Here is a 57,398-nt window from a genome sequence, read left to right on the forward strand (position 1 = left end):
GATAGGCACGCGCCTGCGCCGAGGCCGTCAGATAGATCTTGGCGTCCGCGACGGGCAGCACGACCGTCCCGATGTCGCGGCCCTCGACCACGATTCGCCCCGCGGCCGCGGAGATTTCGCGCTGCAACGCCACCAGCTGGTCGCGCACCTCGCCCACCGCGGACACCGCGGAGACTGCCTTGGTGACCGCATCGCCGCGGATCTCGCCCGAGACGTCCTCGCCGTCCAGCTCGATCACCTCGTGGCTGGGATCGGTGCCGATGGTCAGCGGCAGTTCCTTGACCGCCACCACGATCGCGGCCGGATCGCTCAGATCGGCGCCGGCGCGCAGCACGCGCAGCGTCGCCACCCGGTACATCGCCCCGGTGTCGAGATACCGCGCGCCCAGCCGTGCGGCCAGTCGTCGCGACACACTGGACTTGCCCGTTCCCGACGGACCGTCCATCGCGATCACCAGCGGCTCCGAATTCGTCATCAGAGCGGGAAGCTCGATCATCTCGGTACCGTTCACCAGTCCGCTGCCCCTCACAGCTCCACCGCCTCGTAGAGCTTTCCGATTTCGTCGCGACCCAGCACCCGCAGGGTGCCGGGTCGTTGGTCGCCGAGTGCGACCGGGCCGATATGGGTGCGCACCAGAGCGGTCACCGGGTGACCGACCGCGTCCAGCAGCCGCCGCACGATGTGCTTACGGCCCTCGTGCAGCACCACCTTCACCAGGGAACGCCCGGCACCGAGCTCGAGCACCTGGAAGTCGTCGACCGAGGCCGGGCCGTCGTCGAGTTCCACGCCCTTGCGCAGGCGCTTGCCGATATCGCGCTGCACCTCGCCGTCCACGGTCGCCAGATACGTCTTGGAGACCTGGAACGAGGGGTGCATCAGCCGATGCGCGAGATCGCCGTCGTTGGTGAGCAGCAGCAGGCCCTCGGTGTCGGCGTCCAGGCGCCCGACGTGGAACAGCCGCTGCCCGGCCATGACGCGCTCGGCGACGATATCGCCCACGCACGGCCGGTTGAATTCGTCGGACATGGTCGACTGGAAGCCCTTGGGCTTGTTCAGCGCCAGGTAGACCTGCTCCTCGCGCACCACGATGCGCACGCCGTCGACGCGCACGACCGCGGTTTCCGGATCGATGCGCAGGCCCTGCTCACGCACGATCGCGCCGTCGACCTCGATGCGCCCCTGCTCGATCAGCTCCTCCGCGACCCGGCGGGAGGCCACGCCGGCCTTGGCCAGCACCTTCTGCAGCCGCTCACCCTCGCCCCACGGGAGCTTCTTCGGGCCGTCGGCCTCGTGCTCGACGTGCTGATGCTTGGCGGGCTTGGCGAAGCTCACCAGCGTGGGCTGCCGGCGCTGCGGCTGCGGCTTGGGCTTGGGCTTGGGCTTGCGATTGGGCGCGGCCTGCGGGGTCAGCGGACGCGCGCCGCCGATGCGGCCGGAGGTGTTCCTGCCCGCGATGGAACGGCTGTCGTTACGGCCGGGCAGGGATTCGGGGGCCCGGCCGCGGGACTCGGAGCCGCCGCGACCGGCGAAACCGCGATCGCTCGAGTACCCACCGCGACCGCCGCGGTCCTGTGAAAAGCCGCCGCGCTCAGGCGAATTGCCACCGCGGCCCTGAGAGTAGCCGCCCCGGTTGGTGCCCCGGTCCTGCGAATAACCACCGCGCTCAGGCGAATTGCCACCACGCCCCGCGGAATAGCCACCCCGTCCGGCGCCGCGATCCTGGGAGTAGCCGCCGCGACCGCGATCATCCGAATACCCGCCGCGACCGGAGCCGCGATCCTGGGAGAACCCGCCGCGGCTTCCGCGGTCGGAGTAGCCACCGCGATTGGAGCCGCGATCATCCGAGTTACCCCCGCGACCCGAACCGCGCTCCTGCGCATAACCGCCGCGGCTCGAGCTGCGATCGTCCGAATAGCCGCCGCGACCCGAACCGCCCCGACCGGCGCCCCGGTCCTGCGAATAGCCGCCACGACCACGATCGTCGGAGTAACCCCCGCGGCCCGAACCGCGCTCCTGCGAATAACCGCCACCGCGCGACCCACGATCGTCCGCATTCCCCCCGCGAGCGGACCCACGGTCCGATCCGTACCCCCCACGACCCCGCGACGATCCGCCGCGCCCGTCGGCGTCGCGGCCGCCCTGCCCTCGACCGCCTCCGCGTGGCGGTTCATTACTGCGTTTCCTACGATCCGGTGTGCCATCTCGGCGAGCGGGTGTATCCATGTGTCCTGTCAATCCTCGGCGCCGAGGTCGATATCCGACTCGGCGGGCTTCTTCAGTCTGGTGTACCGGGGGTCGGTGTCCAGACTCTCGTTGATCTCATCGATCAGGTCGACACCCGGCAGCAGGGGCGCCAACGGCGGGAGTTCCGCCAGCGACGCGAGTCCGATCCGTTCCAGAAACAGCTCGGTGGTGACGTACAGGGTGCCGTTGGTCTCGGGATCGGTCCCGGACTCGGCGATGAGTCCGCGCGCCACCAGGGTGCGGATCACACCGTCGACATTGACTCCACGCACGGCGCTGACCCGTGCTCGGGTAACCGGTTGACGATAGGCGATAACAGCCAGAGTTTCCAAAGCGGCCCGGGTGAGCTTGGACCGCGCGCCGTCCAGCAGCATGCGCTCGACATAGGGCGCGAACTCGGTGCGAGTGTAGAAACGCCACCCGTCGCCGACGAATCTGAGATCTATACCACTACCCCGGGCAGTGAGCTCCGCGGACATCTCCCGCAGCGCCCGCCCGACCCGCTGTTCGCTATCGCCGAGCGCGGCGGCCAGCAGTTCCACGGGCGCGGGTGCATCGACGACCAGCAGCATCGCCTCGAGGGCCGCGCGGAATTGGTCGTCGTCGAGGACCTGCAGCGCGAACTGCTCCGACTCGTCGTCCGCATCCGAAGCTGTACCCACCAGAACGGACCCCGCCGACTCGGCACCCGCCGATCCAGCCGACACCGACTCGGGATCCGTCGACTCGGCTCCGGTCGGTGCTGCCTCCACCGGCTGGTGGTCCGTAGACGCGACACCCCCGGACCCGGTTCCCACCGGCTCCGAACCCGTTGCCTCCGAACCCACAGTCACCGTCACCCGTAATCCTCTTCGATCGTCACCGCCGCGGGTTGCGCGGCATCCAACTCGCCTATCCAGCTCACCGCCAGCGGCCCGAGCGGGTCCGGCTGGTCGAATTCGATCGTCTTGCCTCGATACAGCTCCAGCAGCGCCAGGAAACGGGCGACGATCTGCACCGGGACGTCACAATCGGCGCAGATCTCGTGGAACGTCGTCCAACCGCCCGCACCACGGGCTCGCAACATCTCCAGCACCAGCGCGGCCTGCTCGGCGACGGAGATCGCATGGGAGTGGAGATGGTCCAGTCCCACCTTCGGCGCCGGACGCGGCCGGAACGCCGCCGCGGCGATATCGGCAAACCCGGTGGCGTCGACACCCAGCGTAACCTCCGGCAGAAGCCGCAGGTAGCGGTCCTCCAGCGAGACCGCCCGCGGGTAGCGCCGCAGCGCCGCGGCCTCGAGCTCACCCAGCAGCTCGGCCACCTGCTTGAACGCCCGGTACTGCAGCAGCCGGGCGAACAGCAGGTCACGCGCATCGAGCAGTTCCAGATCGTCGGCGTCGGTGACCTCGCCCGAGGGCAGCAACCGCGCCGCCTTGAGGTCCAGCAGGGTCGCCGCGACGACCAGGAAATCGGTGGTCAGATCGAGGATCTTGTCCGCGCGCAGCGTCTTGCTCTCGTTCAGGGTCGCGGTCAAGGCCTTGGTGTAGGTGATGAACTCGTCGGTGACCTTGTGCAGCGCCACCTCGGTGACATCGAGGCGGCGCTGGCTGATCAGCTGCAGCAGCAGATCGAAGGGACCCTCGAAGTTGTTCAGGCGCAGGTGGAATACGTTCGCTCTGTCGGGATTGTCCGGTGCCGCACCCTCTTCGGAGGCGGGCGATCCTGGTACGTCCGAAACAGTCGGCTGGTCTTGCTCCGTCACCGGCCCGACCGGTGAATGACTTCCCGTGCCATCGCCCGATACGCTTCCGCGCCACCGGATTTCGGCGCCCAAGTGGTAATCGGCTCACCCGCCACGCTGGCGTCGGGGAAGCGCACCGTGCGGTTGATCACGGTGTCGTACACCAGATCACCGAACACCTCCACCACCCGGGCCATGACCTGCCGCGAATGCAGCAATCGCGCATCGAACATGGTGACTACGATGCCGTACAGCTCGAGCCGCTGGTTCAGCCGGTCCCGCACCTTGTCCACGGTGTCGGTGAGCAGCGCCAGGCCGCGCAGCGAAAAGTATTCACATTCCATGGGAATGACCACGCCGTCGGCGCATGCCAGCGCGTTCACCGTCAGCAGGCCCAGCGAGGGCTGGCAATCGATGAGGATGTAGTCGTACCGATCGCGCAGCGGAGCCAAGGCGCGGCCGAGGGTCTGCTCGCGGCCGACCTCGTTGACCAGCTGGATCTCCGCGGCGGACAGATCGATGTTGCTGGGCAGCAGATCCATGCCGTCGACCTTGGTGTTCATCAACACGTCGTCGACGGTCGCGCGGCCCCCGACGAGCAGGTTGTGCACCGTCATGTCCAGATCGTGATGGGCCACACCGAGACCCGCGGACAGCGCACCCTGCGGATCCAGGTCCACCAGCAGCACCCGGCGGCCGTATTCGGCCAGCGCGGCACCGAGATTGATGGTCGAGGTGGTCTTGCCGACGCCCCCCTTCTGGTTGCACATGGCAACGATCAGGGCGTCTCCGTGGCGGGACACCGGCGGCGGGTCCGGTATGTCGCGCAACGGGCGTCCGGTCGGTCCCACTTCCGTGCCGTCCGCCACGATGTCTTTCGCCTCCCATAATGTTTGGGCCGCATGCTCTATCCGCTGGCCTGATGATCGAAATGGTGATCGCGGGTCTGCCGCAGCACCCTCATGCGGTCCGCCCGCACCGGCTGTCGTCATATCCGCTGCTCCTTACAAGTCCTGCACTGCCCCGCTCAGCGCTGCGGGACCAATCCTCATCAGGTGTGCCGCGAAGAGCACGCCATAGACGCTACCGCCTTGTAGCGCAAGACTTGCGCTCGGACACGCAGGCGGAGCCTAGGGCTCAACTCCAGGTTTAGAGCCCGGAGACCACGAAAAGCTTTGCCGAGCAATGCCAAACTTTTGCCAACATCTGTTGGCCAACAACTGTTGACTTCAGCTCCGCGAAAGGTCTAACGTACTGGTCAACGGCCGTTGGCCAACAGATGTTGACTCAGGAGGAAGCCATGAACGCCGCACACACCATCCCCACCAGCACCGACGTTCTGGTAGTCGGCGGCGGTCCCACCGGCCTGATGCTCGCGGGCGATCTGGCCCGCGCGGGCGTCGCGGTGACGCTGATCGAAAAGCACTCGGAGGGTTCGGAACTGACGCGGGCCTTCGCGGTGCACGCCCGGACGCTCGAGGAGCTGGACGCGCGCGGCCTGGCCGACGGCCTCATCGAGCTCGGCGCCAAGGTGCAGGACTTCCAATTCTTCGGCGGCAGTGTGAAATTGCACCTGGACCGCTATGTCGACGGCCGGTTCCCGTACCTGCTGATCACCCCGCAGACCAACGTCGAGAAGGCGCTGCGCGCCCGTGCCCTGGAGCTCGGCGCGACCATCGTCCCGGGTGCCGAGCTGCTGAGCCTGTCGCAGGACGCCGACGGCGTGGACGCCGTGGTGAAGTTCGAGGACGCCGAGCACACGATCCGGGCCGCCTACCTGGCCGGCGCCGACGGCTACCGCAGCCGGGTGCGCGAGCAGATCGGCGTCCCCTTCCCCGGCCAGGCGGTGATCGAGTCGATCATGCTGGCCGATGTCCGGCTGGAGACCGCTCCGGCGGATGTGCTTGCGGTCAACGGGATCGGCGACTGCTTCGCCTTCGTCGCGCCGTTCGGCGACGGCTATTACCGCATCTTCTCCTGGAACCGGGCCAACCCGCAGCCCGATTCGGCGCCGGTCGATTTCGAGGAGGTTCGCGAGGTCACGCGCCGCGCGCTGGGCACCGATTTCGGCATGCACGACCCGCGCTGGATGTCGCGGTTCCACAGCGACGAGCGGCAGGCGCCGACCTACCGCGTCGGACGGGTGTTCCTGGCGGGCGACGCCGCGCACGTGCACTCCCCCGCCGGCGGCCAGGGCATGAACACCGGGATTCAGGACGCGGCGAACCTGGCCTGGAAGCTGGCCGCCGTCGTGCAGGGCTGGGGCACCGACGCGCTGCTGGACAGCTATCAGGCCGAGCGGCACCCGGTCGGCAAGGCGGTGCTGCGCTCGAGCGGGGCCATCGTGCGCGCCGCGCTGGTGCGGCCCGCGGCGGGTCGCATTGCCCGCAACGTCGTCGGCGGCGCCGTCCTCGGGATACCGGCGGTGGGCGGCAAGGTCGCGCGCACCATCAGCGGCATCGGCTTCAGCTACGACCGCCCGCAGGGCGCGCACGAACTCGTCGGCACCCGGGTGCACGACATGGCACTGGTCGGCGAGCCCGCCCGGTTGTACGAGGCGCTGCGCGGCGGCACCTTCGTCCTGGTGGTGCCGGAGGGGACCGAGATCCCGTCGACCGACCGGGTCACCGTGGTGCACGCCGCCGACCCGAAGCAGCCCGTCCTGCTGGTGCGGCCGGACGCCTACGTCGCCTGGGCCGCCGACAACGCGGACGCCACCGCCATCGCGGCGGCGATGGGCCAGTGGCTGGGCGTCGCCGCGACCACGGAGTAGCCGAACCACACCCTCAGCCTGCTCCCGGAATACACTCCGGGAGCAGGCTTTTCCGCGTTCTTCAGCCGGCCTTCGGGAACGGCTCGCCGGTGCGTGACACCGATCTCTCCTGCCGACAGTGGCCGATCGTCCGGGCCACCGCTCGGCTCCCGTCACCGCGCGCACGTCGGCGCCACCGTCGAGCAGGTGCGTGGCGGCATCCCCCAACGGGTAGGCCACCGCCTGCCGGGTAGCTCCAGGAAACCTCGCCCGCGCCCCACAAAGGTGAAGCGAGTCATCGATGAGGTGCATCTCTTCAGATCGACTCTTCCCTTGCATCGCGAGCGTGCTCCAAATCGAGAATTAGCGCACTGACACTAACGGGAACTTGACCGGCATCAACGACAACAACTGTGACGCTATCGCCCACTTCGAGATCATGACCGTCGACCCACCGCTGATTTCTAGTATTGTCCAAAAATCCGAGCTGCCCATTTTCCATTCGCACTTCGAATCCCGAAAGTATCCGATCCGTCACGATAGAATTGGACTCAATTCCGGCGATAGGAGTTATCTGGTCAATCAATCGACTGATTACCGAGATCGCCGTCCGGATCGTAGGATTTCGATCAACCCGAAGAGTATCCAGCGACTCACCGCGGTCCAGGGCAACCGCGTAGAGCTCCTCCAAAGTTCCACACTGCTTGTCCAACTCGGAGCGCCATGCGGATTTGCCCTGGACACTCGCCAGCAGGGACTCCAGCTCTTCAATCAGCGCCGATATCGAGTATCTAGCCTCGGAATACAAGACCAGAGAACGAGTCAACAGTCGACAAAGAATCAGTTGCGACATAACCCAAACCTCCAGAATCGACGCCTGCGCACTCCAGAGTGCCGGTTGCCGACTGGTCACCCATTCCGCGCACCGTCCATCCGCGGAAAAACTCCGTCACGGTACGGCCAGGTAATCAATACCACCGGGAAATCGCTACCGCGATAGAACCGCTGCGCCTGCCCGAGATATTACATCACCAGCCTCTGGAGAACAAACGACAGCGACCCCCGCAGTCCAATCATCATCGAAGTATGCTGCCGAAACGCGGTAACGACCTCTGTCCAGTGAGATAGACAGACGACTGTTAACACTGACGGTTGCACCATCCAGCGCCGAATTAAAAAACTCGACCGGCCCCGCGACATTCCACGTCAACTGCTCATCCAATTGTCGATTTGATGCACTCCGATTCGCTGCCGCAAGCAGTTCCTTTTCCGAATCCGCCCCATACCATCTGACCAACATCCTCATATCTTGGATATAGGTTGTAGGTGCCGCCATATCACCAAGGACGAGAACCTCAACGCCCGAGTGCTCAACAATTCCTATATACGTAGAGACCGAACATGCGAGTCCATAATCCCCCCAAGTATCCCGATGATCAGGGTCAAATGCTTCAGGAACTCCGCGCCAAGCCGAACGGGCAGACTGCGGAATTAAGATCTGCGGCCCGCCAGTAGTCTCAATCCATTGGTACCTATCCATAATCGCTCCTACTCGCCCGTTGAAGATCTGCGGCGCCGTCGACCGCAGCAGACGCTTCAACCGCGAGGCCTAAAACGGTAGGAATATCGATCATTGTCCAAGTTCTGCATTATCCCTCCTTGCTGACTGGGGCAGGATGCACATTGCGGATATATTGTTTGCGGACCCCCGTTAGGGCTAAGCGCACTCGGAGGCTGATAGTCAGGCGTCCAGTTCTCGTTAGGTCTCCCAGAGTTAGCACCTACCACTAACCGGATAATTCCTTACCAATCGCCCGAAGGACATCCGCAAGCCAGATCAACCCATACGAGACGACTCGATCTTCGCCGATCATTGACTCCAGATTGCTCCACGATTCGGAAACCTGACCGATTGTCAAATTGGGCGGCCCCGAATAGATATTATTCATCTCCGACACAGGTACTGACCAGAAGTAGTCACTGTCAAACGAGAACGCATCACCATCCTGCAATTGACGCGCGTGCGCAACCAGTACGGCGAACACCTCTGCCAAACGGTCGTACGATAGAGAGGATTCAGTTGCCACCATTGCCCCTGCTTTTGATGCCATCTATCTGATCTTGGAAGGTTGACTGTCGCCGGGTCTGTACCGGCCCCGAGAAGACGGCGGCGGACAGCACCGGCGGCGCGGTGATCGAGTTCGAGAAGGAATAACGATGGTTTTGCCATCACTGTAAGCAGCTCTATTATTGCTGAGATCCTTACTCATTGTCGGATGCTCCATGACATCTCGAACGTGTTTCCCCAGATCATCCGCAGTCATCCCAGGAAAATCAGCAGCATGCTTCTGATCGGCGTGCCCATGTATAGGCCAGGGTGGAGCTTCCTTCATTCGGGATAGTTTTTCACTAAATCATCCAAGATCCGAGGAGGGATGATATCACCGCGGAAATTGAATGCGACAATACCCAGAAACTCGTTCAGCGAGCCCGAGGACACCCGCAGACTCTTTCGCCAGCCCTGAAATGCACTGGTATCCGCACCCCGGATAGCCATGATGCCCAGATTCCGCTGCCCCCAACATCCCCACATAGCAGACCTACCAGAATACGCGATAACATTTGAAAGGTCACCCATCAGCCAAATACTCTCGTCATCGCCAGGAACAGATTCGGTGTACACCGCATCGACCTCGTCTTCCGACGCGCTCACGTCCATCGAGAAGGCCGGATACACGCCACAGCCTTCCGGCACGTTGATACTACCCCGTCCCGGGTCCAGAACCAGGCAATCAACGTGCGTGTCGCCGTGGATCCTGGCCAGGTCGCTCAGGTCCTGCGAGAAGCGTGGACTGTCGCCAACCTCGTACTCGATAAATACAGTTCTGGACGCTTCAATCCGAAAAACGGGGTCAGGAAATCTACTTTCCACGTTAAAACACACATCCATCTGGTCGCGAATGCGCTCATATTCCTCAAGGCGAGTGCAAAGCCTTCTATTTATCCGTTTCTCAAAGTATTTTGATCAGCTCAAATTTAGATAGTTCCGCATCCAGCCAACTACCTCGCACTGAGCCAGAATTAGTTGCCGTCATCGCCCAGCCTCGTCTTTAGTTCAATGCCTTTTTGCCCGTCCGGAGTATAGTCTGCCGTCGATCCATTCCAGTTGTCGGCCTTGTCGCGAATGACCCATTTACCCTCACCCTCCTTGGTGAAGATGCTCACGTCGCCATTTTTACTGGCGCTTCCTTCCAACCCTGATTTCGTAGCTCCCCTTCAAAATCTGGCCTTGTCATGGACGTGCCGCGATTCTCGGTCGACGACTTACTGTTGGTTCGATCACGGTAATCGTACTTCGGCCCGGGCTCCTCAGCCGTTTTGGGGAAGGGAGTCGCAGCCTTGTCGGGTGCTTGTGCGGTGTTGGGTTTGCTGGTGGCTGGCGAGTCGTTCTTGTGGTCGTTCGCTTTCTCGATAGCGTAAATCCCCGCACCGAGTACGACCGCTGGGATGACGATCTCGGGGGCGAGTACCGCCCCGAGCCCCTCCCCGATCTCCGGAACGAGCGGAGCGATCACGGCCAGGGGGTTCTTGCCGGTGAGGTCGATGTTGTTGATCGGGTCGGCGTTGACGTAGTCGTAGTCGTTGGACGAGCCGCCCGACACGGGATCGGTCTGCAGGAACCGGCCCAGGACCGGCAGATAGGTGCGCGCGCCGATCTCGACGGCCTGCTGGCTGGCGAGGTGCTCGATCGGGAGCGTGTTCTGCCCGAGCCAGCCGAAGTCCATACCGCCCTGCATCGTCGCGGGGATCGGCCTAACCGCCGAGGTCGCGGCCGGGCGTCGCTGAACTCCCGGGAGGGCTCTGAACGATCCCGAACAGGCCGCGGTTCAATCGCGCGTGTCGTTGAGCACGTAACTACCGGCCGGGTCGATCTCGCCGGCCAGCGGAATCCACTACGCCAGTGCGGCTCCGACGAGCGGGCGAGGGCTTCGGCGGCGCAATCACCACGATCACACTATTGATCGGAGCCGCTCTCACCGCGTGGATCCCGGTCGCCGACGAGATCGACCCCGCCGGAAGCTACGTGCTCGACGGCACCCTGCTGCCGTGCTGGAGCTGGGCCGGGCATCGGGAACTGTTCTCCGGCAAGCACCAGACGACCGGGATGAACGTACAGGTCCTGTGCGACCTCGACAGGAATCCGGTGTGGATCTCCGACTCGGTCCCAGGCTGTGACCACGACATGGCCGCACTGGCCGCCTCCGGACTGCTCGACCGCCTCGACCCACGGAACATGCTGGCCGACAAGGGATACCAAGAATCCGGCATGATCACCCCGGTCAAGAAACCGATCGGTGGCGACCTGCACGAATCCGACCCACGACTACAACACCGAGGTCAACCGCCTGCGTGCGGTGATCGAACGAGCCATCGCCCACCTGAAGACCTGGCGGATCCTGCACACCGACCACCGACGCCCAATGGCAACCTTCGAGGAAACAATCACCACAACAATCGGACTGTATTTCCACCGACTCTCGTGAATAAGTCTCAGTACGTCTCCTCCTATCTTGCTCTGGGCAGCCTCTGTAACTTCCTTCAGACGACACCAAACTACACCATGTGCAATCTATCGATGTGGCGCCAAATATCATGTCCCACCGGAAAGCGTTGAACGATATCCGTAACCGAAGCCAGTCCAGCCGTCAAGCGTATCAATCGATTTGTTACGTCTCGATTCTCACTCCAGTAATCGTCCGGCAACCTCAGTACCGTCACAAGCAGGTCTCCCGGGTAGTAATCCCCATGTGCTAGCGGATCCTTTTCCAGCAGATTCAGCGCATACGGCATCAGCGTAGCAGTACCCACATCTTGACCAAGCAGTATCCGAAGATCCTCAGCGGTCAACGATTCAAGAGGCTTGCGCCGAAGTTCGTGAACAGTCACCATCAGCCGGGTGGCATCGGGCGGCGGATCTGCCCACACACTTCCCTCAATAGCCTCTAACGTTCTAGGCTGGGAGTCGACATCCACCATGCCCGTCTTCCAATCTGTTTATCCACACTCTGCCGCGGAACAAACTGCTCGCTGTCATCCGGGGTTGACGCTGCAATCGGCAGGATAAATCTCAAGCTGAGAAGTGAGCCACCCTCAGGGCATCCCAAAGCGCGCGCAAAGATCCAGGACTCAGATGTCCAGCTCACATCCCGTCTTATCCCACACCTGCATCGCTGATTCCGGCCAGCCCCAGATTACAAGGTCCGATTGCCCAATCTGCAAATCGGGATACCCAGGTTTGAGGCCAGAAATCCTTACACGAAGATGCTCACCGGCCTCAACACGATACATCATTCCCGTCGGCTCGAAATATACACTAATCGCATCCTCCCCGAAAGGGCCAACTATGAATTCGACCTCGAAGGTAGCCTTATCGACCACTTAGCCTCCCAGTGTCTTAATGGCGTCGTCCATGAGTTCCGACCTAGCTTCCGCAGTGTCATTTTTCGGGTTTCGCGCGTACTCATTATCATAGAACTCTTTCAGCTCCTGCGCCCCTTCCTTGGTCATGTGCCTGGCTTCCCATTCGGCGGCGGTCCGTCCCATTGCCTCCCGAGCTCCCTCCACTCCCTTTCCCCAAACTGACTTCCCCCAACTAGCCTGTGTCTCCCCCTCCGGCACAAGATGCTTCGGGAAGGGCATCCGGGCATTGGGATCAGGATGCGCATCAGCCGGATCCTTTACCGGCGCTGCCTTATCGGGTGCTTGGGCGGTGTTGGGTTTGCTGGTGGCTGGTGGGTCGTTCTTGTGGTCGTTCGCTTTCTCGATAGCGTAGATCCCCGCACCGAGTACGACCGCTGGGATGACGATCTCGGGGGCGAGTACTGCTCCGAGTGCCTCACCTACCTCCGGAACGAGCGGAGCGATCACGGCCAGGGGGTTCTTGCCGGTGAGGTCGATGTTGTTGATCGGGTCGGCGTTGACGTAGTCGTAGTCGTTGGACGAGCCGCCCGACACGGGATCGGTCTGCAGGAACCGGCCCAGGACCGGCAGATAGGTGCGCGCGCCGATCTCGACGGCCTGCTGGCTGGCGAGGTGCTCGATCGGGAGCGTGTTCTGCCCGAGCCAGCCGAAGTCCATACCGCCGGTCATGGTGGCGGGGATCGGGATGTCCGCGAATGCGCCCGTGCCCGGGTCGATGTCCTGGCCGTAGGGGTCGTAGAGGTGCATGGCGCCGGTGCGGGCGGCGGCGCCGTCGGCGGTGAACAGGATGCTGCCGTGCACGTCCGGGTAGGACCAGTTCGTGGTCGCTGTCTGCCCATAGGTTTTGGTGAGCACCGCACCACCGGACAACTTCAGTACCCGCTGCTGCAGGTTCCCGTTGGAATCGAGCACCAGTTCGGGGTTGTTTGCTGCCGGTGCGGTGTAGCCGTAACGGGTCGTCCCGTTCGCGGTCGTGGTGGGCGCGCCCTGCACGGTCCGGGCGGTCAGCCGGTCGTTCACATCCCGGGTGTAGGCGACGTTCGTCCCCGAGGCGGTCACAGTGGAGACGTGCCGGCGGGTTGAGTCGTAACCCAACGTGTCGGTACCCACCCCGGTCGCATTGCCGTACACGTCGTAGGCGAACGACAGCGCGTTGGTGCCGTTGGTCGACAGCAGCCGATCGGTGTTGTCGTAGCAGTAGCCCGTGGTTACCGCCGCGGCACCGTCTTTGACGTCGGTCAACCCGGTGCGGTTGGTGTCCATGCCCGCCGCTGTATTCGGGCCGCACCCGCCGGTGGGGTCGAAGTGGTAGGTCAGCTGATGATGCGGGACCGTCGCCGCGGCCAAGCGCCCGACTCCGTCATAGGTGTAGGAATCTGTGAAGGTTGCGGTGGGATTGGCTGTGTCGGTGAGGTTTTCGTCGGTGATGCGCCCGCGTGAGGATCTGGTCACTGAATCGACGACGGTTGAACTGGCGGTCTTCCACGTCAATCCCGTTGTCGCGCCGGCCGTATTACGCGCTATGGAATCGAGCCGAGATCCATTGCCGTACGCGACGTTGGCTACCTGCCCACCATTGTCGTAGCCGGTGGTCGCGACCGTTGTTCCATCCAGTCCTAGCGTGAGTAGCCGGGATGCGTTGTCCCAGGTGTAGTTCAGCGTGCTGGTAACACCCTTGACCGTCGATGTTGTACCGGTCACCCGACTGGCGGGGTCGTAACCGGTGGTCGTGACCACACCGTTGGCATCGGTATACGAGACGGGCCGTCCGAGAAGGTCGACTACGGTGGTGACGGTGCCGCTCGAGTCGCTGGCGGCCGTGGTTCTCGGATCCCCGTTGACGGCATAGTTGTACGTGACCGTGCGGGCGGGTTGGTTGCCCTGAGCCGGGAATGCCTGCTGTGTCGTCCGGCCGCGGGCGTCGTAGCTGGTGCATGTCCATGGTTCGGAGTTGACCCGGGATGCCACGACCCGTCCCGCGCCGTCGTAGACCGATTCAGCTGTATTCGACTGACCTGCCGCATTTTTCGAGGCGGTCACGATCTTCGGCAGTCCGGCTTGATTCACCGCCGATGCCCCGGAAACGCACGGGTTCGCCCGTGTCTCGGCGTCGCCGTAATAGGTGGTGGTGCTGCGCTTGTCCGGATTCGTGATATCGCCGGACGGGAGCGCACCAGCGGTCTTGCGGAGATACCCGGTCCCCGGAGTCTCGTAGGTATTACGGCGTACCAGCGACAGTCCGCCGGGGTCCGAGGTCTTGGCGACCACCAAGCCGTATACCGGGTCGATCCCGTTGGCCGGATCGGAGTAGCTGGTGGCGGTCTTGGTCGTACCCGCCCGTTCTGTCGCGCCGCCCGAGCTGTCGTAGTCGGTCTGACTTGTCTGCCATCCATAACGCGGCTGCAGGAACTGCCCCGGCACGGTGACCGGCGATCCCGTACCGGGTGGGGTCCAGGTGAAGTTCAACGCACCGGTGGTGCCGCTGCGGTTGTAGTACTCCACGCGGATGCGATGCCAGCTCCCGGCGACGGTGTTGGTGTAGCTGCCGGCGGTCGCGGTGCTGGCCTTGTCGGACCAGCTGTCCACCAAACGCACATCGTCGATCCACAACCGCACGCCGTCCACGGCGGTGAAGCCGACTCCGTAGGCGCCTGCCGCGGGGAATTGGATCTCCCCGGTGAACCTGGCGGACCAGCCACCGGTGTTGGCGACAGGCGGTGAGCTGCCCCAGGTTTGGGCCAGCGACCCGTCGGCGGTGCCGACACCGGTCTGCCACACCGCCGGGATACCTGACAGCACCGGATTGCTGTACAGCGCCGCGGACAGACCGGTCAGTGCCTCGTCGTAGCCGACGTGGGTCGAGGGCACCGTGCCTGTGCACTGCGCGGTCGGAGTCTGGCCATTGAAACACGAGGCGGGAGCGGGACCATACGAGTCGGTCGGCCGGTCAGCATGGTCGTATACGACGGTCGAGCGGCGGCCCGCACCATCGACGGTCGCGGATACCTTGTCCTTGGGTGTCCATTCCGCCGAGGTGACCAGCCCGTCGGGGTCGGTATTGTTCAGGCTTCGTCCGGCCGAGTCGTAGGTGGAGGTGTAGCTGGCGTATGTCTTGTCCAGACCCTGGTAGATCTTTACCGTCGCGGAGTTGTGGGTGGGGTCGTACAGGTACAGGTGCCCCGGCTGGATGTTGGTGGTCACCCCATCGGGTGCGGGGCTGGTGATATTCGTGGGCGCGGCGGTCGGTAGATCGGGGGCACGCTGGAATTGGTCGTATTGGATCGTGGTGCGGTCAGCGGTCCCCGAATACGAGGATTGGGTGGCTTCCCAGTCGGTGGCCAGCGGGTCGCGCAGCTGATACAGCGGTCCGACGGAGGCAATATAGTTCTCCACCGTAACGGGGTCGGAGTTGCTTCCGATCGCCGAGACGTAGCTCGCCTCGTCGGTGTAGGTGAGGTCCCGAATCTCACCGCCCGGGTTCTCGATCCGGTCCAGGGTGCGCACCGTGGAGTACCACAGGCGGGTTTCGGTGCCGTCCCAATATTTGATGCGGCACAACATTTGTTCGGGTGCTTGCGCGGCACCCGAGGGTGCACTCGCGCCGCCGTAACAGCTGTTGCTGTTGTCGGTGTTGTAGTACAGGGTGTGCGACAACCCCGAAACAGGGTCCTTGATCGAGGTCAACCGGGACGGTGAACCGCTGTAAATGTATTGCAGCGCCGCGGGTTTCTTACTGTCCTCGACCGTGGTAACCGTGCTCAGGGTGCCGTCGGGGTTGAATACCGAGGCCACCCCGCCCTCGGTCTCGGTGATCAGGCCGTTGGCGTCGAACGCCAGCACCCCGTCCTCACCGACCGGGGGAATGTAGCCACCTTCGGAGGTCCGCGCCCAGGTGTGCACCGCGCCGGTGTCCTCGGTGAGGACGACCGACCCATCCATCACGGTGGCGGACATGTATTTCGCGCCGGGTACCGCCAGGCTCCAGCCGGCCGGCAGTGGCGCCGAATCCCGCGCGTACAGCAGGTTCGCCGGCACGATCTGCGGGTTCATCGAGAATGTGCGCGCGGCGTCCGGGCCGGTGGCCGCCCGCCCCCACAACACCATCTTCGGTTGGGTGCCCGAGGTGTGATGTACCAGTTCGACTTTCAGCGGGATCCGCTGGCCCGCGGTCAGGGTGATGTCCTGCGAGGTTTTCGGGCCCACGGTGGTGAAATTGCTAGACGGACGCGTCCCCTGCGGATCGTTGATCACCAGCGAGTTGTTGACCCACAACCGCATACCATCGGCGTACGAGCCGTCGAACCGGTAATCACCGGCTACCGGAGCTTGAAAGTATCCTTCATAGCGGACCACATACCACGCTGGATCCAACGCCGGAGCCAGCGTCAACCCCGGTATCGTGTACCCGTTTTCCGCAGTCGATTCGAACCCGAAAACATCCAGGTCGACCTGCGGTTCGGTGCGCACCATCACCGGAACCGCCGCGGGCGTGCCCGTATGGGTGGGATCGTTGAAATACGACGTTGTCACTCCCCGGGGCGCCCCGGCCAGCGAGTTGTAGGCGAGTTTGATCCCCGAATCCCCGCCGACGGAATGGAAGGTGGGGCCGCCGCCTTCGACATAGACGTTGCCGTTGTACAGGTTCACCGTCACCGGACCTATCCGGTCCGTGGGTGAAATCTTGCCGTCCCCGAGGCGCTCATCGACTTTGAAGTGATTCACCCACGGCGGTGTTGTCGTGGTCACACCGCCGGACAGCGCGGTGAGCACGGTCCAGGTGTAGGTCGCGCCGTCGTGCAGCACATAGTTCGGCACCGTCCACGTCGGTGTGGTCAAACAGCCCGAATCCACTGTCTCGCCGGAGAGCCCGTCGGCACCGGTGGACACCTTGAAGCAATACAAGGTGGCATCACCGGACGGGTTGGTGACCGCGTTCACCGACAGCGTCGGCGTCCGGGTCCCCACCACCGCCTGATCGACCGGCCCGATCGCGGTCGCTGCTGGAGGTGCGGTGCCGTAGTCGACGATCAGCTGGGCCTGCAGGGTTTGCAGCGTTTGCGCACCGGCGGTTTCCGCGCCCGTCAGCAGGAACCAAGCATTGTTGTCCTGCGCGGCAACACGTCCGGCGATATATGAGGTCAGGTTCGGCGACCACATCGAACCAGCGTTACCGACCTGCGCGGACGCCAACTGCGGACCGAGCGAACCATAGCCCAGCGGACTCGTAGCTTGGTACAGGTTCGCAGTCGCCGCAGTAGTAGCGGCCGTTCCGGTCGTCTGGAAATCCATCCGGGCACCGACCACCGCCTTGCCGTACAGCGGGGAAAAGTCGAACCGGAACCCCGAGCGCCAGTACAAGTTCTGCCCCGAGGGCAGCGAATTCCCGACCTCGATCCCGCACGTATTCTGGCATGTCGTCACGCCGTCGGACGAAAACGCCGTCGTCGCAGCGGTATTGCCGAAGCCATAGGTGTAGGTCGGGTCGACCACGATCGGGAACACCCGAGATTTGTCGGTCAACCAGCTCTTGTCCACCGTCACCGTCAGCGACCAGGAATCACCCTCGCGCTCGAGTTCATACTTTCCGCTCGTACGGGCGTCCCTTTTCTTCTTGTTGTTCTCGCCTTCGCCGGCGGAGTCTCGCACCTGGATCGGCGGCAGCGCCGCAATCTCTTTGCCGTCGGGGTCGGTGATGACGACCTCGTTGTCATGAAGCTGCGGCGTCGAACCTGCACCCAGCTTCATCGCATACACCCACCGGCCATCACCGACCTCGGTCCGCGACTTCAGGATCACCGATTCCTGGACCGCGCCCGGCTGGACCTCGTATTTCAGATCCTGTCCCGGCAGCACATCGGTGTAGGTGACCGTCGACCCCGACACCGACCGCGGAACCTTGCGAGCGCCCTCGAGCGCGAACGTCACCGGCGCACCATTGTCGCTGACCTGCAGTAGGGCTTGGTCGTCGGCGAACTGCGCAAACTCTGTGTGCGCGCCGTCACGGGCCGCCGCAGCCTTCGCCGATGACTTGTCTCCCACGACTCGGGTGTCCATCGACACCCAATGGCCTTGCCCGTCAGCCACACTCATCGGTGCCTGCGACAACACCAATGAATGCGACCCGTCCTTGTTGACGTATTCGACAGCCTTCTCCGACCGCGACACCTCCTTGGAGGTCTGCTGGTTGTAGCCACTATGTGTGCCTGACCGCGACAAGTTCGCACTCAACGGCGCGAAGTCGGCCTCGGGAGGCCGCGGGGGCCGCTTCTCGGGTGCGGGAAGCTTTGCCGACCTGGCCGCAGACGCCATCAGGGGCATGTGCCGCGCCGCGTCGATCGCGTGTTTGCCCGCCGCTCTCGAGGCCACCATGACGTGCACGGTTTGCGCTGTCAGGGCCACCGCCAGCACCGCAACCGCGATTCCCAGCCATATCCGCGTACGCGGGTTGGACCACACGCGACGCCACAATCGAGATGTCATTTCATTACACCAACTGTCACTAGCCACAATGGGCGAATAGATAGACGGATCTACGCCGATCACTCGGCAGTATCGAGGCAAATACAGTGAACGCCTTAACAACTCGCTCCGGTCACCGGAGCACTCGCATCACGTCGGGGGCTTGATCGACGCGGGCGGTGTCATCGACGGCAGATCATGACCATGCGGCGAGCTCGGCTTCGCCGCCGCGGGTGGGGACAACACCACCGGCGTCGCCGATGCGCCGAGAACCATCACGCGCCGTCGACTCACACCAGTCCGTCGACAGCGCGACTGTCGACAATGCGATATGCCTCGCGCGCGGCGACGACCAACGGCCAGGACCGGAATGCATAACTCCCCCAAAAAGTTTCGGCCCCACCGGCCGATCAAGAGCACTTCAAGGAAGATTGTCACGAGATCGACGACTGCGCCCCTCTGGAGAGCTATAGTGATGCAAATCACGCAGATTGCCCACAGGTTCGATCCCCTTCTGCCATGGGTCAGCGGAACGCATGCCCGGCAGGGACTTCGGGGAGCGCTGCTGAACTACGAGGCGGCGCCGGGAGTCAGCGGGCGCGCGGGTGTGCCGTCGCCCAGACCTCGTGCAGGGTGTTCACGGTGACCAGGGTGTAGATCTGGGTGGTGGTGACCGAGGCGTGACCGAGCAGCTCCTGCACCACGCGCACGTCGGCGCCGCCGTCGAGCAGGTGGGTCGCGAAGGAGTGGCGCAGGGTGTGCGGGGAGACCGTGGCGGCGATGCCGGCGCGCTCGGCGGCGGCCTGCAGGACCTGCCAGGCGCTCTGGCGCGAGAGCCTGCCCCCGCGGGCGTTGCAGAACAGCGCGGGATTTCCCTTGCCGCGCACCACGAGTGCGGGGCGGCCGCGCACCAGGTAGGCGTCCAGCGCATTCAGCGCGGGGCGGCCGATCGGCACCATGCGCTGTTTGCCGCCCTTGCCGTGCAGCACGACCGCACGCTCGTCGGCGTCGATATCGTCGACATCCAGGTCGATGATCTCGGAAATCCTTGCGCCGGTGGAATACAGCAGCTCGAGCATGGCGCGATCGCGCAGCCCGCGCGGGCCCCCGTCCGCGGCACCGGACCCGCCCGCGGCCTCGAGCAGCCGCGAAATCTGATCGTACGGAAGCGCTTTGGGCAGCCGCCGGGCCGGAGTCGGCGGCTTGACCGCGTGCGCGACATCCCCGGCCGTGATTCCCTCGGCCGCGGCGAACCGATGCAGCCCCCGCACCGCGACCAGACCCCGCGCCGCGGAACTGGCCGCCAGCGGCGGATACCCGTGCCACCCGGCCCGCAGCGACACCGTGAAATCCCCGATATCGCCCTCGGTTACGCCCTCGAGCCCCGCGATACCGCGCTGCTCCAGGAACTCCCGATACCGCCCGAGATCCCGCCGGTACGCGCTGAGCGTATTGCGCGCGGCTCCGCGCTCGACCGCCAGGTGGTCGAGGTATGCGTCGATCTCGGGCTGCAACACGGCCCCATCATGACAGCCGCCACCGACAATCCCGGACCGAAACGCCTGCGCGCCACTCCGCTCCCACTCGGTTCGGATAGGTTGCCGGGGTGATTGATACGGACCCGATACTTCCGGTCCTCACCGGACCGGTCGTCGACGTCGTGCGATTCCTCGCCGAGTGCGGGGACGAGGAGGTGGACCCCGACACCGCGGTGAAGATGCTGGAGAGCGTGGCCGACGTGCTGCAACGGCTACCCGGCGACCAGCTCGACAGGTTCCTGACCGTGCTCGCGGAGCTGGCCGAGGCCGAATCGGACCCCGGGCGACGGGAATTCCTGCGGTCGTTTCCCGTCGCCTGCGGTCTGATCGAGGACCCCGACGACTGAGCCCGGAGTCATGGGGTGTGCGGCCGGCCCGCCTTGCGGTCGAGGAAGGCGGTGGGCATGCCGGGCCAGGGGGCATCGGCCGGGCGCAGCTCGACATCGCCCCCGCGGGCGGTGGACAACGCCAGCACGCCCGCCACCGCGGTCGCGTTGACGATCTCGCCCGACAGCGCCGCGCGGACCGCCTCGGCGACCGGCATCCGGACGATCTGCAGGTCCGCCTCCTCCAATTCCGGCTCGGGGCGGTCGGTTTCGTAGAGGTCGGTGGCCAGATACACGCGCAGCGCCTCGTCGGTGAAGCCCGGCGACAGCGCGACGTCGACCAGCACCGACCAGCTGTGCGCGGCCAGACCGGTCTCCTCGGCCAGTTCGCGCCGGGCCGCGTCGAGCGGATCCTCGCCCGGCTCGTCCAGGAGCCCCGCGGGCAGTTCCAGCAGACGGCGCCCGAGCGGGTGCCGGTACTGGTTGATCAGCACCACATTGCCATCCGCGTCCACCGCGGTGACCGCGACGGCGCCGTGATGCTCGATCACCTCGCGTTCGGCGATTCGCCCGCCCGGCATCTCGACCTGATCCAGCCGCAGCGCCAGGATGGCGCCCGAATAGACGATGCGGCTGGATATCGTCCGGAATTCATGCGTTCCGGGCTCACTCATGTCGTTCCCACCGTTCACTCGGCCGCCTCGTCATGCACGCGCAGCCCACAACAGTACCGCCTCATCCGCGACTCAGGGCGCGACCCTCTCGTCCTCGTCCAGCTCCACGTCGCCGTCGACGTCCATCGGAAGCCGTTCTGCCGCCTTGTATTTCAGCGCGGCCTGAATCAGCGCCGCGAACAGCGGATGCGGGCGGGTGGGTCGGCTCTTGAGTTCGGGATGCGCCTGGGTCGCCACGAAGAACGGGTGCTTGTCCGCGGGCAGCTCGACGAATTCGACCAGGTGCCCGTCGGGCGAGGTGCCGCTGAATTTCAGCCCGCTCTCGGCGATCTTGGCGCGGTAGGCGTTGTTCACCTCGTAGCGGTGCCGGTGCCGCTCGGACACCTCGGTGGCGCCGTACGCGTGCGCGACGACCGAACCCTGTTCCAGCAGCGCCGGATACGCGCCCAGCCGCATGGTGCCGCCGAGGTCGGCCTCGCCGGCCACGGCCTGCTCCTGATCGGCCATCGTGGAGATGACGGGATGCCGTGTGTCCGGCTCGAATTCGGCCGAGTTGGCGTCTTCGAGCCCGACCGAGCGCGCCGCCTCGATGACCACGCACTGCAGGCCCAGACACAGGCCCAGCAGCGGGATGCCGCGGGTGCGGGCGTAGCGGATCGCGCCGACCTTGCCCTCGATGCCGCGGATGCCGAAACCACCCGGAATGAGCACCGCGTCCACATCGCTCAGGTGCGCCTGCGCGCCCGCGGCGCTCTCGCACTCGTCGGACTGCACCCAGCGGATGTTCACCTTGGCCTTGGCGGCGAATCCGCCCGCGCGCAGCGCCTCGGTCACCGACAGATAGGCGTCGGGCAGATCCACGTACTTGCCCACCAGCGCGACGGTCACCTGCTCACGCGGGTTGTGCACCCGATCGAGCAGGTCACCCCACACGGTCCAGTCCACGTCGCGGAACGGCAGCCCGAGCCGGCGCACCACATAGGCGTCCAGGCCCTCGCGGTGCAGCACCCGCGGAATGTCGTAGATCGACGGCGCGTCGGGGGTGGAGATGCAGGCGTCCACCTCGACGTCGCACATCAGCGCGATCTTGTTCTTCAGCGGCTGCGGCACGTCCCGGTCGCAGCGCAGGATCAGCGCGTCGGGCTGGATGCCGATATTGCGCAGTGCCGCAACCGAATGCTGGGTCGGCTTGGTCTTCAGCTCGCCCGACGGCGCCAGGTACGGGACCAGCGTCACGTGCAGGAAGAAGCAGTGGTCGCGGCCCACCTCGTGCCGAATCTGCCGCGCGGCCTCCAGGAACGGCTGCGATTCGATATCGCCCACGGTGCCGCCGATCTCGGTGATCACCACGTCGGGGGCGTTGCCGTCGCGGTCGGGCGCCGCCATCGCCAGGATGCGCGACTTGATCTCGTCGGTGATGTGCGGGATCACCTGGACGGTGTCGCCGAGGTATTCCCCGCGCCGCTCCTTGGCGATCACCGACGAATAGACCTGTCCGGTGGTGACATTCGCGTCCTGGGACAGTTCGCGGTCCAGGAACCGCTCGTAGTGGCCGACGTCGAGATCGGTCTCGGCGCCGTCCTCGGTCACGAACACCTCGCCGTGCTGGAACGGGTTCATGGTGCCGGGATCGACATTCAGATAGGGATCGAGTTTCTGCATCGTCACGCGCAGACCGCGCGCGGTGAGCAACTGACCGAGGCTGGAGGCCGTCAGGCCCTTACCCAGAGAGGAGGCGACGCCACCACTGACGAAGATGTGCTTGGTAGCCGTTCGCGCCGGAATCCGTGATTGACCCACGGGTCTTCACGTTAACACGGAAATCGGCACCGAATCGAACGGCACGCGCGGTTGCGGAGCGATCGCTGAACACATATGTCACATCAACCCCATCGGTTGCTGTGGCACCACCAGTCCCTCGGGCAATCATTCAGCATTCGCTCGGCCACGTTCGTCCCAGCAGCTCCCTCGCGTCCGCCAGCGGAACCGGCTGCGAAAACAGGAAGCCCTGCCCGAACCGGCACCCCGCGTCGGCGAGCACGGCACGATCGGCCGCGGTCTCGATTCCCTCCGCGATCACCGTCAGCCCGAGCGAGTCGGCGATCGCGACGATGGCGCGCACCAGGCCCACCCGTCGCGGATCGCCGTCGATCGCGGTAACAAAGGACCTGTCGATCTTCAGGGCCTGGAACGGCAGGCCGAGCAGGTAGCTCAGCGCGGAATGCCCGGTGCCGAAGTCATCGATCGCGAGCACGACGCCCAGGGCGCGCAATTCCCGCAGTACCGCGACATCGCCGTCGTGGTCGAGCACCGAGTTCTCCACCACCTCGAGGCCCAGCGCGCCGGGCGGCAGCCCCGTCGTGCGCAGGCTGGCGGACACCTCGTCCACGAACCGCGGATCGGCCAGCTGCTGCGCGGAGATGTTGACCGACACGTGAATTCGATCCCCGCCGGGCAGGAAGCGCAGCCCCGCGGTATCGCGGACCGCACGGCGCAGAATCCAGTTGCCCAGCGGGCCGATCAGCCCGGTGTCCTCCGCCAGCGGGATGAAGTCCCCGGGCATGAGCGAACCGCGCTCGGGGTGCTCCCAGCGAGCCAGGGCCTCGAAGCCGACGACCCGGCCGGTGTGCAGATCGACGAACGGCTGATAGTGCACACTCAGCCTGTCCTCGGCGATCGCAGCGGCCAGGTCCCGGCGCAGTTCGTCGTGCTCACGCACCGCCGCGAGCATTGCGGGATCGTATGCGCGCCAACGGCGGTGGCGATCCTGGCGCGCCTCGGCCTCGGCGAGCCCGGCATGTTCCAGGGCCTCGTCCGCGTCCAGGACCCCCACGGTGGTGGCGGCACCGACGTTCACCGTCACCGAGATCCGCGTACTGTCCAAATCCAGTGGGCCGGACAGTGTTTCGTGCAGCAGCCGCGCCTCGGCATCCGCATCCCAGTCCGGTATGCCGGGGGCATCGTCGTCGTCATCGGGCGTGCGCGGGTCGACCAGCAGCGCGAACCGGCCCCCGCTCACCCGCGCCGCATATCCGCGCACCCGGGCCAGGCGCTCGGCGACCGCCACCAGCACCCGGTCTCCGGCCGCGCGCCCGTGCAACTGGTTGAGTTCGGTGAATCCGTCGATGTCGACTGCCAGCACCAGCGGCGCGGCAGCGGGGCCCGTGGCGGCGTCGGCATACCGCTGCGCGAAACCGGCCCGGGTGCCCAGGCCCGTCAGGTCGTCGTGGAAGGCCAGGCGGTGCAGTTCGCGGTACAGGCGGGCCTGGGAGGTGACATCACGCATGGTCACCACCAGCGCACCCACCCGCGGGTCCGCCCGCAGATCGGCGATCCGGACGTCGGCCTCCAGTGTGGCGTGCCCGACCGCCAGGTGCCAATGCAACGGAGCGCCGGTGCCGCCGTGCCCCGCCTCGGTGCGCAACAGCTCCCGGACCTCGCGCGCATTGCCCGGGCCCAGCGCCTGAACCAGATCGACCGAGCCCGCATCGCTTCCGGCGGTCAGGATGTGGGCGCCGGGGCTGACATAGCCGATCCCGCCGTCCGCATCAACGGTCAGGATCATGTCGGAGGCATTGGCGACCAATGTCCGGAAGTACTCCTCGCCGGCCCGGCGGGTCAGCTGGTCGGTCACCGCCACCCGCTGCACGGCCTGACCGGCCTGCGCGACCAGCAGCTCCAATAGGCCCCGTGCGCGTGGCGGCGCCCCGTCCTTCCCGGCCACGCCGAGCACAACCGGCGCTGCCTCACCGGGCGCCACCGGCGCATACACCATGGTGTGGCCGGTGTCGCCGAAGACGAGAGCGATCGCCTCGGCGGGCCGGATTCCGTCCGGCCCGCCGGCGCGGTGCTCGTCGGCGGGATCGCTGGACACCATCCGCAGTCCGCCGGGCCCGTCCGCGCAGAGCACGATGCGATCGAGCCGGTCGCCGCAGCGGACCGCCGCGGTCAGGGTGACCGACAGAATGTCCGGCACGTCCGGCGCTGCCGCCAGGGCCGCCGCCGCGTGACGGATCGTGCGTTCGTTGTCGATCCGCTGGCGGGTCTCGGTCAGCAGCAGGCCGACGACCACGACCAGCAGCAGGGTGACCACATTCGTGAACCCTGGATCCACCAGCTCGAGGGCCGGACCAACCAGCAGGATGACGATCACCGTGCCGGTGGGCCGGTGGATCCGGCGTTGCGCCGGGTCAGCGGTGAGCGCGGCGGGGGCCGGCACCAGCGCGGCCGCCGCGACCAGCACCAGCCCCGCCAGCCACGCAACGTGCAGCGGGCGCAGCGGAATGTGGTAGCCGCGCACGTCGGTGGCGCCGATGCCGACGGCGGCGACCATCAGCAGCATCACCCCACCGAACACCAGGTTCCCCTGGGCGCCCAGCCGGTCGCGGTCCCGCCGCAGATGCATGCCGAGGATCGCGACGATCAGCACGTCGAACACCACATACGTGATCAGCACCGCGGTCTCGGCGGGCGACTGGTGCCGTGGCGTGGACAGCAGCAGCGCCAGCGTCCCGACGACGATGAAAAGGGTGAGAAACAGCACCAGCGGATCCAGGTCGCCGAACCACGCCCCGCGCCCGGCCCGGCCCGGCAGCAGCATCAGCGCGATCGCCACCGCGCAGAGATAGGGCACCGCGTCCAGCAGCGCGAATCCGATCGGGTTCGGCGGATGCGCCTGCGTGTCGACCATGCGATACAGCGCCACCGCCACCACCCCGATGGCGCTGAGCTGCGCGGCGCGCCCCCACAGCCGCGGCCGCGGCGACCCGCGCAGCCAGGGGCCGAGCCCGATCACGACCACGCTCACCGTCGCCAGCACGAGCCAGCAGCTCACCCCGCCGTCACCGCGCCAGAACGCGGCGGCTGGCAATAGCACCGCTACGAGCAGTCCGTAGCCGATCGCGACAGCGCGCACGGACTGCGGAATACCGGACATCCCGGCCGAACCTCCTAGTCAGGACCGGAGGGGAGAGGGTTCGGACCGAACCGCTCCCACCGCCGGGCCGATGGGCGGCCGGACAGGGTAACCGCGGGCCCAGACAGATTTCAGCAACTGATTCGCAACGAAATGTATCTGGTACCTAAAGTTACGTCAACGCCGTCAGGCGGCCATCCGGTTGTTTGTGGTGGCGATCATGCAGCCCGCGCCGCACTAGCTGGGCATCGCGGCCACGGTCAGCGAGTTCGCCTTCGCGCCCGTGCCGTATCGGCCGGTCACACCCTTCAACTGCTCACTCAGCCCGAGAGCCGTTGTCACCCTGCCGATTTCATGATCGACATTGTCGACGGTGGTGACCGCGGCGTTCAACTTGTCGTCCGAGCGCACGGCCGCGATCGGACCGACACCCTCCGCGGATCCGGCCCGGCCCGCCAGCACCGTGCCCACGCTGCGTCCCCGCAGCCCGGCTGCGAACCGGGCGATGATCGAGCCCTGATCGTTCTCCGCGGCCTCGGCTCCCTCGCCGGTCACCACTACCGCCAGCTGCGCGGGACGCACCTGGGTGCAGTTCAGGAAACCACCGCTGCGCAGCGTGTCCAGGATCAGCCCGCGCTCCTGGGGCGTGGCGCGCTCGTGGCCGTCGCCCGGATCGGTGAGCAGCGCCACACCCAGCAGGTCCCCGGACATGCTGCCCTGATCGAGCGACTCGGTCTGCAGCTGCGCCCCGGCGGGGATCATGTTCGTCACCGCCGTGCGCAGCCGGTCGCCCTGGCCGGAATCCACGAACGGGTTCGCCAGGGCTATCACGCCGTTCACCGTCGCACCCGCGGCCGTGAGCGCCTTGCTCACCGCGTCGACATCCGCACCGTCGGCGTCCGGGGTGCTGAACACCAGCACGCTGTGGCCGGCCAGGGCACCGCCCAGCAGCCGCGCCTCCGCGCCGGACAGGAATGCGTCGGACGCGGCCAGCTGACCGGCCAGCCGGGCGTTCTGCGCGGTCAGGGCATCCACCCTCGGCTGCATATCGCCATGCCCCGGGCGCAACGAACCCAGCACACCCGAATGCGCGCCGAGCACCAGTCCGATGGCCAGCGCGAGGAAGATCCCGGCGACCGAAACGGCATGCTGGCGTAGCGAAATCAACTGTCCCCCTTTATTGTTTCCTGTTCAGCAGCTGATGCGCCCAGCCCTTGGCGTGGTGCCAGGCGACGAGGGCCCAATCCAGCGCCGCGCCACCGGAATGCGAGGCGAGCACCGCGACGATCAATGCGACGAGGGCGGCCAGCACCACCAGCGCCACGGCCCACCCGGAGGACCGGTGCCGGTACAGCGTCGCGACCGCCGTGGCATCCATCAGCTTGGGCGCGGTCTTGAGCCGGGTGAGGAAGGTGGCCGCATTGGACTCGCGGCGGCCGCGATCGAAGAAGTCGTCCAGCGACGCCGCCGCACCGCAGGTGATGATCAGCGCCGCGCCGTGGTGGTCGGCCAGCAGCAGGGCCAGATCGGCCGCGGACCCCGAGGACGGGAATGTCGTCGCGCCGATGCCCAGATCCTGAATGCGCTCGAGGCCCTTGGCGTGTCCGTCGGTGTCCGCGGGCAGGATCACCTCGGCGCCGGACTTGAGGGTGGTCGCGGTGATCTCCTCCGGATCCCCGACGATCAGATCGGGCCGGTACCCGCGTCTGGTCAGCGTGTCCGCGCCGCGCCCGACCCCGATCAGGATCGGCGCGTACTCCTTGATGAACGGCTTGAGCCCGCGTAGCGCGTCGTCGTGCTCGGGCCCATCGGCCACCACGACGACATGCCGGTTGCGCATGGTCAATTCCAGCTCCGGCACCCCGAAACCATCTATGAGCAGCGCACTTTCGGTGCGGATGAATTCGACCGTATTGCCCGCGAAGGCCTCCAGATGATCGGAGAGCCCCTTTCTGGCCGCGATCATGCGTTCGGCGATGGTCGCCTCGGTGAGCTCGATGCCCTCCACCAGGACCTCGGGCTCCTTCTTGGTGAGCCGGTCGGCATAGACGACGCCCGCGCACACGCGGACCTTGGCGCCGTCCTTGATCTTGGCGAAGGCATCGTTGGACACGGCGTCCAGCAGCAGGATTCCGTTGGCCACCAGCACCTCCGGCCCGAGGTTGGGATAGCGCCCGGAGATCGACGGGGAGACGTTGACCACCGCCGCGACGCCCGCCGCGACGAGTCGGTCGGCGGTGAGCCGATCCAGGTCCATCTCGTCGAGTAGCACAATGTCGCCGGGGCCCACGCGCTTGAGCAGGCGCCGGGTGTTGCGATCGACCCGGGCCATGCCCGTCAGACCCGGCAGCGTTTCGTTGGTCCTCGACAACAGCGCCAGCATCCTCATGGCATCCGATGGTTAACCGGAACTCTCAACCTTTGCTGGAGGCGCGCCGCATGATCTGTCACATTCCTTACGGTCGGCAGGGTGACGGTTCGCACATCGGACAGAACAGGCGCCGATCGGCCTACCGCTATGCTGTGCCGACGGCACATTGATGCGACTACCAGTCACAGGAACTTGTTCTCGCTCGGCCCGCCCAGAAGGAGACTCGACCATGGCCAGCACCACCATCGACGCGGTGATTTCCGCGCCCCGTGACGTCGTCTACAAGCTCTTCACCGAACGCGACAGCCTCAACGCCTACCTGCCGATCAACTTCACCCTGCGCAAGCCCGGCGATACCGAGCGTTCGGGCGTGGGCGCACGCTACCTGGTCGGCCTCGGCGGCGTCGGGATCACCGAGGAGACCACCGAACTGGTGCCCGGCGAGCGGATGGCATACAAGATCGTGGCCGGCGCCCCGGTGAAGCGCCACATCGGCGTCATCACCTTCGCCGACGCCGACGGCGGCACCCTGGTCTCCTACCGCATGGACTCCGAGCCCAAGATCCCGGTTCCGGACCGGCTCACCGAGCTGGCCCTGCGCGGCCTGATCAACCCGTTCCTGGCCGCGGCCCGCAAGGCTGTGAAATAACCACGCTTCAGCCAGCCGCCGGGGCGACCGCCTCCTTCTCGGAGCGAGCGGTCGCCAGCAACTCCTCCGCATGAGCGCGGCCGGTCTCGGTGTCGTCGAGACCGGCCAGCATGCGGGCCAGCTCCACGACCCGCTCCTCGGTGGTCAGGGTGCGCACGCCGCTGTTGACGCCCTTACCGTCGTCGACCTTGTCGACCACCAGATGTGTATCCGCGAACGCGGCCACCTGCGGCAGGTGGGTCACCACGATCACCTGATGGGTGCGCGCGAGCTGCGCGAGGCGCCGCCCGATCTCCACCGCGGCCCGTCCGCCGACACCGGCGTCGACCTCGTCGAACACCATGGTGCTGCCGTGCTCGGAGCTGGCGAGCACGACCTCGAGGGCCAGCATCACCCGCGACAGCTCACCGCCCGAGGCGCTGCGGCTCAGCGGCAGCGACTGCGCGCCCGAATGCGCCGAGAGCCGGAACTCCGCCTCGTCGACGCCGCTGGATCCGGCGTGTAACTCGCTGCCGCCCAGCATGATCGGCGCCGAATCCTGCGCGCTCGCGGGCACCGGCCGCACCTGCACCTCGAGCTTCGCCCGGCCCATCGCCAGCCCGCCCAATTCCGAACTCACCGCCACGGCCAGCTTCTTGGCGGCCTTGGTGCGCGCGGTGGTGAGCTTGCGCGCCGCCTCGCGCACCTGTTCCGCGGCCGATTCGACCTCGGCGGACAGTGCGGCCAGGGCCTCCTCGGAGACATCGAGCGAATCCAGGCGCCCGCGCGCGTCGTGCGCCCAGGCCAGCACGCCGTCGATGTCGGGCGCGTATTTCCTTGTCAGCGTCTTCAATTCGGCCTGCCGGTTGAGCAGCGAATCCAGCGCGCCCGGATCCGACGGCAGATCCGACAGGTAAGTGCTCAGCTCGGTGGTCAGATCGACCACCACCGACACCGCATCGCCCAGCCGCGGCGCAAGCTCGGACAGCACCCGGTCCTCGGACGACTCCAGCCGCGACCGCGCCACGCCCAGCAGATCCAGCGCGCCCGAGCCCTCACCGGGCGCATCGGCGGGACCGGCCAGCGCATCGTGCGCGGCGGTCGCGGCCTCGCGCAGCGAATCCAGATCCGAGAGCCTGCGCACCTCCTCGAGGATTCGCTCGTCCTCGCCGGGCTCCGGTGCGAGGGAATCGATCTCGTCCAGGGAGTGCTTCAGCCGATCGGCCTCGAGCGCCAGTTCCCGGCTGTGCGCGGTGCGCTCGAGCAGCTCGTTACGGGCATCGAGCCAGGTGCGCCGCGCCAGCCGGTACTTGCGCAGCAGCGCCGAGGTCGACTCGCCCGCGAACTGATCCAGCGCCGCGAGCTGCTGATCGGGGCGCTGGAGCCGCAGCTGATCGTTCTGGCCGTGCACGGTCAGCAGCGGCGCGGTGAAATCCGACAGCACCGCCGCGGGCACGCCGCGCCCGCCCAGGTGCGCGCGCGAGCGGCCGTCGCTGCCGACGGTGCGCACGGCGATGATGCTGCCGTCGTCGTCGCGTTGCGCCCCAGCCGATTCCAGCACCTTCTCGACCTCGTCGCGGGCGCCGGCGTGCACCTCCTCGACGGTGAACCGGCCCTCCACCACCGCCCGGGCGGCGCCGCGGCGCACCCGTCCGGCGTCCGCGCGGGCGCCGCTGAGCAGGTGCAGGCTGGTCACCACCATCGTCTTGCCGGCGCCCGTCTCACCGGTCAGACAGGTCAGCCCCGCATGGAATTGCGCTGTGGCGGTGGATATAACGCCAAGACCGTCAATCCTGATCTCTGTCAGCACTCGAGCTCTCCGTTCGGCTGTCCTCAATGCCGCCTGACCCGGGCTGCGCCGCGTCGTCGCAGGGCGCCTCCTGCGTGCCCGTCCGCTCGGACGGCCCGCGCCAGCCTGTCACGGGTAACTGAAACTTGCGCACCATCCGGTCGGTGAACGGCGCGGAATCCAGCCGCACCCAGCGCACCGGCTCGGCGCCGCGGACCGCCTCGAACCGGGCGCCCCGCGGCAACGCCAGGGTACGACGGCCGTCCAGGAACACCACCGCATCATGCCCGCTCGCAACGGTTTCCACCGCGATCCGCGAATCCGGGCTGGTCACCAGCGGCCGCGCGAACAGGGCGTGCGCGTTGCTCGGGATCACCAGCAACGCCTCGAGCTCCGGCCACACCACCGGGCCACCGGCGGAGAAGGCGTAGGCGGTGGAACCTGTCGGGGTGGCGATCAGCACTCCGTCGCAGCCGAACTGCGACACCGGGCGGCCGTCGACCTCGAGCACCAGCTCCAGCACGCCCATGCGGACGGCATTCTCAATGCTCGCCTCGTTCAGTGCCCAGCCGCGTTCCACCACCACATCATCGACCCGGACACTGACATCTATCGTCATGCGCTGCTCGAGGCGGTAATCGCCGTGCACGACCTGCGCGAGCGCCTCGTCCAGGTGGTCGGCCTCGGCCTCGGTGAGGAATCCGATGCGGCCCAGGTTGATTCCCAGTACCGGCACCCGCGCGGGGCGGGCCATCTCGGCAGCGCGCAGGAAGGTGCCGTCGCCACCGAGCGCGAGCACCATTTCGCAGCCGACCGCGGCGCCTGGGGCGTGGGCGACCGCGCGCACGGGGTAGCCGTCCGGCTCACCGGTCTCGTCGCAGTCGAGCCGGGTGCTGTCCGCCTCGTCCGCCAGCACCCGCAGGCCGATGCCCGCGTCGTCGAAGATCTTCGCCATCCTGTGCGCGGTCTCGGTGAGTTCGGGGCGGCCGGGATGGGCCACCAGCAGGATCTCCCGGTTCCTCGGGAATGCGTGGTGGGCGGTCACTGTGGGCCCTCCTGCACCGCGCGCTCCACCAATGCGCTCACATCCACCTCTGCCCCACTGCTCCGTTTACTCAGCCACAGAAAGTATTCGACATTGCCCGACGGCCCGGGCAGCGGGCTCGCCACGACGCCTCGGGTGCGCAGCCCCAGCTCCGCGGCCGCGGCCGCCACCCCGCGCACCGATTCGGCCCGTAACGCCGGATCCCGCACCACACCGCCGGAGCCTACCCGCTCCTTGCCGACCTCGAATTGCGGTTTCACCATCGGCAGCAGGTCCGCGCCGGCCGCACAGCAGCGGGCCAGCGCGGGCAATACCAGCCCCAGGGAGATGAACGACAGATCCGCCACGACCAGCTCGACCTCGCCGCCGATGGCCTCGGGCTCCAGCGCCCGGACGTTCGTGCGGTCGAAGACACGCACCCGCTCGTCGTTCTGCAGCCGCCAGATCAGCTGGCCGTAACCGACATCTACCGCGACCACCTCGCGCGCGCCGCGGGTCAGCAGCACATCGGTGAATCCGCCGGTCGAGGCCCCCGCATCCAGGCAGCGCCGGCCGGACACCGTCAGCCCCTGTGGTTCGAACGCTTCGAGCGCACCCAGCAGCTTGTGCGCACCACGCGAGGCCCACTGCACCTCGTCGGGCTCCTCGCGCACGACGAGCGGGGTACCCGTCTCGACAGCCGTGGCCGGTTTCGAGGCGACCGTACCGTTGATGAGGACACGGCCCGCACCGATCAGCTCGACCGCATGCTCACGCGAGCGTGCCAATCCGCGGCGAACCAGTTCCGCGTCCACCCGAGCGCGCCTGGCCACCTCAGATCTTGTCCACCGTCGTCAGGGCCTGAACCAGGACCTCGTGCGCCTGCTCCAGGATGTGGGCGCGGCGGGTGATCTCGGCGCCGGCGCCCGGCGAACTCACCCCAAGATCCTGCGCCTGCTCCCCCGGAACGCGCGGTCCCGCAGTCAATTCCGCCAGCAACGCCTCGACCTCCGCGTGCACCGCCGCCGGATCGGCGAATTCCGCCGGATCGGCGCCCCCGAGGTGCTGCCCGGGCAACGGAACTCCCGGCCGGGGCCCGGGACCCGGCTGCTGCGGATGCGACGTCGACGTAGTCATGGTGCCGACAACGCTACCGGAGTTCGAATTCGAACACACGTACCAGGCGGATTCCGAGCCGAGTCCACCCGATCGCGGTCGGTCACAGAGGTAACCCCGCTTCCGGCTACGTGTTTACTTCGTTCCCAGGATTCGCTCCAGCACGACGACCGGGCGGCGCTATCGAGGCTCTGCCGTGTTCGCCTCGCGCCAGCGACCGGGTGGTAGGCCGTGGTGTCGTCGGAAAGTTGCCGCGAAGGCGTTGGGTGAGGTGTATCCGGTCTTACGAGCGATCTGGTCGAGGGTGAGTTCTCCGGCCAGGAGGTAGTCGCGCGCAAGGGTAAGGCGCCAGTCGGTGAGGTATTGCATCGGGGTCTGGCCGAGCGCGCGCTCGAAATTGCGGGCGAACGTTGCACGTGACATCGCGGTGAGTTGCGCGAGTTGCGGGACGGTCCAGCCGCGGTCCGGCCGTTCGTGCATCGCCCGGAGGGCTCGGCCGAGTCGGGGATCTTCGGCGGCGCGGTACCAGCGTGGCGCGGTGGAGCTCTGGTCGTAGGACGCGCGCAGGACGAGCACGAGAAGGACGTCCAGGAGCCTGTCGAGAACGGTTTGGCTACCCGGCGCCGACTGCTGGAGTTCCCGCGAGATCAGGGATACGACGTCGTGCACCTGGTCGTGTGCGGATGGCCGGATGACCAGCAGGGGCGGGAGCGCCTGGATCAGGCTCCGGCCGACATCACCGGAGAGCCGGTAGGCGCCACACAAGAAGACCGACGCCTCGGGATCGGTGGCGTCGGATATCGATCCCCGCGCCCAGAACTGTTCGTGGGACACGCATCTCGCCGGATTCGGCTCGTCGGCGATGTGATGGTCGCGCCCGCCGACAGCGATGGCGAGGTCGCCCGGGAACAGGCGATGGGCTTCGGTGGTGTCGTCGAGCCACAGCCACGCATGGCCGCGCAGTACCGTGTGCAGCGAGAGCTGAATCGAGCCGGGCAAGGTCAGCCCCCAGGGTGGCAACGCCACCGAGCGCGCGAACACCGCGCCCGACGCCCGAGCCCGCACCAAATAGTCCTGCAGTACGTCCACAGGATGAGCGTATCGCGTTGCAATCGGATCGGATCACGCATTGATACACACATACAGGCGGTACAGGCTGGAGACATGAATGGAAACCTGCCCACCATCCTCGTCCTCGGGGCGACCGGCAAGACCGGCTCCCGCGTCGTTTCCCACCTCGCACAGCACGCCGTCGCCGTCCGCACCGCCGCGAGGTCCGGCGCCGGCATCGACTTCGACTGGAGCGACCACGAAACCTATGCCGCGGCAGTGGAATCCGTCGACCGCATCTATCTGATGGCCCCTGTCCTGCGCACCGACTTCGCCCCGGATGTCGCGGTGTTCCTCGACGCCGCCGAGGCCGCCGGGGTCCAGCACGTGACCTTCCTGAGCGCCTACGGAATGGAACACGCGCCCGAGCAAGTCGCCACCCGGGCAGTCGAACTCGACCTGATCGATCGCCGACGGCTCGACCACACGATTCTGCGTCCGGCGTGGTTCATGCAGAACTTCAGCGAGACATTCCTGCGGCCGATCAACGGTGCCGTCGTCGTACCCACCGGCAACGGCAGCGAGGCGTTCATCGACGCCGAAGACATCGCCGCCGTCGCCGCGGACACGCTCGCCGATCCAGGTGCGCACGCCGCTGCGGAGTACAGCCTGACCGGCCCGCAAGCCCTCACCGTCGCCGACGCCGCCGCCATCATCGGCCGAGCCACCGGCCGGTCATTCGTTCACCAGGACCCGGACCGCGACACCTGGGTCGCTGGTGTCCTGGCAACCGGGATCCCGACCGAGTACGGCGCTGTCCTGCGGCGGCTGACCGAAACGATCGCAGCGGGCAACGGTTCCCGGCCCAACGACACCGTCGAGAAGATCACCGGCCACCCCGCACGAACCTTCGACGAGTTCACCCAGGCCAACGCCTCCGCATGGAAGGACGCAGAATGATCGACCACGTCTACATCTCCGTCACCGATATCGACACCGCACTCGCGTTCTATCTCGGAGCCCTCGCCCCCGTGGGCTGGAGCACGTTCGGAAACTACAGCGCCTCCTCCGGGCCGGACACCGTGCCCGACCTGTTCGGCATCGCCGACGCCGACTACATCTCCGGCAAGCGGGTCGGGTCGAGCATCTGGCTGCGACGGCGCACACCCGGCGAGACGGGCCTCTACCTCGGAATCGTCTGCGACAGTAACGAGATGGTCGACGCCGCATATGCCGCCGCCATCACCGCAGGCGGAATCGACGAAGGCGAACCGGCCGATCGAACCTACTTCGCACCCGGCTACTACGCCGCCAACGTGCGCGACGCCGACGGCAACCGCCTCGAGTTCGTCCACAAGGCATGGAACACAACACGGTAGATGTTTCCAGGCGGCAAGCCTGGCCGGGCGTCCAGCGCCCGCCGGGCGCCTGAGAATTGCGGCCCCGGTGGGCATTACGACGAGCGGTTGTATCCGTCGCCGAGGGCGTGGAGGACCCCGGCGGGGTGTGCCCGAATTCAGCCGTCCAGACCGGACAGGAAACCGCGCGCCGGAGCGAAGAAACTCAGCCCGGTGACGGCCGTCGAGTAGTCCAGGATGCGGTCGTGCAGGGGCGGTGGATCGCCGAGGAACATGCGCTCCAGCATTTTCTCGATCACCCAGAGCCGGCGCGAATACCCGATGAAGTAGGTGCCGTACACATTTCGGCCGGGAACCGCGAACGGCATGTTGTCCCTGAGGATGTCGTACTCGCCGATGTCGTCGGTGATGGTGCACAGGGTCTTGTGCGCCTTCTGGCCCGCGGTGGCGTCGGGGAGCTCCACATTGTCGAATTTGGTGCGCCCGATGATCCGCTGCTGGGTTTCGGTCGTCTCGCGTTCCCAGGCGGCCAGGTCGTGCAGATATTTCTGCACGACCACGTAGCTTCCGCCCGCGTGATCGGGATCCTCGTCGCCCACGACGATGTCCTCCAGCAGCGCGGCGCCGTTCGGATTGGCTGTGCCGTCGGCGAATTGGAGCAGATCGCGACCGTCGAAGTAGCGAAATCCCGTCACCTCGTCCACCACGGTCACCGCATCCCCGAACCGGGACAGCAGGATCTTCTCGAACTCGACGATCAGATCCGTCGAGTCCGATCGGACGTGGTAGAGCAGGTCGCCGGGCGTCGACACCGCCGCGTGCGCCGCGCCGCGAAACTCCTTGAACGGGTGCAGTTCCCGAGGCGCGGCGGTGTGCGTGAGCGGCTCCCACAGCCGGTGCGAGATCCCGGCCGTGCATCCGAAGGTGGTTTCACCGGCCCGGACGAGTATGTCCCCGACGAGGTCATCGGTGGCGGCCAGGACCGCCCGGGCCCGCGCGAGCGCCGCCCGATCGGCGCCGATCTCGAGCACCAGGAACAGCGCGGACGCCGTCGCGGGTGGCGCGATGTGCTGAGATTCGGCCGGCGCCTTGGTCATACACCGACCGCCTGCCGCTCCTCGGCGGGCTCCGGGTTGGCCACGCGCGTCACCAGCCGGTCGTCGTCGGTGTCCAGGGTGATCACCGCGCCGTCGTGGATGTCGCCGGTGAGCAGGGCGCGGCCGATGCTGGTCTCGACCTCGTGAGAGATGAAGCGCCGCAACGGCCGCGCCCCGTAGACGGGGTCGTAGCCCTCGCGCGCGATGAGCTCGCGCGCGGCCGGGGTCAGCTCCAGGCTCAGCCGGCGATCGGCCATCCGCCGGCGGAGGTCGGCGACCTGTAGATCCACGATCTGCTCGATCTCCGACAGCGACAGCGGCTTGAACAGGATGATGTCGTCGATCCGGTTCAGGAACTCCGGGCGGAAGTGGGCACGCAGTTCGCTCATCACCAATTCCCGTGCGCTCTCGGTGATTTCGCCGTCGTCGCCGATGCCGTCGAGCAGATGCATCGAGCCGATGTTCGCGGTCATGATGATCACGGTGTTGCGGAAATCGACTGTCCGCCCTTGCGAATCGGTGAGCCGGCCGTCGTCGAGGATCTGCAGCAGCGTGTTGAACACGTCGGGGTGCGCCTTCTCGATCTCGTCGAACAGCACCACGGAATACGGCTTGCGGCGGACCTGCTCGGTCAGCTGCCCGCCCTCCTCGAAACCGACGTAGCCGGGCGGCGCCCCGACCAGCCGGCTGACGGTATGGCGCTCTTGATATTCGCTCATGTCCAGCCGGACGATGTTCTCCTCGGCGTCGAACAGCGTCGCCGCGACGGCCCGGGCAAGTTCGGTCTTGCCGACGCCGGTCGGCCCGAGGAACAGGAACGACCCGATGGGCCGGCGGGGATCCTTGATCCCGGAGCGGGCGCGCACGACCGCATCGGTGACCAGCCGGACGGCCTCGTCCTGCCCGACGACCCGTTCGTGCAGGACGCTGTCCAGCCGGAGCACCTTTTGCCGCTCGCCCTCCACCAGCCGCGTGACGGGAATGCCCGTCCAGCGGGCGACGATCTCGGCGATCTCGTCGGCGGTGACCTCTTCGCGCAGCAGCCGGTCTCCGCCCTGCTTCTGCTCGAGCCGTTCCTCCTCGCCGTGCAGCCGGCGTTCCAGCTCGGGCAGTGTGCCGTGCCGCAGTTCGGCCGCGCGATTGAGGTCGTAGCCCTGCTCGGCCTCCTCGATCTGGTGCCGGACCTGTTCGATCTCCGACCGCAGGGTCTGGAGTTTGCGGATGGCGCTGCGCTCGGACTCCCACTGCGCGGTCATCGCGTCGGCCTGCGCACGCTGATCGGCGAGTTCCTTGCGCAGGTCCCGCAGCCGCTCCTGGGAGGCTGCATCGGTCTCCTTGTCCAGGGCGGCCTCCTCGATCTCGAGCTGCATCACCCGCCGGGTGATCTGGTCGAGTTCGGCGGGCATGGAGTCGATTTCGGTGCGAATCACCGCGCACGCCTCGTCGACCAGGTCGATCGCCTTGTCCGGCAGGAAACGATCGGTGATGTAACGGTGCGACAGGACCGCGGCCGCGACCAGCGCCGCGTCCTGGATCCGCACGCCGTGGTGGACCTCGAACCGCTCGCGCAGGCCGCGCAGGATGGAAATCGTGTCCTCGACGGTGGGTTCGTCCACCATGACGGTCTGGAAGCGCCGCTCGAGCGCGGCGTCCTTCTCGATGTAGCGGCGGTACTCGTTCAGTGTCGTCGCGCCGATGCAGTGCAGTTCGCCGCGCGCGAGCATCGGCTTGAGCATGTTGCCCGCGTCCATGGACCCCTCGGCCGCGCCCGCGCCGACCACGGTGTGCAGCTCGTCGATGAACAGCAGGATCCGCCCGTCCGCCGACTTCACTTCGTGCAGAACGGCTTTGAGGCGTTCCTCGAACTCGCCCCGGTATTTGGCGCCGGCCACCAGCGCGCCCATGTCGAGCGCGAAGATCGTCTTGTCGCGCAGGCCCTCGGGGACGTCGCCGCGCACGATCCGCTGCGCGAGCCCCTCCACGACGGCGGTCTTGCCGACGCCCGGCTCGCCGATGAGCACCGGATTGTTCTTGGTCTTGCGCGAGAGGATCTGGATGACCCGGCGGATCTCCGCGTCGCGGCCGATCACCGGGTCCAGGGCGCCGCTGCGGGCCGTGGCGACCAGGTCCCGGCCGTATTTGTCGAGCGCCTCGTACGAGCTCTCGGGATTGTCGCTGGTGACCCGCTGACTGCCGCGGACCTGGGCGAGCGTCTCGAGCACCCGGGCGCGGGTGACCCCGAGCTCGCCGAGCAGCCGCCCGGCCGGATTGCGGCTACCGCTGTCGCACATCGCCAGGAGCAGGTGTTCGACCGAAATGTATTCGTCCTTCAGCCGTTCCGCCTCGCGCCCCGCGGCGACCAGGACCTCGTTCAGCGCTCGCGAGGTGTGCACCGGCGCGGACCCGCCGGTGCCGGACACCTTCGGCTGCCGCGCGATCGCCTCGGCCACCCGGCGCCGCAGGGTGGCGACGTCGACATCGGCCCGGTCGAGCAGCCGGCCCACCAGGCCGTCGGGCTGGTCGAGCAGTGCCAGCAGCAGATGATCGGCACCGACCTCGGTGTTGTGGTTCTCCAGCGCCAGCGCCTGCGCGTCGCGCAGGGCCTCCTGCGACTTCTCGGTCAAATTGGTGGGCGCCATCAGGTGTTCCTCTCCGATCCCGCATGCCGGTGAGCGAGTAGGTGTTCCAGCGCGTCGATGCGCGCGATCAGGTCCGCCGCGAGCAGGGCCCCGGCGTAGTTCAGGCCCAGATCGATCCGGAGCCGCTGGATCCGCGCGAGCCGGGCGGCGGAATCGCGGCGGAACAGCGGCCGTTCGGGACTCCCGGCGGGGTCGAGCGCGCCGAGGGCGACGAGCCGGCGCACGAGTTCGGGATGTAGACCCGACTCCACCGCGACGACGTCGAGGGTCACCAGCGGGGTGCCGTCGGCGTCGAGGCGCTGCACGGCGACCAGTGCCCGGGTCCGGGGTGCTGTCATGCCGATTCCTCCCGCGGATCGAAGTGCGTGGCCGCGAGCTTCTGGTACAGCTCGCGCTGCTCGTCGTCGAGATGCTTGGGCACGGCGATCTGGATGTGGGCGAACAGGTTTCCGGATTCGCCGCGGGTGTTCGGCATGCCCTGGCCGCGCAGGCGCAGCGTCCGCCCGCTCGACGAGCCGGCCGGGACCCGGACCTTCACCGTCCCGGTCAGCGTGGGCACCGGCACGCTCGCGCCCAGCGCCGCCTCCGACGGCGAGACGAGCACATCCACGTGCAGGTCGTCGCCCTCGCGGCGCAGCCGGGGATGCGGTGCGATGCGGGCCCGCAGGAACAGGTCACCGGCCGGGCCGCCGTCGTGGCCCGGCCCGCCCTCACCGGCCAGCCGGATGCGCTGGCCGTCCCGGACGCCCGGGGGTATCCGGACGTCGTAGTCGCGCCCGTCCGCGAAACTCAGGTGTTTGTGTCCGCCGGCGGCGGCCTCCGCGAGCGTGAGGTCGAGATCGGCCTCGTGGTCTGCGCCGCGCATCGGATAACTCGCCGAGCCCTGCGGGCCGCGCGCCCGCGCGCCGCCACGACCGGCCCCGAACAGCTGCTCGAAGAAATCGCTGAAGTCGGCGCCGCCGCCGAAGTGGACGTCCCCGGCGTATCCCCCGCCGAAGCCGGGATCACTGGAAACATCCTGTCCCGCACGCCAATCGGCGCCGAGCCGGTCGTATTGCGCTCGCTTGTCCGGATCGCGCAGTACTTCGTACGCCTCCGAGATCCGCTTGAACCGGTCCTCCGCTTCGGGATCCTTGTTCACGTCCGGGTGGTGCTTGCGCGCCAGGCTGCGGTACGCGCGGCGGATGTCGTCCTCGGTGGCGTCCCGGGCGACGCCGAGCGTCTCGTAATAGTCCTGGTAGCCGACGGGCATCAGCCACCGTCCGTCTTCCGCCTGCCGACGACCACCTGCGCCGGCCGGATGATCTCGCCGTCCCGGTTCGTGTAGCCCGAGCGCGCGACCTCCGCGATCAGCTGGTCGGCGGCATCATCGACCGGGACCACCGCGATCGCCTCGTGCCGTTGCGGATCGAACCGGGTGCCGGCGGCATCGATGCGGGCGACGCCGTTGCGAGCGAGGATGGCGTTCATCTGCTCGAGCACCGCGCTCAGTCCGGGATCGCCCGGCTCCATCTGCAGGGCGCGCTCGACGCTGTCGACCGCGTCGAGCCATTCGTGCAGCATCCGGTTCCGGGCGGCGGCCGCCTGCCGCTCGGCCTCGCGTTCGGTGCGCTTGCGGTAGTTGTCCAGGTCGGCGAGGGCGCGCCGGTAGCGGTCCTGGGTCGTGGCCAGCTCGTCCCGCAGCGCCGCGATCTCGTCGGCCGTCGGGGCAGCCTCGGCGTGCTCACCCGTGTCGGTCGACTCGGCGGCGGTCTCCTCGGCGTTCATTCGCGGGTGAAGTCGGCGTCGACGACGTCGTCGTCGCTACCCTGCGTACCGCCCGCCGACGGCCCGCTCCCCGCGCCCGCCGCCGCCGACTGCGCCGCGGCGGCCGTGGTCGGCAGCGTGTGCACGATCTGCTGCAGATCGGCGATCAGCGGACGCACCCGGTCGAGCCCGGCCTTGTCGTCCACGGCCGACTTCGCGTCCGCGACCAGCTGCTCGGCACGGGCCTTCTCGTTCACCGGCACCGAATCCCGATACTGCGTCAGCAGCTGTTCCACCTGATAGGCCATGCCGTCGAGCTGGTTGCGCGCGTCGACTTCGTCCCGGCGCGTCTTGTCCTCCGCCGCGTGTTCCTTCGCCTCGGCGACCATCCGATCGATGTCCTCGGCTATCAGGTTCGCCGACTCGGTGATCTCGACCTTCTGCTCGAGGCCCGTGTCCTTGTCCTTGGCGGAGACATTGAGAATGCCGTTGGCGTCGGTGTCGAAGGTGACCTCGATGTGCGGCGCGCCACGCGGAGCCGGGCGGATGCCCTCGAGGCGGAACCGCGCCAGCTGGCGATTGTCGGCCGCCAGCTCGCGCTCGCCCTGCAGGACCACCACGTCGACACTGGTCTGGTTGTCCTCGGCGGTGGAGAACACCTCGCTGCGGCGAGCCGGGATGGTGGTGTTGCGCTCGATGACCTTCGTCATCACCCCGCCCATCGTCTCGAGGCCCAGGGACAGCGGCGTCACGTCGAGCAGGACGACATTCTCCACGTCACCCTTGAGCACACCGGCCTGCAGGGCGGCGCCGATCGCGACCACCTCGTCCGGGTTGACCGACATGTTCGGTTCCTTGCCGTCGGTAAGCCGGCGCACCAGCTCCTGGACGGCCGGAATGCGGGTCGAACCGCCGACCAGGATCACCTCGTCGATGTCGTGAGCGGTCAGCTTGGCATCGGCCAGGGCCTGCTGGACGGGCTTGCGGGTGCGCTCGACCAGCGACTCCGTCAACTGGTCGAACTTCACCCGCGAGAGGGTCAGGTTCAGGTGCTTGGGACCGGACGCGTCGGCGGTGATGAAGGGGAGATTGATCGTCGTGGTGGTGGTCGTGGACAGTTCCACCTTTGCCTTCTCCGCGGCCTCGTACAGGCGTTGCAGGGCCTGCGCGTCCTTGCGCAGGTCGATCCCCTGGTCCTTCTGGAACTCCTCGGCGGCCCAGTCGACGACGCGCTTGTCGAAATCGTCGCCGCCCAGGTGACCGTCGCCGCTGGTCGAGCGGACCTCCACGACGCCGTCGCCGACATCGAGAATCGAGACATCGAAGGTGCCGCCGCCGAGGTCGTAGACCAGCACGGTCTCCGCGCCCTTCTTCTCCAGGCCGTAGGCGAGTGCGGCCGCGGTGGGCTCGTTGACCACCCGTAGTACCTCGAGCCCGGCGATCTTCCCGGCGTCCTTGGTCGCGTGCCGCTGTGCGTCGTTGAAGTAGGCCGGGACGGTGATGACCGCCTCGGTGATCTTCTCGCCGAGCACCTTGCTCGCGTCGTCCACAAGCTTGCGCAGCACCTGCGCCGAAATCTCCTCGGGTGCGTACTTGCGCCCACGGACGTCGAACCGGACCGCGTCGTTGGGTCCCTTGTCGACCTTGTAGGACACGATCTTCGACTCGTCGTCGACCTCGTCCCATTTGCGACCGATGAATCGTTTCGCGGAATAGATCGTCGCGTCCGGATTCATGATCGCCTGACGCCGGGCCACCTGACCGACCAGGCGCTGACCGTCATCGGTGAAGGCGACCACGGACGGCGTGGTGCGCCCGCCCTCGGCATTCGCGAGGATCTCCACGCGCCCGCCTTCCATGGTCGCTGCGACCGCCGAGTTGGTGGTGCCCAGATCGATGCCGACTGCTTTAGCCATTCGATTCCTCAATCCGCCGATCGAAGGGAACCGCCGTCCGTGGGCGGACAACGGTGCGCGGAGCACGGGCAACGCTACGCACGCGCGAAACGTCCCGGGGCGGTCCGGAAATGGTCTTGTTCGCGTGGTCAACGACTTCGGTAGGCGCGGACAAATAGCGCGCGGGTCACAGTGTTTCGACGCGGCGGGATAATGCGATATCCGTATTCGGATCGGAGTTGTTGAGCCGCAACGCGTACACCGCGGCCATGAGTTCAGCCGCGTCGCACGGGTCCGACAAGTGCCGGCCGGTCAGATCCTGCAACCGCCGCAGCCGGTACCGCACGGTGTTGGCGTGGCAGTACAGCAACTGGGCAGCGTTCTCCGCGGACCCCAGGTTGCTCAGGTAGACCCACAGGGTCTCGATCAGCATCGCGCGATCCTCGGCGGGCAGCGCCAGGACCGGGCCGAGCACCCGGCTCGCCAGGCGCAGGCCCTCCCCCGGCGCGCAGACCACCAACGCCGCCAGGGGACTCGAACTGAAGACGTGCACCCCCGGTTCCCTCGCCGGGATCGTCTGCAGCGCCGCCTGTGCCAGCAGTAACGCGCGCGGCGTCTCGGACAGGTTGTCGAACAGCGGGCTGATCCCGGCCCGGGCTCCCGTCGTCGACGTCACGACCCGCACGACGGTGTCGACCGCATCGTCCCGCAGCGCGACCAACCCCAGTTGCTGCGCCGGCGTCAGCCGCCAGGCCGAGACGATCCCCGCGGCCGCGAGCTTCTCCTCCACGTCGGGCAGGCTCTCCTCGGCCACGCGCGGGGTGTCCGCGACCACGACGACGTGGTGTGCCCCGCGGGGAAACCCCAGCAGCGCCGCGGCCTCCCACGGCCCCGCCTCCGGCGTGGGGTGACCGGTCAGCAGCGCCTCGAGCAGCGCGGAGCGGCGCCGCTGCGGGGAGATGCGGACCCCGGCGCCGGCCTCCCGGTACGCCTCGGTCATGGCGTCGGCGTGACGATCGGCGAACTGCAGGATCGTCGTCGCGGCGGCCAGCAGCTTCTCGCAGGTCTGCACCGAACGCGAACGTTCGCGGTCCAGAATGGCTCGCCACAGCGCCACGAACGCGGCCCGGTACACCTTCAGGACCTCGGGCAGCGGAGCCCCCTCCCGGGCACAGCGCGCCGCGGTCCGCCGCGCGTCCTCGAGGTCGATCCCGCGCCCCAGCCGATCGTCGATCGCCGCGACCGCCAGCTGCAGGCTGTGTTCCACCGAGGCACGCAGCTCGCCCGGCAAGACCGTCCCGGCGGCCGGATAGCAGCCGATCTGCTCGATAACCTCGTGCACCACACCGTCGGCCGCCGCCATCGGATTCGGCGCGGTCCGCGCATCGTGGCCGGAATATTCCTCGAGAGTCAACCCGCTTTCTCCGTCCATCGCCATCGCCTGGCACCGCGAATATCGACTCTGCTTCGAATGGGTCGTGACCCGGCCCCCTGTACGCGCTGTGCGGAATCACGCCGGCGCCACTGCCGACGCCGGGGTACCGGCTTCGGATTCTTCGATACCAGTATTCGGCGATGCCGCGCCGCTGTCCAAGACCTGTCGGCTACCGCCTGATAGGCGCGACCGATCGGGCGATATTCGCCGTGGTGATTATTCGGGCTGATCGGACGGGGGCCGGCGACGGGCCGCGATCGGACCTACCTCTCACCCTTCGGGTTCTCCTATGATCAAGAGCGCGGCACGCGGCGCCGATCAATGGCATGCTCGACCCGTATCACCCGATCCGCACCCCGCTGGGCCCTGCGATTCACATGCCGCCCCAGCCACACAGTCCGACGGCGCGTATCAGCCGGCCACCGCAGGACAATTGTGGAAAGGCCATCGCACCCATGATGCATTGGCACCGACACGAACACACCGAACCCGCCGCCGGGCAGGCTCCGGAACGGGACAGCGCGCAAATCGAGATCCTGCGGGTGTTCGCCGGGGAAGACGGGCAGGGCGGCATCCCGATCGGCCTGATCCGCCGCCGCGACGTGACGCAGACCGATCCCACGGCCCTGGTCGCTCGCTGCGGGGTCGACTGCCTGGTGATCTTCGACGATCCACGGGACGGTTCGGCAACGGCGGAGTTGTTCGCCGCCGACGGACCGCTCGACCGCAGCTCCGCCGGTTGCCTGGCCCTGGGATGGTGGCTCACGACGTCGCACACCCCGGTCACCGCGATCTTGGTCGCGGGCACGGAATTCACCGTCGCACAGTCCGCGCACTTCGGCTGGGTGAGCACGGATCCCGCCGCGGGCCGCGACCCCGTACTCCATCGGATCGACGACGTCGAGCTGATCGAGAAGGTGACCGCGGACGAGCTGCCGGAGCGGACCGAGTGCGTATGGGCGTACTCCGCCGAAAAGTCGGACACGCTCCTGGAAATCAAACGAATGACACCGGAATCGGAATTGATCGCGGCCGCCTCGACCGCGCTGACCGCACGGCTCGGGCACGGGACGACCCTCGTGGACACGGCCGGTATCCACGTCGTCACCAGCATCGACGCGCAAGGACGAATACTGCTCGGCGGCTGGGTGAGTGAGGATCGCGTCGTCGTTCTCTGACACCGACCTCCCGCGCCGCGGCGCACGATCCGAGCACCCGATCGGCCGGTACGAGAAAGGAATCGACGATGCCGAATCTGATCACCTCCATCGAGGGACTCGACGTGCTGGACCGGGTCGGCGGCCCGATCGCGGCGGCGGTGCGCAAGGCCGTGCGCTCCGACGCGGCGCAGAGTGCGCTGGCGGGCACCTGGCTCGGACACAAGTTGCACCCGGTGTTAACCGATGTGCCGATCGGCGCCTGGTCTATGGCATGCCTGCTCGATGCCTCCGCCGGTCCGGCCGGCGCGCGCGAGGCCCGCAGACTGGTCGGCATCGGCATTCTCGCCGCGGTGCCCACGGCGATGACGGGGGCCAACGACTGGTCGCTCGGCTACGGCCCCGAGCAGCGGCTCGGGCTCGTGCACGGCCTCGCCAACGCGGCCGGCACCACCTGCCAGGCGGTGTCGTGGATCGCACGGCGGCGCGGGCGGCGCGGGCGCGGGATCGCGCTCAGCGCGCTCGGGGTGGGGTTCACGCTCGGCGCGGCCTATCTGGGCGGGCACCTCACCCTCGTCCGTGGAGTCGGCGTCGACCACACCGCGTTCGAGCCGACGGTATCCGAATGGACCGACGTCGCCGCGGAATCCGATGTCCGAGAAGGTGGTCCGCTGCGGGTGAGCGCCGCCGGCATCCCGGTCGTGCTCGTGCGACGCGGCCCGGACATCCACGGATTGTCGGCGACCTGCGTGCACGCGGGCGGCCCGCTCGACCAGGGCAAGCTGGTCGGCGACGACTGCATTGCCTGCCCGTGGCACGAGAGCGTCTTCCGGCTCGCCGACGGCCACGCCGTGCGCGGTCCCGCCGCCGAAGCGCAGCCGCGGTGGGCGGTGCGGGTGGACGCGGGACGGGTGCTCGTTCGCTCGGGCAGCGCCCGCTAGCACCGAGCTCATGCCGGAGCACACCACACCACCGCTGCAAGCACTTCCTGTCCTCGCACTTCGTCGAAGGGAACTGTGATGGCCATCGATTTCACCAACCGGTCGGGTGCGGATGCCGGGCCCAGCGGCGCGAAGGATGGGCGGGCGGTGCCGAGTTTCCACCCCTACGACCATCCCGCGGCCGGGTGGGGCGCGGCCAAGTCGGTCACCGAGTTCATGATCGGCCAGGAGAAAGAGCCGATCCTCGGTCCACTGGCCATCGTCAAGATGAATCACGAGAACGACGGGTTCGACTGCCCCGGGTGCGCCTGGCCCGACTCGATCAAGGGCATCCATCTGGACATCTGCGAGAACGGGATCAAGCACGTCACCTGGGAGATGACCCACAAGCGCGTCGGCGCCGAGTTCTTCGCCGCGCACACCGTCACCGAGCTGTCGGGCTGGAGCGATCACGATCTCGAGGACCAGGGGCGGCTCACCGAGCCGATGACCTACGACCCGGACACCGACACCTACGTGCCGATCGGCTGGTCCACGGCATTCGAGCTCGTCGGCCGGGCGCTGCGCGAGCTCGACGACCCGAACCGGGCGGCGTTCTACACCTCGGGCCGGCTCGGCAACGAGGCCACCTTCCTGTACCAGCTGCTCGCCCGCGAACTGGGCACCAACAATCTGCCCGACTGCTCCAACATGTGTCACGAGGCCAGCGGCCGCGCGCTGCAGGCCGCGATCGGCAGCGGCAAGGGCACGTGCGACCTCGAGGATTGGGAGAGCACGGACGCGCTGTTCATCATGGGCGTCAACGCCGCCTCCAACGCCCCGCGCATGCTGACCGCATTGGCCGAGGCCGACCGGCGGGGCGCGCAGATAGTGCACATCAACCCGCTGATCGAGGCGGGTTCGCGCCGCACCATCATCCCGCACGAATTCGCCCGGATGGCGACCTTCCGATCCACGCCGGTCGGCACCCTGAACCTGCAGACCCGCATCGGCGGCGACCTCGCGGTCCTGCGCGGCATCGCCAAGGCCGTGCTCGAGGAGTCCCGCACCGACCCCAAGGCGCTGGACCACGCGTTCATCGAGCGCTACACCACCGGCTTCGAGGCCTACCGCGCGAAGGTCGAGGCCACGCCGTGGGCGCAGATCGAGCAGCAGTCCGCGCTGAGCGAGGCACAGCTGCGCAAGGCGGCGCGCATCTACTGCGACGCCGACCGATCGATCATCAGCTGGTGCCTGGGCATCACACAGCACGAGCACGGCGTCGACACCGTCCGCGAGATCGTGAATCTGCTGCTGTTGCGCGGCAATCTGGGCCGCGAGGGCGCCGGGCCGTCCCCAGTTCGCGGGCACAGCAACGTCCAGGGCAACCGCACCTGCGGCATCGACCACCGCCCGACCGCGGCCTTCCTGGACCGGCTCGCCGCGGTGTGCGGGATCGATCCGCCCCGCGCGCACGGGCTCGACACCGTGGCCACCATCGAGGCCATGCACGCCGGCGACGTGCGGGTCTTCGTCGGCATGGGCGGCAACTTTGCCCTCGCGGCCCCCGACACCGCCTACACCTTCGACGCACTGCGGCGGTGCGAACTGACCGTCCAGGTCAGCACCAAACTCAACCGCAGCCACCTGGTGCACGGCGCCCGTGCGCTGATCCTGCCCTGCCTGGGCCGCACCGAGCGCGACGAGCAGCGCGGCGGCCTGCAGCAAACCTCGGTCGAGGATTCGATGGCGATGGTGCACCTGTCCAAGGGCATGAAATCCCCTGCCTCACACCACCTTCGGTCCGAGCCCGCCATCGTCGCCGGTATTGCCAAAGCCGCTCTGCCGCACAGCAATACACCCTGGGACCGTTACGTCGAGGACTACGATCGGATCCGCGACACCATGGCCGAAGTCCTCGACGGCTTCGAGGATTTCAACCGCCGCGTGCGCCTGCCGCTCGGCTTCCGGATCAAACAGCCCGCCCGCGAACTGATCTTCCTCACCCCGTCCGGCAGGGCCGAATTCTCCGACGCCGACCTGCCGGATCTCACCACCGCACCGGGCACGCTGACCCTGGCCACCATGCGCTCCCACGACCAGTGGAACACCACCATCTATTCCGACAACGACCGCTACCGCGGCGTGAAAAACCTTCGCACCCTGGTGTTCATGAACGAGCACGACATGCGCGAGCGCGGCTTGGAGCTGTTCGACGAGGTCGACATCACCAGCATCGCCCGTGACGGCAGCCGCCGATCGGTGCAGCGCTACAAGGCAATTCCCTACGACATCCCGCGCGGCTGTGCCGCCGGGTACATGCCCGAACTCAATGTGCTGTGCGCGATCGGCGATTACAGCACCCAGAGCGACCAGCCGATCATGAAGAACCTGAAAGTCACCATCGAGCGCTCCCACTGACACCGCCGCCCACTTTCCCGCTCGAGGAGCGACATGAACGAAACCATTACCGCGAAAACGATCGGAAACCCACGAGGAATCGACGACAACCCTTGGGCGTCCGGGCATCCCGCCGACGGCGAACGCGTCGCGATCTTCGCCTTCGAGGTGACGGGCGTCGACAACACCGCCACCGATCTCCGCACCTACCACGTGACCCCGCCCGACCGGGCGTCCGAGGGCACGATCGTCCCGGAGCACCGCACCCCCGAGGGCGTCACCGTCACCTGGCTCGGCTGCGGAACCGGCACGGTCGTCCGCGCGGCCACGCATCTCGATATCGAAGCGGCCATGATGGATCCGGACAACTCCGCGGAGACGATGTTCCAATGCCGGGTCCGGCCGGACAATCCCCAACTCACCCACTGAGCGCGCACCACCGGCCCGACCGCGAATCCTCGGAGAGCCGACCGATCCTTGGCACAATGGGCCAGGTGCGAACCCAGACAGGTGGTGTAAACCTCTGGCGTGCGGCGGTCACGGCGGTGGTCTCGGTGTCGGTCCTGATCGGCGCGTCCGAATGGCTGCATTGGCGGGCGTCGCGGCGGTTTCCGTGCCCGATCCCCGGCCCCTTGCCCCCCGGCGGCACGCATGCCGTTGTCGTGCTGGGGTATCCGGCCAAGGCCGACGGCAGTCCGCATCCCCTGCAGACGTGGCGCTGCCGGATCGCGGAACGGTCGATGCCCCCCGGCACATCGGTGATCTTCACCGGCGGCCCGGTGAGTAACCAATGGGCCGAGGCCGAGGTGATGGCCGCTTACGCGCGGGATGTACTCGGCATACCCGCCGCGGCCATCCGAACCGAAACCGAGTCCGAAAGCACCTGGCAGAACATCGAATTCACGATCCCGATGATCGAACACGCGGACCGTATATCGATTGTGTCCTCCCCCATGCACGCCGCCCGCGCCCGCCGCTACCTCTACCTGCAGCGTCCCGACCTGGCTGCGCGGCTGACCCCGGCCGACGACTATCGCTTTCTCGATGCGTGGTGGTTGAAACTGCCTACGGCCGCATATGAAACCAGCGCGATCGTGCGGCGCAGGGTGGGCCACGCGGTGGTGCGGATCCTGGGCCGGTAGCGTCGCACCGGCTTTCGCCGGGCTCGGCCCTGCACTCGTTGCGCGACAAGAGAGTTGGCCCCGATTTCAAGGGTCGCCATGATCGTGGGCAGCGCAATCTAGGTCTGCCGCTCGTCGCGGACGACGCGCGAGCATGAGATCACAGTGCCGAGCCCCCGGCGTCGACCGGTGCAGCGGGGTGCGGCACACAGACTGTGTCCCACTGCGGGGAGTGATTGCAATGAATAAGCATGAGCCCTGGTTCGGAGATCCGTCCGTGTCGCGGAAGGTCACGATGAACCTCGATACATTCCCAATTCGTACGACAACAAAAGGGGTGCAACGGCGAACCCCTGGGGTAATACCGACGGCATCGGCGACAAGGGCATAAGACCCGATGAAACCAAACTCGAACTCCCCTGGGACCAGGATCCGACAATTCGGCCGGATCAGCGAGACGGCCGTGGCGTGCACCCCGACGAGGCTGCCGACAGTTACGACTGGGAGATCTTGCAAAAACTCGGGGAGCAGATTCCGACCTGCACCGCTCCCATCGAGAATACCGCACGCGCTTGGCACTGGGCCGCCAATGAGCTAAACGTCATCACGGGCTATACCACAGCCAAGATACTCGGCATGATGAGCGACGGCTGGCAAGGGAAAACAAAGCAGACAGTGACCGCGGCGATGAACCAGTATCGTACCGAGTCAAAGCAGCTCGTCGCGGATATGGGAAACGTCGCCGACAATCTGCGGAACAACGTGAAATTAACGCTCGAGAACACCCACTATTGGATGCCCCCCTACGACATGGCGAAACCCAGCGACTCGGCGACGTACCAGAGGGACCTGAAGATCCTGAACGGCGCGCGCTGGGCGATGGGTGCGATCTACAACCCAGGCTTCGTCGACGCCGCGAACGCTATGCCACGGCTGGCCCCACCGAAGGGACTCGCCAACCCCGCACACAACCCACCTCCTCCACCGCCTCCGCCACCGCCGGCCAACCCCACTCCGGCTCCGGCGACGCCGGGGGCGAATACCCCCACACCGGGCACCAAATCACCGAACGGCCCCGGAGCCTCGAAGCGCTCGTTGCAGGACAGAGCCCCGAATCCGAATGTGCCACCACCAGGGCAGAATTCCGGACAGGACGGCCTGCAACAGGCCGCACAGGCACTCCAGCAGGCGGCCGGTGCAGGGCAGCAGGCGCTCGGTAGTGCGCAGCAACAGGCCCAGCAGAAAACCGCCGAGGATGCCGCCAAGGCCGCGGCCGCCGACGCCGCCCTCGCCTCGGGACTGCCCGGACTCGCCGGGATGGGCGGGGCGGGCAGCCTGGGCGGAACCGCAGGAGCCCTGGGCAAGGCGGCCCAGCTCGAATCGGACGCTCTCCAGGCATCCAGGCTGTTTCCCCGAGCCGGCGCTGCCGCCGCGGAAGAGGCTGCCGCGGAGGAGAGTTCACTTGCTCGCGCCGGTCTGGCGCAGAACTCCGGCGTGGGATCGCCAGGTGCGGCGGGCGCGCGCGGCAACCAGGACAGGGAGAAGGAACGCAAGTCGGCGGTGTATCTCGAGTCGACGAAGCATCTCGCCGAGGCTCTCGGCCAGCCCGTCATCGGATCGGTGCCGGTGATCAAAGAATGAGCGCTCACTGGACTCTGACCGATCAGGAATTCGTCGCGCTGTGGCGCGAGTCCAACGACGACGCGCTGCCCGTTCCGCTGGTCTACACCAGCAGGACGATGTTCGAGCACGACCATCGGCGCGAACTCCGGTCGGCACGCGACCGGATACGGTCCGCGCACGGCTCGGCGATGGACGTGATATTCGAGACGATCAACCAGCCGGACCTGCGCATCGCCACATACGGTTGCGTGAACGCCCCGGCGGACGACCCCGAGAACTGGCTGCGGCTGCTGGGCGTGCGGCGCGGCGACAACGGGTATCTCATTAGCCAGATGCCGGGCGAAACACTCTGGCACAGTGGCGGTTTCACTATCACACCGTGTGAGGCGGTGCGACTGGCCGATGTCGTCGCCGCCGAACTGCCCAAATGTCCGAGGGGCGGCGGCGGTAACCTCGAACTCCCTACGCCCACACCGGATCACGCGACAGAACCCGATATAGACTACTCCTACGGACGCTCTCGGATCGACTTCAATCAGCTGGAGGACTCCCCCACCCGCCGCGCGCAGGAATTCCTCGCCGCGCCGGCGCATTCGACGGGGATCATCGAAATCGAGCAGGGCGCATCGGCTTTCGGTCCGCAGGGCATCACGCGCCGTCGGCTGGAGTGGCGGGACCTCGAGGACGACGGCCGCTACATCATCGACGGGCAACACCCCCCGATCGCCACCGCCGCGGACGCCACCCGCGTCAAGGACCTGATCAACGTCGAGATCGCCGTGGTGATCCACGCGATCAGGGACGAACGCGGCCGGCGGGGCTAGACGATCGCGATGGCGCGTCCGGGATGGCGGCGAAGCCGCTCGGCCACCTGATCGGCGACGTCACCGTCGCTCACCCGCGCCGGATCATCCTGCACCACAGGATGATTCAGTGCATCGAGACTGTCCGACACGTAGTCCGGGAGCCGATCCTCGGACTGCTTGGCCAGGTCGGCGAGGGTGCTTACGCCGGTCAGTACCAACAGCGATTCCAGCCCCACGCAGCGGGCGCCGTCGATATCGGTGTCGAGGCGATCGCCGACGACCAGGGCCGCACGGGTCCCCGCCCGCGTCAGCGCATCCTCGAGCAGCGGCGCGTACGGCTTGCCCGCGACGATCGGCTCGATCTCGGTGGCGGCGCGCACCGCGGCGACCATCGACCCATTGCCGGGGGCCAAGCCCCGCTCGGTCGGCAACGTCGCGTCGGTGTTGGCGGCGACCCACAACGCACCGGCGCGGATCGCGTAGGCGGCCTCAGCCAGATCCGGCCAGGCGGTCTGCGGCGAATGGCCCTGCACCACCGCGGCGGGCGCGGCCGTATCCCACCGGCGCACCGGAACCAACCCTGCCCGCTCGATCTCCCCGGCCAGATCGTCGGTTCCGACGACCAGCACCGTCGCCCCCGGAGCCAGCCGATCCGCCAGCACATGGGCCGCGGCCTGCGCGCTGGTCACCACCTCGTCCTCCGCAGCCGCGAACCCTAGGTCGGCCAGGTGCGCGGCCACCGCGGCCGCCGAGCGACTCGCATTATTAGTCACATACCGCAGCGCCTGCGCACCCTCGCCCGCCGACAATGCCTGGGGCGCACCGGAAATCACCGCATTCCCGCGGTACAGGGTGCCGTCCAGATCCAGCAGCAACGCTTCGAACCGATCCCGGAGCCTCACAGCACCCGCACCACCTTCTGCCTCCGCCGGGCGAGGCCGCCCGGACAGGCCGAGCCTACTGGGTGCGGATTCGAGGTCCTGCACCCGTAACCACCGTCCGCAGGCCGTGGAATATTCGAAGTTGGCGCTCGGTTCCGGCTCATATGAAGATTGGCATCAACACCTTTCTGACCGACGAGGGAATTTCCGGTCCCGTGCTGGGGCGCGCGCTCGAGGAGCGCGGATTCGAATCGCTGTTCGTCGCCGAGCACTCGCACATTCCGGTGAGCCGCAAGACTCCGTACCCCGGCGGCGGCGATCTCCCCCGCATGTATTACCGCGCATACGACCCGTTCGTGGCCCTCGCCGCGATCGCGTCGGTCACCGACCGGCTGATCCTCGGCACCGGCGTCACCCTGCTCATCCAGCGCGACGTGATCCACACCGCCAACGAGGTCGCCACCCTGGACCGAGTGTCCAATGGTCGCGTCGTCTTCGGCGTCGGCGTCGGCTGGAACCGGGAGGAGATGGAGAACCACGGCACCGATCCGCGCACCCGCGGCGCGCTGGTCGACGAGCAGCTCGCCGCCCTGCGCGCGATCTGGACCCAGGACGAGGCCGAATTCCACGGCAAATTCATCGATTTCGATCCGATCTACGCCTGGCCCAAGCCGATCCAGAGCCCCCATCCGCCCATCTTCCTCGGCGGCGGCCCGTCGGCGGCCGAGCGGGCGATCAAGCATGGCATCGGCTGGATCCCCCTGAGTGTGGCCGATCCGTCCGCGATCGCGGACCAGCTCGCCGGATTCCGCGATTCCGGCCTCCCCGTCAACGCCATCACGACCGGCACCCCGAACCCGGCCGTCCTGGACGCCTACGCCGAAGCAGGCGTGGAACGCGTAACCCTCACCCTGGACACGATCCCCGAGGCCGAAAGCCTCCGGGAGCTGGACGCATTGGCGACGTTCGTCGACAAGTACGCGGGCTGATCCACCGGTCCGACCCTCGCGCTCCCTCGCCGGGCAGACTGTCCCCGTCCTTCTCCGCAGGGGCACCCCGACAGCCTGCCGGGCGACGACACACACCAGGCCACGGCCTGCCAGCTGTGATGCCGGCTATCGGCGACGGCGGCCGGACCTAACCGGTGGCCACCCGAGACCGGCAGTAGGTGACGACCAGATCCCCGTACTCTGTAGCGCCGTGTGCCGCAAAGGACGCCTGGGCCCGATCGCACGCATCGTCCAGCTGCGGGCTCGGTCCCTGAGCCGACAGCAGCACGGCTATCGCCTCCCACCGGCCCGGGCCGTCTCCCGGCTGAGCCAGCAGCTCTTCCAGGTATCGCCCCGGTTGCAGCAGTCGTAGCGCGCGCCGCGCATAGGTATGCACCCGCGACGGCAACTCCGCCCGGACGAGATTGACATCGGCCTGCAGCGCATGCCGCTCCGGCTGCTGCGCCGGATCGATCCCGATGGACCACAGCCTCATCGCCTCAGCGGGCAAGCCTTGATGATCCAGTAGTCGCGGCCCCTCGGCCCGCTCTAGCGGAGTCGGCGGACGATCGAATCTCGCGTCCCGCCAGTTCGAGAACTCCCACCACTCAACCGGTGTGACGCTAAACCCCAGCCCGAAGCTGACCGACTGCTGACCACCACTCCAGGTACTACTCGCCCGGCTGCGACAAACCGACGCAACACCGGACGGCTCAACCCGCACCCACGAATTCCCAGAACCGTCGAACCCATACTGCCGTAGCAGCTTCCCTATCTCCCGCTCCACACGGCGCACCGCCGACTCCGGACTGACCATGCGGTCAGAGTAGCGAGCCACCCCGACAAGTCAGCCCGACGCACCTCCCCCGTCCTCCACACGCCGAGCGGCCCCTCGGCGCCACTCGCTCTCGAGACACCGAACCGCAGGGCGCGGCGCTGCTCGCCCTCGCTACACCGGCCGCCGTAGCCCCAGAGGCTATTCGCCATCGGTCTCGGGCGGCTTGGAGGTGGTTTCGGCGGCGTTCGCGTCGGTTTCCTCGCGGCCGACGCCACCGGGGATCGGCTCGTCGTCTCGGCCTACACCACCCGGGACGATCTCGCCCTCGTCGAGGTCATCGGTGTATTCTCCGGCGGCCAGCTCGTCGGCGCGCTCCTCGGCGTCGGTGTCGCCGTCGACGTCGGCCGCGGCCGCGTTGAGGAACCACGTCAGGGCCTCGTCGGCGCGGTCGGCGGCCAGCAGTGCCTCCGCATAGGCGTAGAACAGGCGCGCGGAGGCGGGGCCGACTCGCGCCGGATCCAGCTCCGGAGTCTGCAGGGTCACGACCGCCTGATCGTATTGGCCCAGATCCATCCGGGCGCCCGCGACGACGATGCGCAGCTCGGTGGCCTCGTCGCCGCTGAGCTGGCGTGCCTCGTCGCTACGGCCCAGTTCGATCGCGCGCTCGGGCCGGCCGAGGCCGCGTTCGCAGTCGGCCATCACCGCGAGCAGGCCGTGCCCGCCGGACATCCGGCGCGCGGTACGCAACTCCGAGAGCGCCTCCGCCCACTCCCCCGCGTGATAAGCGATGACGCCCGCGGTCTCGCGAACCACCGCGATCCGGCCGGCCCGCTGCCGCGCCGCGCGGGCGTGCTCGAGCGCCAGCTCGGGATCCTCGTCGAGCAGACGCGCCGCCATCACCAGATGGCGTGCAACGGTTTCGGCGTTGCCCTTGTCCAGGCTGAGCAGGTCGCGCCGTACGCTCGGTTCCAAATCCGTCGGCTGCACGTCGTCCGGAAGCGCCGGCTCCTCGGGACGCGGCGGCCGGCGATCGCCACCGCGGGGTCCACCGGCAAATTGTGCGCCCTCGCCGCCGCGGCGGCGGTCCGGGGCAAAGCCCTCGCGGCTCTCGCCCCCGGGGCCCCTGCCCTCTGACCGGCGATCGGCGTCATCGCGACGAAAACCACGGTCGCGATCGCCTCGGTCGCGGTCGCCGTAGGGGCGGTCGCCACGATCCCGATCGCCATAGGGGCGGTCGCCGCGGTCCCGATCGCCATAGGGACGGTCGCCACGATCCCGGTTGCCATGAGGACGGTCGCCACGATCCCGGTTGCCATGAGGACGGTCGCCACGATCCCGATCCCCATAAGGACGGTCGCCGCGATCGCGATCGCCGTAAGGTCGGCCGCGACGGTCCCGGTCACCGCTGTAGGGGCGATCGGAACCGCGACCGGACTCCGCACGCCCGCGGTCGTCGCCGTAGGGACGCTCGGTACCGCGGCGATCGCCGCGCCCCTGCGCTCGGTCATAATTCGGGCGATCACCTTGACGGGGCGAGTCCCGTCGACTGTCGTCACGCCGGAAACCGCCCGGACGATCCGAGCGCCTCGAATCATCGCGCCCGGCACCGCGGTCGCCCGTTCCGCGCCGGTCGTCACCGCGACCGAAGCCACCGCGGTCATCGCCGCCGGTACGATCCGAATCGCGGCGGAAACCACCACGATCGTCACCGCCGGGCCGACCCTGATCGCGCCGGTCATCACGCCGGAACCCACCCCGGTCGCCCTGCCCCGGGCGGTCCGATCCGCGCCGGAAACCACCGCCGCGATCATCCCGTTCGGAGCCGCCGCGCCGGAAGCCACCGCGATCGTCGCTGCCGGCGCCGCGCCGGAACCCTCCGTCGCGGTCCCCGGATTCACGGCGGTCCTGGCCGCTCCCACGATACGAATCGGTGCGGTCCGAGTTGCCGCGATCAGCGCCCGGTCGATCGGGGTTGGAGCGCCGGAATCCGCCGGATCGGCGTTCCCCACCGCCCTCCGCGTCGCCGCGCGGGCGATCGCGCCCCTCGCGGGGAGGATACGATCGGCCCTCGTTCGGGCGATCGCCGCCGGACCGGTCGTGCGACGACTTGCCGAAGCCGCCCGCACCCTGGCCGGGCCCGCTGCGGCGGAAGGGCTTGCGACCGTCGTTGTGCTCCGACACGGTGGTCCCTTTCTCTGTCCCTGGCTCATACCCGGCCGCGGCGCACGCACCCGCGTGTGGCCTGCGGGCTCTCGCACCCGCCTACCTTCAGATTCAATCACGTGTGGACAATGCGCCGTCCACGAGGCACAGGCTTGTCAAGCCCTGTCAACGCAGAGAAGGGGACCCACGAATGGGTCCCCTTCTCGCAAAGGATGTTCCGGCGGTGTCCTACTCTCCCACACCCTGGCGAGTGCAGTACCATCGGCGCAGGTGGCCTTAGCTTCCGGGTTCGGAATGGGA

General features: G+C 67.4%; 47 protein-coding genes, 1 rRNA gene and 3 pseudogenes (1 of these 51 only partly in view). 14 read left to right on the plus strand and 37 right to left on the minus strand.

Annotation, left to right across the window (positions count from 1 at the left end; genetic code table 11):
- The 5 genes and pseudogenes from cmk to ABH933_RS12885 all read right to left on the minus strand — a co-directional run.
- On the minus strand, nt 1-475 hold the 5' portion of the coding sequence (cmk, locus tag ABH933_RS12865) for a (d)CMP kinase (protein ID WP_429417815.1). 224 nt of this gene lie to the left of the window's left edge; the window shows 475 of its 699 coding nt (coding positions 1-475); it begins with the start codon at nt 473-475; its stop codon lies off the left edge, out of view.
- Nucleotides 476-525: 50 nt separating this feature from the next.
- Nucleotides 526-1,602, minus strand: a pseudogene (locus ABH933_RS12870) (pseudouridine synthase); the annotation flags it as partial.
- 629 nt (nt 1,603-2,231) lie between these two features.
- Entirely contained in the window at nt 2,232-2,906 is a 675-nt protein-coding gene (scpB, locus tag ABH933_RS12875) for an SMC-Scp complex subunit ScpB (protein ID WP_429417642.1), read from the minus strand.
- A 173-nt stretch (nt 2,907-3,079) separates the two neighbouring features.
- Complete coding sequence (locus tag ABH933_RS12880; protein WP_429417645.1) at nt 3,080-3,988, minus strand: segregation and condensation protein A; 909 nt, start codon at nt 3,986-3,988, stop codon at nt 3,080-3,082.
- A complete protein-coding gene (locus tag ABH933_RS12885; RefSeq protein ID WP_215921790.1) occupies nt 3,985-4,959 on the minus strand; it encodes a ParA family protein in 975 nt (324 codons plus the stop codon). The genes ABH933_RS12880 and ABH933_RS12885 overlap by 4 nt, the downstream gene beginning before the upstream one ends.
- A gap of 308 nt (nt 4,960-5,267) precedes the next feature.
- Between ABH933_RS12885 and ABH933_RS12890 the strand changes: the two genes are divergently transcribed.
- Nucleotides 5,268-6,740 (plus strand): FAD-dependent monooxygenase, encoded by a 1,473-nt coding sequence (locus tag ABH933_RS12890; protein WP_429417650.1) that lies wholly within the window; start codon nt 5,268-5,270, stop codon nt 6,738-6,740.
- Nucleotides 6,741-7,035: 295 nt separating this feature from the next.
- On the opposite strand, the gene ABH933_RS12895 is transcribed toward ABH933_RS12890, so the two are convergent.
- From ABH933_RS12895 to ABH933_RS12925, 7 genes and pseudogenes are all read right to left on the minus strand, one after another.
- Nucleotides 7,036-7,572 carry a hypothetical protein gene (locus ABH933_RS12895; RefSeq protein ID WP_429417652.1) on the minus strand — a complete coding sequence of 179 codons (537 nt, stop codon included), beginning with the start codon at nt 7,570-7,572 and terminating at the stop codon, nt 7,036-7,038.
- Nucleotides 7,573-7,628: 56 nt separating this feature from the next.
- A pseudogene (locus ABH933_RS12900) lies at nt 7,629-7,730 on the minus strand (hypothetical protein); the annotation flags it as partial.
- A complete protein-coding gene (locus tag ABH933_RS12905; RefSeq protein WP_429417655.1) occupies nt 7,708-8,259 on the minus strand; it encodes an Imm21 family immunity protein in 552 nt (183 codons plus the stop codon). The pseudogene ABH933_RS12900 and the gene ABH933_RS12905, both read right to left, overlap by 23 nt.
- A gap of 247 nt (nt 8,260-8,506) precedes the next feature.
- Nucleotides 8,507-8,830, minus strand: a complete 324-nt coding sequence (locus ABH933_RS12910) for a hypothetical protein (protein ID WP_429417658.1) — start codon at nt 8,828-8,830, stop codon at nt 8,507-8,509.
- 278 nt (nt 8,831-9,108) lie between these two features.
- The gene (locus ABH933_RS12915; RefSeq protein WP_429417661.1) at nt 9,109-9,651 is read right to left on the minus strand and encodes a hypothetical protein; all 543 of its coding nucleotides are present in this window, start codon (nt 9,649-9,651) and stop codon (nt 9,109-9,111) included.
- Nucleotides 9,652-9,800: 149 nt separating this feature from the next.
- Nucleotides 9,801-9,944, minus strand: a complete 144-nt coding sequence (locus tag ABH933_RS12920) for a hypothetical protein (RefSeq protein WP_429417664.1) — start codon at nt 9,942-9,944, stop codon at nt 9,801-9,803.
- Complete coding sequence (locus ABH933_RS12925) at nt 9,941-10,504, minus strand: RHS repeat-associated core domain-containing protein (protein WP_429417667.1); 564 nt, start codon at nt 10,502-10,504, stop codon at nt 9,941-9,943. The genes ABH933_RS12920 and ABH933_RS12925 overlap by 4 nt, the downstream gene beginning before the upstream one ends.
- Before the next feature lie 176 nt (nt 10,505-10,680).
- On the opposite strand from ABH933_RS12925, the gene ABH933_RS12930 reads away from it, so the two are divergent.
- Nucleotides 10,681-11,394, plus strand: coding sequence for a transposase family protein (locus ABH933_RS12930; RefSeq protein WP_429417670.1), 714 nt, complete (start codon nt 10,681-10,683; stop codon nt 11,392-11,394).
- On the opposite strand, the gene ABH933_RS12935 is transcribed toward ABH933_RS12930, so the two are convergent.
- The 4 genes from ABH933_RS12935 to xerD all read right to left on the minus strand — a co-directional run bounded on the left by ABH933_RS12935 (nt 11,334) and on the right by xerD (nt 20,176).
- Nucleotides 11,334-11,756, minus strand: a complete 423-nt coding sequence (locus ABH933_RS12935; protein WP_429417673.1) for a contact-dependent growth inhibition system immunity protein — start codon at nt 11,754-11,756, stop codon at nt 11,334-11,336. The genes ABH933_RS12930 and ABH933_RS12935 overlap by 61 nt on opposite strands.
- A 150-nt stretch (nt 11,757-11,906) precedes the next feature.
- The gene (locus ABH933_RS12940; RefSeq protein ID WP_429417676.1) at nt 11,907-12,158 is read right to left on the minus strand and encodes a hypothetical protein; all 252 of its coding nucleotides are present in this window, start codon (nt 12,156-12,158) and stop codon (nt 11,907-11,909) included.
- A complete protein-coding gene (locus ABH933_RS12945; RefSeq protein WP_429417678.1) occupies nt 12,159-18,680 on the minus strand; it encodes a DUF4951 domain-containing protein in 6,522 nt (2,173 codons plus the stop codon). It abuts the gene before it with no gap.
- Nucleotides 18,681-19,249: 569 nt separating this feature from the next.
- On the minus strand, nt 19,250-20,176 hold the full coding sequence (gene xerD, locus ABH933_RS12950) for a site-specific tyrosine recombinase XerD (protein ID WP_429417681.1): 927 nt from the start codon (nt 20,174-20,176) through the stop codon (nt 19,250-19,252).
- A gap of 89 nt (nt 20,177-20,265) precedes the next feature.
- On the opposite strand from xerD, the gene ABH933_RS12955 reads away from it, so the two are divergent.
- The gene (locus ABH933_RS12955) at nt 20,266-20,544 is read left to right on the plus strand and encodes a hypothetical protein (protein WP_429417684.1); all 279 of its coding nucleotides are present in this window, start codon (nt 20,266-20,268) and stop codon (nt 20,542-20,544) included.
- Nucleotides 20,545-20,552: 8 nt separating this feature from the next.
- On the opposite strand, the gene ABH933_RS12960 is transcribed toward ABH933_RS12955, so the two are convergent.
- From ABH933_RS12960 to steA, 5 genes are all read right to left on the minus strand, one after another.
- Entirely contained in the window at nt 20,553-21,197 is a 645-nt protein-coding gene (locus tag ABH933_RS12960; RefSeq protein WP_429417687.1) for an NUDIX domain-containing protein, read from the minus strand.
- Nucleotides 21,198-21,269: 72 nt separating this feature from the next.
- Nucleotides 21,270-22,997, minus strand: a complete 1,728-nt coding sequence (locus tag ABH933_RS12965; protein ID WP_429417690.1) for a CTP synthase — start codon at nt 22,995-22,997, stop codon at nt 21,270-21,272.
- 130 nt (nt 22,998-23,127) lie between these two features.
- Nucleotides 23,128-26,133 (minus strand): putative bifunctional diguanylate cyclase/phosphodiesterase, encoded by a 3,006-nt coding sequence (locus ABH933_RS12970; RefSeq protein ID WP_429417693.1) that lies wholly within the window; start codon nt 26,131-26,133, stop codon nt 23,128-23,130.
- Between the two features lie 216 nt (nt 26,134-26,349).
- Nucleotides 26,350-27,279 (minus strand): copper transporter, encoded by a 930-nt coding sequence (locus ABH933_RS12975; protein WP_429417696.1) that lies wholly within the window; start codon nt 27,277-27,279, stop codon nt 26,350-26,352.
- A gap of 10 nt (nt 27,280-27,289) precedes the next feature.
- Nucleotides 27,290-28,501 (minus strand): putative cytokinetic ring protein SteA, encoded by a 1,212-nt coding sequence (gene steA / locus ABH933_RS12980; RefSeq protein WP_429417699.1) that lies wholly within the window; start codon nt 28,499-28,501, stop codon nt 27,290-27,292.
- A gap of 211 nt (nt 28,502-28,712) precedes the next feature.
- Here steA and ABH933_RS12985 point away from each other — a divergent pair, with 211 nt between their 5' ends.
- Nucleotides 28,713-29,132, plus strand: a complete 420-nt coding sequence (locus ABH933_RS12985) for an SRPBCC family protein (protein ID WP_429417702.1) — start codon at nt 28,713-28,715, stop codon at nt 29,130-29,132.
- A 7-nt stretch (nt 29,133-29,139) separates the two neighbouring features.
- Here the strand turns inward: ABH933_RS12985 and recN are convergent, their stop codons facing one another.
- The 5 genes from recN to ABH933_RS13010 all read right to left on the minus strand — a co-directional run bounded on the left by recN (nt 29,140) and on the right by ABH933_RS13010 (nt 34,129).
- Nucleotides 29,140-30,921: a DNA repair protein RecN gene (gene recN / locus ABH933_RS12990; RefSeq protein WP_429417705.1), complete on the minus strand. Its 1,782-nt coding sequence runs from the start codon at nt 30,919-30,921 to the stop codon at nt 29,140-29,142.
- The gene (locus ABH933_RS12995; protein WP_215921769.1) at nt 30,899-31,945 is read right to left on the minus strand and encodes an NAD kinase; all 1,047 of its coding nucleotides are present in this window, start codon (nt 31,943-31,945) and stop codon (nt 30,899-30,901) included. Before ABH933_RS12995 ends, recN begins: the two co-directional genes overlap by 23 nt.
- A complete protein-coding gene (locus tag ABH933_RS13000) occupies nt 31,942-32,757 on the minus strand; it encodes a TlyA family RNA methyltransferase (RefSeq protein ID WP_215921768.1) in 816 nt (271 codons plus the stop codon). Before ABH933_RS13000 ends, ABH933_RS12995 begins: the two co-directional genes overlap by 4 nt.
- A gap of 1 nt (nt 32,758) precedes the next feature.
- Nucleotides 32,759-33,061, minus strand: a complete 303-nt coding sequence (locus ABH933_RS13005) for a hypothetical protein (protein WP_429417707.1) — start codon at nt 33,059-33,061, stop codon at nt 32,759-32,761.
- 159 nt (nt 33,062-33,220) lie between these two features.
- Entirely contained in the window at nt 33,221-34,129 is a 909-nt protein-coding gene (locus tag ABH933_RS13010) for a cupin domain-containing protein (RefSeq protein ID WP_429417709.1), read from the minus strand.
- Between the two features lie 75 nt (nt 34,130-34,204).
- Between ABH933_RS13010 and ABH933_RS13015 the strand changes: the two genes are divergently transcribed.
- A complete protein-coding gene (locus ABH933_RS13015) occupies nt 34,205-35,050 on the plus strand; it encodes an NAD(P)H-binding protein (RefSeq protein ID WP_429417711.1) in 846 nt (281 codons plus the stop codon).
- Nucleotides 35,047-35,469 (plus strand): VOC family protein, encoded by a 423-nt coding sequence (locus ABH933_RS13020; RefSeq protein WP_429417713.1) that lies wholly within the window; start codon nt 35,047-35,049, stop codon nt 35,467-35,469. Before ABH933_RS13015 ends, ABH933_RS13020 begins: the two co-directional genes overlap by 4 nt.
- A 137-nt stretch (nt 35,470-35,606) precedes the next feature.
- On the opposite strand, the gene ABH933_RS13025 is transcribed toward ABH933_RS13020, so the two are convergent.
- The 7 genes from ABH933_RS13025 to ABH933_RS13055 form a co-directional block, all read right to left on the minus strand.
- The gene (locus ABH933_RS13025) at nt 35,607-36,545 is read right to left on the minus strand and encodes a Dyp-type peroxidase (RefSeq protein ID WP_429417715.1); all 939 of its coding nucleotides are present in this window, start codon (nt 36,543-36,545) and stop codon (nt 35,607-35,609) included.
- Nucleotides 36,542-39,184 carry an ATP-dependent chaperone ClpB gene (gene clpB / locus ABH933_RS13030; RefSeq protein ID WP_429417717.1) on the minus strand — a complete coding sequence of 881 codons (2,643 nt, stop codon included), beginning with the start codon at nt 39,182-39,184 and terminating at the stop codon, nt 36,542-36,544. Before clpB ends, ABH933_RS13025 begins: the two co-directional genes overlap by 4 nt.
- Nucleotides 39,184-39,522, minus strand: a complete 339-nt coding sequence (locus tag ABH933_RS13035; RefSeq protein WP_429417719.1) for a chaperone modulator CbpM — start codon at nt 39,520-39,522, stop codon at nt 39,184-39,186. The genes clpB and ABH933_RS13035 overlap by 1 nt, the downstream gene beginning before the upstream one ends.
- Nucleotides 39,519-40,436: a DnaJ C-terminal domain-containing protein gene (locus ABH933_RS13040; protein WP_429417721.1), complete on the minus strand. Its 918-nt coding sequence runs from the start codon at nt 40,434-40,436 to the stop codon at nt 39,519-39,521. Before ABH933_RS13040 ends, ABH933_RS13035 begins: the two co-directional genes overlap by 4 nt.
- Nucleotides 40,436-40,951: a nucleotide exchange factor GrpE gene (locus tag ABH933_RS13045; RefSeq protein WP_429417723.1), complete on the minus strand. Its 516-nt coding sequence runs from the start codon at nt 40,949-40,951 to the stop codon at nt 40,436-40,438. The genes ABH933_RS13040 and ABH933_RS13045 overlap by 1 nt, the downstream gene beginning before the upstream one ends.
- Nucleotides 40,948-42,846, minus strand: a complete 1,899-nt coding sequence (gene dnaK / locus ABH933_RS13050; RefSeq protein ID WP_429417725.1) for a molecular chaperone DnaK — start codon at nt 42,844-42,846, stop codon at nt 40,948-40,950. The genes ABH933_RS13045 and dnaK overlap by 4 nt, the downstream gene beginning before the upstream one ends.
- 166 nt (nt 42,847-43,012) lie before the next feature.
- A complete protein-coding gene (locus tag ABH933_RS13055) occupies nt 43,013-44,257 on the minus strand; it encodes a PucR family transcriptional regulator (RefSeq protein ID WP_429417726.1) in 1,245 nt (414 codons plus the stop codon).
- A 458-nt stretch (nt 44,258-44,715) separates the two neighbouring features.
- Here ABH933_RS13055 and ABH933_RS13060 point away from each other — a divergent pair, with 458 nt between their 5' ends.
- The 7 genes from ABH933_RS13060 (at nt 44,716) to ABH933_RS13090 (ending at nt 52,305) form a co-directional block, all read left to right on the plus strand.
- On the plus strand, nt 44,716-45,438 hold the full coding sequence (locus ABH933_RS13060) for a hypothetical protein (RefSeq protein WP_429417728.1): 723 nt from the start codon (nt 44,716-44,718) through the stop codon (nt 45,436-45,438).
- A gap of 68 nt (nt 45,439-45,506) precedes the next feature.
- Nucleotides 45,507-46,358, plus strand: coding sequence for a Rieske 2Fe-2S domain-containing protein (locus tag ABH933_RS13065; protein WP_429417730.1), 852 nt, complete (start codon nt 45,507-45,509; stop codon nt 46,356-46,358).
- Nucleotides 46,359-46,436: 78 nt separating this feature from the next.
- Entirely contained in the window at nt 46,437-48,758 is a 2,322-nt protein-coding gene (locus ABH933_RS13070; RefSeq protein WP_429417732.1) for an FdhF/YdeP family oxidoreductase, read from the plus strand.
- A 33-nt stretch (nt 48,759-48,791) separates the two neighbouring features.
- The gene (locus ABH933_RS13075) at nt 48,792-49,166 is read left to right on the plus strand and encodes a hypothetical protein (RefSeq protein WP_429417734.1); all 375 of its coding nucleotides are present in this window, start codon (nt 48,792-48,794) and stop codon (nt 49,164-49,166) included.
- Between the two features lie 65 nt (nt 49,167-49,231).
- Nucleotides 49,232-49,879 carry a YdcF family protein gene (locus tag ABH933_RS13080; RefSeq protein ID WP_429417736.1) on the plus strand — a complete coding sequence of 216 codons (648 nt, stop codon included), beginning with the start codon at nt 49,232-49,234 and terminating at the stop codon, nt 49,877-49,879.
- A 447-nt stretch (nt 49,880-50,326) separates the two neighbouring features.
- Entirely contained in the window at nt 50,327-51,499 is a 1,173-nt protein-coding gene (locus ABH933_RS13085; protein ID WP_429417738.1) for a hypothetical protein, read from the plus strand.
- The gene (locus tag ABH933_RS13090) at nt 51,496-52,305 is read left to right on the plus strand and encodes an ESX secretion-associated protein EspG (protein ID WP_429417740.1); all 810 of its coding nucleotides are present in this window, start codon (nt 51,496-51,498) and stop codon (nt 52,303-52,305) included. Before ABH933_RS13085 ends, ABH933_RS13090 begins: the two co-directional genes overlap by 4 nt.
- On the opposite strand, the gene ABH933_RS13095 is transcribed toward ABH933_RS13090, so the two are convergent.
- Nucleotides 52,302-53,189: an HAD-IIA family hydrolase gene (locus ABH933_RS13095; protein ID WP_429417742.1), complete on the minus strand. Its 888-nt coding sequence runs from the start codon at nt 53,187-53,189 to the stop codon at nt 52,302-52,304. The genes ABH933_RS13090 and ABH933_RS13095 overlap by 4 nt on opposite strands.
- Before the next feature lie 143 nt (nt 53,190-53,332).
- Here ABH933_RS13095 and ABH933_RS13100 point away from each other — a divergent pair, with 143 nt between their 5' ends.
- The gene (locus tag ABH933_RS13100; RefSeq protein ID WP_429417743.1) at nt 53,333-54,157 is read left to right on the plus strand and encodes an LLM class F420-dependent oxidoreductase; all 825 of its coding nucleotides are present in this window, start codon (nt 53,333-53,335) and stop codon (nt 54,155-54,157) included.
- Between the two features lie 148 nt (nt 54,158-54,305).
- Here the strand turns inward: ABH933_RS13100 and ABH933_RS13105 are convergent, their stop codons facing one another.
- The 3 genes and pseudogenes from ABH933_RS13105 to rrf form a co-directional block, all read right to left on the minus strand.
- Nucleotides 54,306-54,653: a hypothetical protein gene (locus tag ABH933_RS13105; RefSeq protein ID WP_429417745.1), complete on the minus strand. Its 348-nt coding sequence runs from the start codon at nt 54,651-54,653 to the stop codon at nt 54,306-54,308.
- 630 nt (nt 54,654-55,283) lie between these two features.
- Nucleotides 55,284-56,150: pseudogene (locus ABH933_RS13110) on the minus strand (hypothetical protein); the annotation flags it as partial.
- A 1,163-nt stretch (nt 56,151-57,313) separates the two neighbouring features.
- Nucleotides 57,314-57,398, minus strand: a 5S ribosomal RNA gene (gene rrf / locus ABH933_RS13115); the annotation flags it as partial.

Origin of the sequence: Nocardia sp. GP40, assembly GCF_050434125.1 — a bacterium.
Taxonomy (GTDB): Bacteria; Actinomycetota; Actinomycetes; order Mycobacteriales; family Mycobacteriaceae; genus Nocardia; species Nocardia albiluteola.

Bases quoted from the DNA above. Each gene is read 5' to 3' on its own strand.
- ABH933_RS12885 (WP_215921790.1), bottom strand. From the start codon at position 4,959: ATGACGACAGCCGGTGCGGGCGGACCGCATGAGGGTGCTGCGGCAGAC.
- ABH933_RS12890 (WP_429417650.1), top strand. From the start codon at position 5,268: ATGAACGCCGCACACACCATCCCCACCAGCACCGACGTTCTGGTAGTC.
- ABH933_RS12895 (WP_429417652.1), bottom strand. From the start codon at position 7,572: ATGTCGCAACTGATTCTTTGTCGACTGTTGACTCGTTCTCTGGTCTTG.
- ABH933_RS12905 (WP_429417655.1), bottom strand. From the start codon at position 8,259: ATGGATAGGTACCAATGGATTGAGACTACTGGCGGGCCGCAGATCTTA.
- ABH933_RS12910 (WP_429417658.1), bottom strand. From the start codon at position 8,830: ATGGCATCAAAAGCAGGGGCAATGGTGGCAACTGAATCCTCTCTATCG.
- ABH933_RS12925 (WP_429417667.1), bottom strand. From the start codon at position 10,504: ATGGACTTCGGCTGGCTCGGGCAGAACACGCTCCCGATCGAGCACCTC.
- ABH933_RS12935 (WP_429417673.1), bottom strand. From the start codon at position 11,756: ATGGTGGATGTCGACTCCCAGCCTAGAACGTTAGAGGCTATTGAGGGA.
- ABH933_RS12945 (WP_429417678.1), bottom strand. From the start codon at position 18,680: ATGACATCTCGATTGTGGCGTCGCGTGTGGTCCAACCCGCGTACGCGG.
- ABH933_RS12960 (WP_429417687.1), bottom strand. From the start codon at position 21,197: ATGAGTGAGCCCGGAACGCATGAATTCCGGACGATATCCAGCCGCATC.
- ABH933_RS12970 (WP_429417693.1), bottom strand. From the start codon at position 26,133: ATGTCCGGTATTCCGCAGTCCGTGCGCGCTGTCGCGATCGGCTACGGA.
- steA (WP_429417699.1), bottom strand. From the start codon at position 28,501: ATGAGGATGCTGGCGCTGTTGTCGAGGACCAACGAAACGCTGCCGGGT.
- ABH933_RS12985 (WP_429417702.1), top strand. From the start codon at position 28,713: ATGGCCAGCACCACCATCGACGCGGTGATTTCCGCGCCCCGTGACGTC.
- ABH933_RS13005 (WP_429417707.1), bottom strand. From the start codon at position 33,061: ATGACTACGTCGACGTCGCATCCGCAGCAGCCGGGTCCCGGGCCCCGG.
- ABH933_RS13015 (WP_429417711.1), top strand. From the start codon at position 34,205: ATGAATGGAAACCTGCCCACCATCCTCGTCCTCGGGGCGACCGGCAAG.
- ABH933_RS13020 (WP_429417713.1), top strand. From the start codon at position 35,047: ATGATCGACCACGTCTACATCTCCGTCACCGATATCGACACCGCACTC.
- ABH933_RS13025 (WP_429417715.1), bottom strand. From the start codon at position 36,545: ATGACCAAGGCGCCGGCCGAATCTCAGCACATCGCGCCACCCGCGACG.
- clpB (WP_429417717.1), bottom strand. From the start codon at position 39,184: ATGGCGCCCACCAATTTGACCGAGAAGTCGCAGGAGGCCCTGCGCGAC.
- ABH933_RS13035 (WP_429417719.1), bottom strand. From the start codon at position 39,522: ATGACAGCACCCCGGACCCGGGCACTGGTCGCCGTGCAGCGCCTCGAC.
- ABH933_RS13040 (WP_429417721.1), bottom strand. From the start codon at position 40,436: ATGCCCGTCGGCTACCAGGACTATTACGAGACGCTCGGCGTCGCCCGG.
- ABH933_RS13045 (WP_429417723.1), bottom strand. From the start codon at position 40,951: ATGAACGCCGAGGAGACCGCCGCCGAGTCGACCGACACGGGTGAGCAC.
- dnaK (WP_429417725.1), bottom strand. From the start codon at position 42,846: ATGGCTAAAGCAGTCGGCATCGATCTGGGCACCACCAACTCGGCGGTC.
- ABH933_RS13055 (WP_429417726.1), bottom strand. From the start codon at position 44,257: ATGGACGGAGAAAGCGGGTTGACTCTCGAGGAATATTCCGGCCACGAT.
- ABH933_RS13060 (WP_429417728.1), top strand. From the start codon at position 44,716: ATGATGCATTGGCACCGACACGAACACACCGAACCCGCCGCCGGGCAG.
- ABH933_RS13065 (WP_429417730.1), top strand. From the start codon at position 45,507: ATGCCGAATCTGATCACCTCCATCGAGGGACTCGACGTGCTGGACCGG.
- ABH933_RS13070 (WP_429417732.1), top strand. From the start codon at position 46,437: ATGGCCATCGATTTCACCAACCGGTCGGGTGCGGATGCCGGGCCCAGC.
- ABH933_RS13075 (WP_429417734.1), top strand. From the start codon at position 48,792: ATGAACGAAACCATTACCGCGAAAACGATCGGAAACCCACGAGGAATC.
- ABH933_RS13090 (WP_429417740.1), top strand. From the start codon at position 51,496: ATGAGCGCTCACTGGACTCTGACCGATCAGGAATTCGTCGCGCTGTGG.
- ABH933_RS13100 (WP_429417743.1), top strand. From the start codon at position 53,333: ATGAAGATTGGCATCAACACCTTTCTGACCGACGAGGGAATTTCCGGT.
- ABH933_RS13105 (WP_429417745.1), bottom strand. From the start codon at position 54,653: ATGAGGCTGTGGTCCATCGGGATCGATCCGGCGCAGCAGCCGGAGCGG.